This window comes from Arthrobacter sp. ZGTC131 (assembly GCF_002929275.1).
Taxonomy (GTDB): Bacteria; Actinomycetota; Actinomycetes; order Actinomycetales; family Micrococcaceae; genus Arthrobacter.
On sequence record NZ_PJIK01000012.1, the window covers coordinates 111,352 to 155,081 of the forward strand.

Below are 43,730 nucleotides of genomic sequence, written 5' to 3' on the forward strand. Positions count from 1 at the left end.
CAACCGCGCTGACGGTCAGCGGCGCCGTCGTGAATCCACAGGACTCCGGCGTGATCGTCCGCAGCCTCGGACGGTTGGTGGCAGATGCCGCCGGCGGCGCCGACCTCATCCTCACCGGCGGCGAAACCGCCCGCGAGGTGCTCGATGCCTTCGGGATCCGCCACCTGGCGCCGCTGGCGTCCGCGCAGCACGGAGCCGTAGTCAGCCTGTCGGATGACGGGCGGCTGGTCGGCACCAAGCCCGGCAGCTTCGGGGACGAGCACGCTCTCGTCGAGCTGTACCAGTCCATCAAGGACCTCCGCGCCGCGGCCCTTCCCGCAGGCCCGGCCACAGAACACCCTGAGAATCCCTCCCACGAATCTGGAGCAGACATGACATCCGCAGCAGCCAACAACACTGAAGCGAGCAACACCGAGCAGGACACCCGGCCGTTCATCGCCGTGACCATGGGCGACGGCGCCGGCGTCGGCCCCGAAGTGACAGTGGGCGCGCTCCTGGCCGAGAACGCCTACCGCGACTGCCGGCCGGTGGTCATCGGGGACACGTACCGTTTGCGGCTGGGTGCCACGGCGCTTGGCGTGGAAGCGGACATCGTGGAGGTGGTGAGCGTCAGTGAAGCTGTCTTTGAGCCGGGCCGCATCAACGTGATCGATCCGAAGCTGCTGCCGGCGGACCTGCCCTGGGGCCAGGAATCGGCCGAAGCCGGCAACGCCGCCTACCACTACATCAGGATCGCCTGCGAGCTCGGCATGAGCGGCCAGGTGCAGGGCATCTGCACCGCGCCGCTGAACAAGGCCGCGCTGCACAAGGCCGGGCACATCTACCCCGGGCACACGGAACTCCTGGCCCACTTCATGGGCATCGAAGAAGTGTCCATGATGCTGTCCACCCCGAAGGTCAAGGTCATCCACGTGACCACGCACATCGGCCTGATCGATGCGATCAACAAGATCGAGCCCGGCCTGGTGGAACGGACGGTCCGTCGTGGCTACGAAGCCATGCAGCGCGCCGGGATCGCCAACCCGAAGATCGGCGTCTGCGCCATCAACCCGCACGCCGGCGAGAACGGGCTGTTCGGCTACGGCGAGGAAGCGGAGAAGATCACCCCCGCCATCGAGAAGCTCCAGGCCGACGGCATCGACGCCCGCGGTCCGCTGCCGGCCGACACCGCCTTCTTCCTGGCCGGCCGCGGCGACTACGACCTCATCGTCGCGATGTACCACGATCAGGGCCACGGACCGGTCAAAGTCCTCGGCATCGAAGCCGGCGTCAACATCACGGTGGGGCTGCCCGTCATCCGCACGTCGGTGGACCACGGCACCGCCTTCGACATCGCCGGCAAGGGCATCGTCGAGGTCGGGAGCATGATCGAGGCCCTGCGCCAGGCCGCGGAAATGTCACCGAGCCCGGCGGCGTCGCCCATCCAGGCCCCGCAAAACTAGGGGCGCTGCGGCAGCCGCCGCGCTAGCCGGGTTCGGCGGCTGGCCGGGCACCAATGCTAGCCAGGCGGCTTCACGAAATCTGCAGGCCTCCGTTGATGTCGTACGTCGCGGCCGTGATGAAGCCAGCGTCCTCGCCCATCAGGAACACCATGAGCGCTGCGATGTCCCGGACCGAGCCGACCCGGCCCACCAGGATGTCCGCCGACATTGCCGCCTTGCGTTCTTCCGTCAGGGTGCCGCCCATGATGTCCGTGTCCACGGGACCGGGGGCGATGCAGTTGACGGTGATGCCGTGCTGGCCCATTTCCCGGGCCAGCGCGCGTGTGAACCCGATGATGGCAGCCTTCGAGGCGCTGTAGGCCACCTTGGAGTAGGTGCCGCCGCCGCGCTGCGCCGAAATCGAGGAGACACTGACGATCCTGCCGAGCTTGCGTTCGATCATCCCCTTGAGCACCCGCTGGGTCACCAGGAACGTGCCGGTCATGTTGATTTTGAACACCCGCTCCCACGCTTCGAGCGTTTCGTCCATGAACTCCGTGGGGGAACTGATGCCGGCCAGATTGGCCAGGCCGACAATCGGGGGCAACGTCGATTCCACTTCGTCGATGGCCGCGTTCACGGTTGCCTGGTCGGACACGTCAGCGCCCACGCCCAAGGCCTTGACGCCATAGACGGACGTGATCTCCTCCGCCGCCCTCCGCGCCGCATCGCCGTCGATGTCCAAAATGCCCACTGCCCAGCCCTGGCTGGCCAGCATTTCCGCCGTCGCGCGGCCAATGCCTCGCGGAGACGCGGCGCCGGTCAGCACCGCGGTCCGCTCGGCCGGGAACGTTTCGTGTTGAGTCATGTTCCTCAGCCCTTCGTTGCCTGGATGTCAGTTCTTGATGTCGAACTCGTCGGCTGCAACTGCTTCCTCGCCGACCGCGGACGGCGTGCCAGGCTTCACATGGCCTTCAGGACGCTTGCGCGCGTAGAGGAAGGTGGCCACCGCTGTGATGCCCAGGCAGGCCGAGAGGAACACCAGGCCCGAACGGTTGTCGCCCGTGGCGTCGTTGAACAGGCCCACGGCGTACGGAGCCACGAAGCCGCCCAGGTTGCCCAGCGAGTTCACCATGGCCAGGCCGGCTGCCGCAGCCGCGCCCACCAGGGCTGTCGAGGGCATCGCCAGGAACGGTGCGATGGCCGAGTAGATGCCCATGGCGGCCAGTGTCAGGGCGATCAGGGCCAGGATGGCGTTGACCTGCACGAGGTAGCCGGCGGCCAGGAGGCCAATGGCCGCCATCACCATGCTGATGCTGGCGTGCATGACCCGGTTGCCGGTGCGGTCGGAGCGGCGGCCCCAGAAGTACACGAAGACGGCCGCGATGGTGTACGGAATGGCCACGATGAAGCCAACTTCGGTGGTGGTGAACCTGCCCAGGGCGGCAACGATGGTCGGCATCCACAGGCCCAGGCCGTAGATGCCGCAGACCAGGCCGAAGTACAGGGCCGAGTAGGCGATTGTCCGCTTATCCTTCAGGCCGGCGAGGAAGTGGTGCGGCTGGCCCTTCTGCTTGTGCGCCAGTTCCTCGTCCATGGTCCGGGTCAGCCATTCGCGCTCGTCGTCGGCCAGCCAGCGGGCGTGGCTTGGGCGGTCGGTCATCAGGACCGGCGTGAGCAGGCCGAGGAGGATGGCGGGGATGCCTTCGATGATGTACAGCCACTGCCACCCGTGGAGGCCCCAGATGCCGTCCATCTGCAGGAGCAGCCCGGAGACAGGGGCGCCCAGGGCGTTGGAGATCGGCTGCGCCAGGATGAAGATGCCCAGCACGGTGACGCGCTGCGCGGCCGGGAACCACAGCGTGAGGTAGAACAGCATGGCCGGGAAGAACCCTGCCTCGGCAGCGCCCAGCAGGAAACGGATGATGTAGAACGTGACTTCGCCATTGACCAGTGCCATGGCCGTGGCGAAGATGCCCCAGGAGATCAGGATGCGGGCAATCCACTTCCGCGCTCCAAATTTGTACATGCCAGCGTTGCTGGGGATCTCCAGCAAGGCATAGCCGAGGAAAAAGATGCCAGCACCGAGGCCATACGCGGCAGCGCTGAGGCCGATGTCCTCGCTCATGGTCAGCTTCGCGAAACCGACGTTGTTCCGGTCCAGATAGGCGATGAAGTAGAGCAGAACGATGAGCGGCATGAGGCGGTTACGCACCTTCCGCAGCGTTCTCTGGCCTAGCTCGTCCAGCTGGTTCGCAGGATTCATGGACGACATGGTGCACCTCGCTTTAGGAACGGGCCCGCCGGGGTTCCGCAGCGGAACAGTTAAGGTTTACCACTCTGCAACCTAATAGTCACCATGCTTACCAACTACACTTTTGGCGCCATCCCGGGGGTCGGAAGGCCGTTTCAGCGCCCGGACTGCAGCCAGTCCAGGAGCCGTTCCAAAGGCCAGGTAGTGATGATCCGGTCCGCTGGCACACCGTTCAGCTCCGCGCGTTCCGCTCCGTATTGCAGGAAGTCGAGCTGGCCAGGGGCGTGGGCGTCACTGTCGATGCTGAACAGGCAGCCGGCGTCGAGCGCCAGCTGCATGAGGTTGTCCGGTGGATCCTGCCGCTCGGGCCGGGAATTGATCTCGACGGCGACCCCCGCCTCTGCGCACGCCGCGAACACCCGCTCGGCGTCGAATTCAGATTCCGGACGGGTCCCCCGCGATCCTTGCAGCAGGCGTCCCGTGCAGTGGCCCAGAACATTCGTGTGGGGATCGCCGATGCCGGCGAGCATCCTGTCCGTCATGGTGCGGCGGTCCGAGCGGAGCTTGGAGTGCACGCTGGCCACCACCACGTCCAGCCTGTCCAGCATGTCCGGTGCCTGGTCCAGCTCACCGTTCTCCAGAATGTCCACCTCGATGCCGCTCAGCAGCCTGAAGCCTCCGGCCCCGTCCTGATTCACCCGGGCATCGTTCACTGAGCCCTCATTCCACCGGGCCACGACGTCGAGCTGTTCGCTGAGCCGCTCGGCGCTCAGCCCGTTGGCAATCTTGAGGTTGGGCGAATGGTCTGTCAGGGCGAGGTATTCGCGGCCCAGGAGCCGGGCGGCGTCGGCCATCTGCTCAATCGGAGACCCGCCGTCGGACCAGTCGCTGTGGCTGTGCAAATCTCCCCGGAGCAGCGGGCGCAGTCCGTTACCGCCGGCTGCAAGGGGTTTCGCGCCGCTCTGCCTCAGCTTCTCCAGATAGTCGGGCACAGCGCCGTCCACCGCCTGCCGGATGACCTGGAACGTGGTGTCCCCGATCCCCTTCGTCCGCTTCAGCCGGCCGTCCCGGGCCCGTTCGGCAAGGTCGTCCGGGTCCACGCCGCCGATGATGCCGGCAGCTCTCCGGAAGGCCTGGACCTTGAACGTTGGCGCGGCCCCGCGCTCCAGCCAGAATGCGATCTCATTCAGGGCGTCAACGGCATCCATTCGTTCCCCTTCCCGGCCGCTCCGGCGTCACGATACAGCTGGGGGTCCGTCCTGGTGCAGCTGGACGAAGTTGCCGCAGCCGTCGTCGAACACGGCAGAGATCCCGTACGGATTCTCGGACGGCTCGCCCTGGAACCTGACGCCCGCCGCGGTGAGCCGCTGGTGCTCGGCCCGCACGTCTGGAACGCCGAACACGATTGCCGGGAGTCCTGCGCCGTGAAGTCCGTTCATGTACGCCGCCGCGATCGGGTTGTCACTCGGTTCGAGAAGCAGGCCAGCGCTGCCGGCGTCGGAACCGGGATCCTTGATGATGAACAGGTTGTGCTCGGGCATGGCCGTGAGCGTTTCGAAGCCGAGGGTCTCCGTATAGAAGGTGTGGGCCGCGGCCGGGTCCTGGACATGGATGCTGCACATTTTGAGTCGCATGCGGCCAACGCTACGCCGCGTGGCGCCGGCTGCAAACCGTACACACCGGCGGCTATTGCCCGCGTGGCAAACATCGTGTGTCCGGGAAGCTGGACCCAAAACTGGCTCTAAGAATGAATCATCTGGCTTTCAGGTTGAGATTGCCGCGAATCGGAGAGAGGGGGTGACAGCCGCGGATATGGTGACAGGCATGGAATCAGTTCTGAAAATTGCACGGCGTTGGGGCGCCCCCGTGGCGGCCGTCATCTTCTTCTCCCTCTGGTGTGTCGCTGAGGCCGGCCGCATGGGAGGGTCCTGGCTGACATGGTCAGGGAACTGGCCACTGGCCCTGATGACATTGGCGGTTGCCACCGCCTCGTGGAAACCGCTGGTGTCTCTGGGGTTCACGGCCGCGCTGCTCGCCGCGCAGTTGAGCTATTCCATCCCGGCAATGGCATCCAATCACTGGGCCATCTACATCGGCTCATTCGTCGCTCTGGGCTTCATCCTGTGGACAGCCCCGCCTCGGATGCGGTTCATCGCTGCGGGCGCGAACGTGGCCGCCGCTGCCATCATGGCGTTCCTGATGCTCTCGTGGAGGTACGGCGGCGGTGTCGGCTGGTACCCCCCTGCGTACGCCGGCGACCGGTGGATGCTGCAGGACTATGGCTGGCAGCTGTTTGCGCTCCTCCTGCTAATCGCCGGGGCCTGCGCCGCCATCGGACTTCTACTCGCCCTATATCAGGAACGGGGCAGTCTGTTCCGGGCCCGGGAACAGGCCCAGAGCAGCCTGAAGGAAACCGAGGTCGACCTGATCGTGGAGCAGGAACGGACGCGCATCGCCAGGGATCTTCACGACGTCCTCGCCCATTCCCTGGCTGTCATTGCGGCGCAGGCTGACGGAACCCGCTACCTCAGCAAGGGCCAGCCCGCAGCCGTCCTTAACGCCCTTGACACCATCGCCCGGTCAGCTCGCAGCGCACTCGTGGATGCCCAACGCGTGATCGAGGGAGTCCGTGATGACGGCATGGTGACGCCCCAGCCCCGGCTGAGCGATGTCAAGCCGCTGATCGAAGGCATGCAGCGCGGCAGTTTGAACATCCACTCCAGCGAGTCTGGGACGCCCGTGGAGCTCTCGACGGGCCAGCAGGTGGCGGTTTTCCGGATCGTCCAGGAGTGCCTGACCAATGCCCTCAAACACGGCGGCCGCGGCACGGATGTGCGGCTCCACTTCGACTGGACCGGGCCCGGCCTCGCCCTGCACGTCGCCTCGGAAATTGCACCCATCGATCAGGAAAGCGCCGATGATCCAGTCCTGCCCCGGGTCGGGCGCGGACTTCCCGGCATGCGCGAACGCGCCCACCTCGCCGGAGGCTGGCTGACAGCCGGACCAGACGGCGAGCACTTCCGGGTGACGGTCTTCATCCCCTACGGAACCCGCGAAACCCACCCCGGCAACGAGACATCGCGCGCTGATGCGGAGGGCTCCCTCACCGAGATTGCCGGCTCGGAAGCCCATACAGTGCCAGCCGGAGCAGGCTTGGCGCGGCAGGCAGCGGCTGGACCGGAACCGATCGACCGTGGCTGATGCGGGCGCACGCGTCACCGTTGCCTTGGTGGATGACCAGCCCCTGTTCCGTGCGGGCATCCGCATGCTCATAGAGAGTCAAGAGGACATGGAGCTCTCCGGCGAGGCAGGCGACGGGGAACAGGCCGTAACGTTGGCCGCCGACCGGCGCCCAGACGTCATGCTGATGGACCTGCGCATGCCCGTCCTTGATGGCGTCGAAGCCACCCGGAGGATCGTGCAGCACGCCGAAGCGGCGGGCACGGACAAGCCTAGAATCATCGCATTGACCACTTTCAACAGGGATCAGGCCGTGGTGCAGGCGGTCCAGGCCGGGGCCAGCGGGTATCTGCTCAAGAGCGCGGAACCGGAATTCCTGCTGGCAGCCATCCGCACCGTTCACTCCGGATACTCCGTCGTCGCGCCAGGATCCATTCACTCCCTCTTTGAACATGCCGCACGCAGCGCTCCCGCCATGGGGCCGGACTTGTCCGTCCTGGACGTTCTCTCCGTGCGGGAGCGGGACGTCTTTCTGCTCGCGGCCAAGGGCTTGAGCAACGGCGAAATGGCGGAGAGCCTGTTCGTCTCCGAAGCCACTGTCAAAACTCATCTGCGCAGTGTGCTGGACAAGCTGGAGCTCCGCACCCGGCTCCAGCTAGTTGCCTTCGCCTATGAACGCCGTCTACTGGGCAACTGAACGGGCACGTGGCCGCAACTGCGCAGACAACGCTCCAGCCCCACTCCCGAAGGCGCTGACTGCTGAGCGGAAGCGCTAAACGTCGGCCCAGCCGGTGGGCGCGGGTGCATCGAGGAACGTGATCACGACGTCGCGCACGAGGTTGGTCCGCGCGAGCCCGAAGAAGTGCGTCGTGCCGGGGAACACCGCGAGCTGCGACGCGGGCACACCCTCGAAGTCGCCGTTCACATCTCCCCCGCGCAGTTGGAGGAACTTCACCGCGTGGTCGAGCTTGACCATGTCGCAGTCGCCCACCGTGAAGAGCGTGGGGGCGGCGATTCCGCGGATCTCGTCGTCGCTCCATCCGGCCTCGCCCGCGCCGTAGCGCGCGAGCTTGTCGAGCAGGCCCTGCAAATGCTCGCGATCGGGATGCGGCGACACGGCTAGGTAGCGTTCCTCCATCGGGGTTCCCGCGATCATGTCCACCGTCATCTCCGCGACCGCCTCGGCGTTGCCGCCACGGTCGCCCTCTGGCCGGAACGACACCGACGAAACGACGAGCTTGCGCACAAGTTCTGGGTGGCGGATCGCGAGGTCCAGCGCGACCGCACCGCCGACGCTGAACCCGAACACGTCGACGTTATGGACACCGAGGTGCTCGAGAAGCCCGATGACATCGGATGCCAGGTCAGAAGTGCCCAGCGGCCGATCGATGTCGTTGGTGCGTCCGTGCCCTTGGAAGTCCGTGGCGATCACCCTGCGCCCGGCCGACAAGCTCGGGATCAGCGCGCCGAACTGCTGCTCGATGTCGAAGAGCCCGCCGTGCAGGAGCAACAGCGGGGTGCCGCCATCGCCGCCGTCGCCGTGCAACTCGTAATACATCTGGAGCCCATTGACCGACGCGTATCCGGCTTCGGGTGCGGCTGCCGTCTGGTCAGTCATCCACGAGCCTCCTCTGGCCTACGCGTGCGTCTTGTCCTCAATCCTGACACTGCACACGGTGCGCCGGCCAGTGCTTGACAGAGACAACCGGGCCGATCGTCTAGTTCATGAGTCGCCGCCGGAACGGCTCCGGAATGAGCTCGCCGCTAGCCTACGCAGACTGCTTGACCTGTGCGGCCGCAGGGGCTGGAATTGAAGCAGCCCGAATTACCGGGCAGGGCCCGTCGCTTGGAGGTGCTGTGGTGCCCGCCGTATCCGAAGCGGTCCCGCTGGGACCGCTGCAGCTTGTCATCTGGGCCGTGGTGCTGACCGCCGCCGTCGCTTGCACGGTGATCGCCCTCCGGCACCATGCCGGGAAGCCCGACGCCGATGGTTCAGACCCGCTGTTCTGGGACCTCTTCGGCGGCGCTGCCGTGATTGCCCCGGCCCTGCTCATTCCCGCAGTGGCGTCCCCGCAGGCCGGTCTGGCGCTGGCGGCAGTCGCCGTCACAAGCGGCGTTGCCGCCTATCGCGGCAGCCCGCGGATCCTGGACTGGTATGGCGCCCGGCGCCAGCGGCGCCTGGACATCCCGCAGCGCGAGGCCGCCGTCGAGCTCCACAATGCGGTCCTTAGCCGCTGGCGGCGCTACGAGCTGGACCCCGCGTTGGCCATCGGTTACCCGGACATGGCGGACGTGGCCAGGCCGGAAACCTCGGCATTCGTGAAGGCGATGCGGGAGGCGGAGATGCTGAGATCCTCATCCGACCCTGGATACGTACCGGCCGTTGCACGGCTGGAACTCGCGCTGGGCCGCGCCGAAACCGCAGCAGGCGTCCCGGGCGGCGGCGGGCATGGACTAGGGCAACCCCGCGGCACCGAAGCCGCTCCGCAGCCCTGAACCTGCCGGGTGCCCTGCCCGCGGCAGACCGGCCGTCAGCCCGTTCCGATCTGGCCGACCATCCAGAGTGCGCCCTTGGCGCCGTCGCGTTCTGTCCACGTGTCCCGGAACGAGTCGGCACCGCCCCCGCCGATGGCAAGGGGCTCTCCCGAACGCGCCACAACGTTCTTGCCGGCGTCGAGGATTTCGAAGGACTTCGAATCGCCTTTGACGGTGTACCCCTGAGGCCATACGGGGGTAGTCACCAAATCTCCGGCCGTCTTCGTGTGGACGCAGCCGTTTTCGTCAATTGCCAACGTGCCCCGGTGGAGCGCTTCCATACCGCTCAGCTGGGGTATGTCAGATGTGACGATCCGGAGGGACGAGGAGGATGAACATCCACTGACGGCCGCTGCTAAAGCCACGGCTGAGCCAAGAATCACCAGTCTTGGCCACTGGGCATCCAGGGGGAGGCGCAACCTACGTACCAGCCGCGTCTTCGAGGGTTGCAGGGGCGAACAAGGCGGCAGCCACGTCCTCCCTCAGGAAGTAACTCCGGCGTTCCAGCGGTTCCAGGCTGCCGCGCACGACGTAATAGCCCCTGCCTTCTCCGGGCCCGCCGGCAGCGCGGTCAATGGCATCGATCAGTTCCTTGTCCAACGGGAAATCCGGCCCGCGTTCCTGCAGCAAGGCAAGGTCTTCCGGTAGCAGTGAACTGATCATTCCGTGGATATCCGGCATGGTCCGCATCCTTCGTCTCGGCAACGCTCCGCTATGGTGACGTCCCCCCGTCGGGCAGAACCGCATGACTAATTCCCCGGTTCGTCCACCCCGATTGTAAGTGCAGGACAACGGCGCGGCCAGACCTCCTCCCGCAGGCCGGGAGCGGGCCATAGGATGGGCCCATGTCAACCTATTCGGTCACCCGCAGCGCCCTCATCCCCGCCCCCGCTCAGGACGTTTTCCCGCTGGTCAACAATTTCCACGAATGGACCAAATGGTCGCCGTGGGAGGCCGTGGACCCCAACATGAACCGCACCTACTCGGGCCCGGAATCAGGCGTGGGCGCGAAGTATGCATGGAACGGAAACCGCAAAGCGGGCTCGGGCAACATGGAGATCGTCGGCTCGCAGGAACCGGACAACGTCAACATCCGGTTGGAGTTCACCAAGCCGTTCGCGGCAGTCAATCCCACCACCTTTACGTTCGTTCCCGAGGGCACCGGCACCCGCGTCACCTGGACCATGACCGGCGAGCACAAGGGCATCGGCAGGGTGTTCGGCCTGTTCATGAACATGGACAAGATGGTGGGCGGAGACTTCGAAAAGGGCCTGGCCGCGCTGGGCGCCGCCGCGGCATCGCGCAAAGCCTAGGAAGGCATGCCGTGATCCGGCACGCCCCCAACGGACGTGCCGGATCACGGATACTGCGCAAACGCTAGCTCCGGCCGGCGCTTCCCGCCGGCAGAAGCCGCTGGCCCTCCAGGTAGCCGAATAGCTGCCGGAGGCCGAAGGTCCACTCGGGCAGTTCCTCCGAAGCGCCTACGCGGTTGATGAGGGCCCCGAGGTGCCGGCTGCGGATAGTGACCACGTCGCCGTGCTTGTGCGTGAAGCCCTGCCCGGGTTCGTCCCGGTCCTGGGTGGGCGCGAACAGTGTCCCGGTGAACAGGGCGAAGCCGTCCGGATACTGATGGTGCCTGCCGTGTGTGGCCGCCACCAGCTCCTCGAATGGCCGGCTGATCCTTGCCACGGTGTTGCGGCCCTCGAGCCGGTAGCCGTCCGGGCCTTCCACGCCCAGCAGGATCTCCTCCTCGCGCAGGGTGTCCAGGGTGAATGCACCATCGAACAGCCGGATCAGTGGGCCCAGGGCGCTGGACGCGTTGTTGTCCTTAGCCTTGCCCAGCAGGAGGGCACTGCGCCCTTCCACGTCCCGCAGGTTGACGTCGTTGCCGAGCGTCGCGCCCACCACCTCGCCCCGGGAGGTGACCACCAGCACCAGCTCCGGTTCCGGGTTATTCCAGGAGGAGAAGGCCGGGATTCCGATGCCCGCGCCGAGCCCCACGGAGGACAGCACGGGCGCCTTGGTGAAGACCTCGGGGTCCGGGCCGATGCCCACCTCCAGGTACTGCGACCACAGGCCCTCATCAATCAGGACCCGCTTCGCCTCGGCAGCCTCGGCGGACCCCGGACGGACCGCGCCAATGCTCCCGCCGAGGGCCTTGCCCACCAGCTCGCGCATCTCCGCTGCACGCCCGGCGTCGCCGGCGCAGCGCTCCTCGATCACGCGCTCGATCATGCTGTCCACGAACGTCACACCGCAGGCCTTGATGACCTGCAGGTCAACCGGCGCCAGCAGGTGCGGGCGGGCGGTGTCACCTTCCAGCGAGGCATTTACGACGTCGGAAGTCACCCACCGCGGTACGGCCAGGTCCTGGTCCAGCAGCGCCGCACGCACCGCGGCCGCGGGGTCCGGCAGCTCGAGCAGTTCCGAAACCGTGCCAGCCACGCGCTGCAGATCAAAGACCTCGGAGCCGCTGACCGCCACCACCCGGGGGCCGCCGGTCTCGACGTCCCAGACCCGGCCCACGAGCAGGGCCTGCCCCACATCCTCCGGTAGGACCGACGCCGCCAGGTCCGCCACGCTGCTCACGGCTGTTCCTCCTGGCTGCCGGCATCCTGGTTGACGGCATCCTGCCGGTGAGCCGAAGACGGCCGGCGCCAGACGCCGTCGACCCTTTGCGGGACATTCCACGGGTTCCCGTCCCGCAGAGGCTCCGGCAGGCGGCCGGAGGGGAACGATTGGTAGGCCACCGGGCGGAGGAAGCGGCGGATAGCCGCCGTCCCCACGGATGTGGTGGCGGACGTCGTCGCGGGGTAGGGGCCGCCGTGGTGCTGGGCGTAACTGACAGTGACGCCGGTGGGCCAGCCGTTCCAGAGCACCCGGCCGCTGATGTCGGCCAGGCGGGCTGCGAGCTGGGCAACGTCGTCGCCCTCTTCGGCCTGCAGCGTGGTGGTCAGCTGGCCTTCCAGGAGTCCAGCCAGCCCGGCCAGTTCGGACTCGTCCCCGTATTCGACCACCAGGCTTGCCGGGCCGAACATCTCCTGCCGCAGGATTTCCGGGTTCCTCCGCACCGCATCCGCCGTGGTGTGCAGCACCGTAGGGGCCGGCGCAGCGGCGAAGTCGCCCTCCACCAGCAGCTCCACGCCCGCGGTGTCCTGCAGGCGGCGGACGGCGTCCGTGTAGCCCTCGTGAAGGCGTTCGCTGAGCAGTTGTGCCGGTGTGAAGTCCGCGAGGGCGGCCGTCAGGAGACCGCGGACGTCCGCGTCCTCCGCCGCCGAGCTGCCGTCCGACGTGCCGTCCGCCGAGCCCGCCGGGACGAACAGCAGCCCCGGCTTGGTGCAGAACTGTCCCATGCCCAGGGTGAACGAGCCCGCGTATCCGGTGAGGATTTCCTCGCTGCGGGCCGTCCAGGCCTTCCGGGTGACGAAGACGGCGTTGATGCCGCCCAGCTCCCCGAAGAACGGAATGGGCTCCGGCCGCGCCGCGACGCGGTTGAGCAGCGCCCGGCCCCCCGCCGTCGAGCCCGTGAAGCCGATGGCCTTCACCAGCGGATGGTCCACCAGCGCTTCGGCGGCCTGCCGGCCGATGATCAGGGAAAAGAGGCCCGACGGCGCCCCGGCGGCATCCAGCGCAGCGGTCACCGCTTGGGCGGTGCGGACCGCGAGCTCCCGGTGCCCGTCATGTGCCTTGTGCACGACGCCGCAGCCAGCGGCGAGCGCCGAGGCGCTGTCGCCGCCCATCACGCTGAATGCGAAGGGGAAGTTCGAGGCACCGAAGACCCCCACCACGCCGAGCGCAACGTTGTAGCGGCGCAGGTCCGGCCGCGGTCCCATGCCCCAGGAGGAATCCGCGTGGTCGATGGTGGCGTCAAAGTGCTCGCCCTGTACGATTTCCGCCGCGAAGAGCCGGAGCTGGAAAACGGTGCGTTTGAGCTCGCCTTCCAGCCGCGGGGCGCCGAGGTGCGTCTCCCGGCCGGCGATCTCAACGAGCGCCGCCGAGTCCTGTTCCAGGCCGGCTGCGATGGCCTCGAGCCACGCGGCGCGGGCGGCAGGATCCGCCGTCCGGCCCTGTTCGAAGGCGGCATGGGCGGCCTCGACGGCAGCCTCGAGCTGGTCGGGTCCGGTGGGCACTCCGGCCGCGGACGTCCGGAGCGCTGTGTCCGCGGTCATCGGCCGGCCGCCGCGGGGAGCAGCGAGGCGCCCGTGACGGCTGCCCGGTTGCCCACTTCCTGCCAGCCTGCGCCGGCGGGGAATTCCCAGCGGGTGCGTGCGGCGCTGAACATTTCGGCACCCGTGCCCGGGAGCTTCGGCACGGCGTAGCGTCCGTTGACGATCCGGACGGGCTCCGCGAAGTGCTCGTGCAGGTGATCGACGTATTCGATCATGCGGCCCTCCTGGCTGCCGCTGACGGCGGCGAAATCAAAGAAGGAGAAGTGCTGGACCAGTTCGCAGAGGCCCACGCCGCCGGCATGGGGGCAGACCGGTACTCCGAACTTCGCCGCCAGCAGGAGGTTGGCGATGTTCTCGTTGACGCCGCCCACGCGGGTGGAGTCGAGCTGAAGGACGTCGATGGCGCCGGCCTGCAGGAGCTGCTTGAACACGATTCGGCTGGCCACGGCTTCGCCGGTGGCCACCCGCACGGGCGAAATGCCCTTCCGGATCTCGGCGTGGCCCAGGATGTCGTCGGTGCTGGTGGGTTCTTCGATCCAGTACGGGTTGAACTCGGCCAGCTGGTTGACCCACTCGATGGCCTCGGACACTTCCCAGCGCTGGTTGGCGTCGATCGCGATCGGGAGCTCACCCACGGCCTGGCGGGCCAGGGCCATACGACGGCGGTCGTCATTGATGTCGCCGCCAACTTTGAGCTTGATCATGGAGAAGCCGTCTGCCGCGGCTTCCCTGCTCAGCCGGACCAGCTTTTCGTCGCTGTATCCGAGCCAGCCCGGCGAGGTGGTGTAGGCCGGGTAGCCGTCTTTCTGCAGCGAGGCGATGCGCGCCGCCTTGCCGTCCTGGCCGGCGCGCAGGATGTCCAGCGCCTGCTGGGGGTTGAGGGCGTCGCGGATGTGGGTGAAGTCCACCACGTCCACGATCTCCTCGGGGGACATCTCGCTCAGCAGGAGCCATAGGGGCTTGTTCTCGCGGCGGGCGCGGATGTCCCAGAGGGCGCTGACCAGGGCGCCGCAGGCCATCTGCGTCACGCCCTTTTCGGGTCCGAGCCAGCGCAGCTGGGAATCGTGGATGAGGCGCTTGGACGCTCCGCCAAGGTCGTAGATCAGCTCGTCGATGTCCCGGCCCGTGAGCAGGCGGGCGTAGGCGTCGATGGCGGCGGTCAGGATCTCGTTGCCGCGGCCGCAGCTGAACACAAAGCCGTGGCCTTCGTCGCCCGCATCGGTGCGGATCACTACATAGGCGGCGGAGTAGTCGGGGTCGACGTTGACCGCGTCGGAACCGTCGAGTTCCAGGGACGTCGGGAAGCGGACGTCCTGGGTGGTGATGGAGGTGATGGAAGGCATGGATCTCTTCTCTCGTGGGCCGGACTGGAGGTTTGCGCGATTTCCTATATGAATTTCAGTAATCATATAGGAACTGTGACGCAGATCAAGCCCCGTTCTCGCGAATCCCCGCTCCGAGGCCGCGGCGGCGCAGAAAAATGCCCCGGCCACAGGGCCGGGGCTGAGGTGCGGCATGGAACCCGCTTACCTGATGATCCGCTTCCGGGGCGGCCCGCTGTCCTCCAGCGGCGACAGTTCCGCGTGCCCCTCGAAGGCCTGGGCGAAACGGTCAAACGAGTTGCGGATGTGCTCGGCCATTGCAGCCTCGGCCTGTTCCGGCAGGCACGCCTCGATCGCGTCCCGGACGGCCGTATGCTCGGCCACGGTGATGGCGCCGTCGACGTCGGCGGGGTACAGGCGGAAGGTGTGGAGGTGGCAGTGGGTTTGGGCAAACGCGTGGCGGACCACCGGATTGCCCGAGGCCGCGAGGATGGTGTCGTGAAAGCGCGTGTCATGGGCCACGAGGTCCTGCCGCAGGTCTCCCGAACTGGCCATGATTTCCCGGAACCCGGTAAGCTCCTTCCCCAAGGCAGCCGCGGGATTCGCCAGCCGGTCCACGGCGGCTGAGCGCGCCGCCCAGGGCTCCACGAGGAGCCGGAATTCAAACAGCGAGCGCAGCTCGGCCAGGCCCAGCAGCGGGGTGGTGCTGTAGCCGCGCCCCGGGCTATAGACCACCAGGTTGTCGCCCTCGAGGCGCTGCAGCACTTCCCGCACCGGCGTCTGCGAAACCCCGAGGCTGCGCGCAACGGCATCGATGTTGATGCGCGTGCCCGGTGCAATTTCGCCCTCCAGGATGGCGGCGCGCATGGACGAATAGACGTCACTGACAGCGGCTTTGCCTCGTGAAGTATCGGACGATTGACGTGGTGGCACGTGCTTACCTCTTGGTTCTGGTCTGACGGGAGTCGCTTGGGGAATCATAAGCCACGCCGCTCCGGGAACGGGGTCAGGAAGTTTTTTGGGGCAGGACTTGATCCGGATCACATTATCTATATGATTAACCAGATTCCTATATGATTTTGGCGCCGATATCTTCGGCGTCTTTCCTCCCCGCCGGTGCCCCAAGGCACCCGAAGCCATGTTCACGTCGAAGGAGACCGCATGACTGCGCTCGGAAGTAAGACCGCCACCAAGTCATCCCCCACACCACCGCGCCTGATGACCCGGAAGCGTTGGGTCATTATCTGGCTCGCCTTCATCGGGCTCAGCATCAACTACCTTGACCGCTCCAGCCTGAGCGTCGCCCTGCCGTTCATGGGCAAGGACTTCGAGCTCACCGCCACACAGCAGGGGCTCATCTTTGCCGCCTTCTTCTGGGCGTACGACTTCTGCCAGCTCGCCGCCGGCTGGTACGTGGACAAGGTGGGACCGCGCAAGTCATTCTCGCTGGCCGCAGTATGGTGGTCCGTCTTCACCATGGTGACGGCCGCCGCGACGAACTTCTGGTCGCTCTTCGCCGCCCGGTTCCTCCTCGGCGTCGGCGAGAGCCCGGCCCCCAGTACCGCCGCCAAGGTGGTGGCCACCTGGTTCCCCGTCCGGGAGCGGGCCTTCGCCACCAGCATCTGGGACTCCGGATCGCGGGTGGGCGCCGTCATCGCGCTGCCCGTCGTCACCCTGATCGTAGCCCTCACCTCCTGGCACGCGGTCTTCATCATCATCGGCATTGCCGGCATCATCTGGGCCGCCGTCTGGTGGAAGGTGTACCGCAGCCCGCAGGAACACCCGGGAGCCAATGCCGCCGAGGTGGCCTACATCGAGGAAGGCGGCGCCCGCGGCGAAGCGAGTGACGATGCCAACGCAGCGAAGCTGCCGTGGCGCTCACTCTTCAAATACCGCACCGTCCTCAGCATGATGTTCGGCTTCTTCTGCCTCAACAGCGCCATCTACTTCTTCATCACCTTCTTCCCGAGCTACCTCGTCAAGGAACGCGGCTTCGACCTCCTCAAGCTCGGCATGTTCGGGGCGATTCCCGGCATCTGCGCCGTGCTGTGCGGCTGGCTCGGCGGCTACCTGGCCGACCGCGCCGTCCGGGCCGGGGTATCCGTCACCAAGGTCCGCAAGACCGCCATCGCCGGCGGCCTCGCAGGCGGTTCCGTCATCATGTTCGCCGCGCTGGTTCCTGAAGCATGGATGGCCCTAGCGCTGCTGTCCCTGGCGTACTCCAGCCTCACCGTTGCCGCCACCGGGATCTGGTCGCTGCCGGCCGACGTCGCACCCAGCTCACGGCACGTGGGCTCCATCGGCGGCCTGCAGAACTTCGCCTCCAACCTGGCCGGCATCTTCACGCCGATCCTGATCGGTGTGCTTGTTGACCAGACCGGATCGTTCGTGGCACCGCTTGCCGTGATCGGCGCAATCTCGCTGATCGGCGCCGCCAACTACCTGTTCGTCATGGGCAAGATCGAACCCCTCAAGGTGAAGGAGCCGGTACCGGCGGCCTGAGCGGCCCCTCCGGGAGCACGGCTCTAGGAACCCGCACCAAAAAGCGAAAGGCCGCCATCCGGGTCATCCGGATGGCGGCCTTTTGCGTGCCTGGTGCCGTTGTGCAGCTACAGCTCCACGGTCCCGCTTTCGCCGACGCTCATGCGGCTGTGGGTGACCTTGGACTTGACCCACTGCAGCACGGTGGCCGCAGTTCCGCCCGGACTGGTCCAATATTCCGCGGAGTCCGAGTCGACGCGCAGCAGGACCACCTCGGGGGTGTCGGGTCCGTCCGGGAACCACGCCTCTACGGTCTGGTTCCACATCTCGTGGATCTTCGCGCGGTCCCGGACCACTTCCGCGGTTCCGGCGACGGACACCCATTCTGTCCGCTTGCCGAAGGACACGTTGACCCGTGGATCCGCGCCGATGTGGGCCACCTGGGAGGTTCCCTCCCCGGTGAAGAACCACATGTCGCCGTCGTCCTTGACGTCCTGGACGGCCAGCGGCCGGCTGACGAGAGCGCCTGTTTCGTTGATGGTGGTGAACATTCCGATATGGGAATCGTTGATGATGTCCGTGACCTTGCTGATGCTTTCGGTTTCCGGCATGCTGTCACCTCGTTCTGTCAGTACGTTCTTTCCGGGCATTCTGTCCGTGTGGGAATTTCCCCTCGGACCAGCGTATTGGTAAGTGTGCTTACTTTCCACCCTGTGCCGTCCCGCGCCGTCTTTCGCCCGCTTGCGGCCGCGCCGTCGAGCCGCTATAGCCCCCGCGCCAGCACCTGGCCCTTGAAGAACTCCGGCCTGATCCTGGCCATCACCAACATGACCACCACGCCCAGCAGGATCACGCCCATGCCCAGGATGAACACCATCCCCACGCCGCCCACGGATGAGCCGGAGCCGTATTCGGGATCCATCGAGTCGTAAGCGGTCTTGAAGAACATGACCAGCAGGATCACGCCGCCCAAGAGGGGTGCCAGGAACTTGAAGAAGAAGGCGCGGGCGCTGCTGAACGCCAGGGCCCGGAAGAACCAGACGCAGGCCAGGGCCGTGATGCCGTAGTAGAAGCAAATCATCATGCCCAGCGCCGTGATGGTGTCCCACAGGGCGTTCTCGGAGGTTGTCCTGGTGATGACATAGAACGCTGCTGCGGCTACGGCGGCGGCGATCGTGGCATAACTCGGAGACTTGAAGGCAGGGCTGACCTTGCCGAAGGCCCGCGGCAGCGCCCTGTAGTGACCCATGGCCAGCAAGGTCCGGGCCGGAGACACAAACGTGGACTGCAGTGACGCCGCCGAACTGCTGAGGATGGCCAGGGACATCAGGATGGCGAACGGGCCCATGACCGGCCCGGACAGCACGGCGAAGATGCTCGACTGGTTGTCCGGATTCCCGGCGCCCAGTCCGGTCTCGCCCACGCCGGCGAAGGACAGGGTGGCCAGGGCGGCCACCATGTAGATGGCCATGATCACGACGACGGTCACGGTCGCCGCCCGCCCCGGCGTCTTCTTGGGATTCCTGGTTTCCTCGTTCATGGTGAGGGTCACGTCCCAGCCCCAGTAGATGAAGATCGAGAGGGAAACGCCAGCCGCAAACGAGGAGAAGGAGTCCACGGCGAAGGGGTTGAACCAGTCGGCTGAAATGACCGTGGCGTCAAAGGCGGAACCGTTGGCCACGTGGAGGAACGCGGACACCGCGAACCAGCCGAGCACCAGCAGCTGGAAGCCCACCAACACGTACTGGACGCCCTTGGTGGTCTCCATCCCCCGGTACGAGATCCAGCACGCCAGCGCAATGAACACCAGGGTGGTGGCGATGTTCACCGGCAGGTTGGTGGCCAGCTCCGCGAGTTCGGGGTTGCCGAACAGCTGGGAGAGCATGAGATAGAAGAAGTCGACGGCGACTGCCGCCAGGTTGGACAGCACGATGATGGTGGCGGCGATCAGCCCCCAGCCGCCCATCCAGCCGATCCACGGGCCAAAGGCCCGCGTCGCCCACGTGAAGGAGGTCCCGGCGTCGGGCATTGCGTTGTTTAGTTCGCGGTAGCCGAGCGCGACGAGCAGCATGGGGATGAAACCCACCAGGAAAATTGCCGGCAGGTGCACGCCCACCTCGGACACCGTGGGACCAAGCGCGGCGGTGAGCGTGTAGGCCGGAGCGATGCATGACACCCCGATCACCACCGCCCCGATCAGCCCCACGGAGCCGGCTTTCAGGCCCTTTTCGCTCAGCGTCTTATGCGATGCATCCGTGCCCTGGGGGGCGGCGGCTTCAGTGCTCATGGGATTGCCTCTTCGAAATTTTCATTCGTCGTTGAATGGGTGGGGGCCGGGGCCCGTCAGCCGACGGCGGCCGCGGCGTCGGCGAGGTCTGCCTCGACGGTCGCCGCTGTGCTGTGCGCTGCGGTGCTGTGGGGTGCTGCCGCCTTTCCCGCTTCGGCGGCGATGCGTTCCGCCGTGAACTGGCCCATGCGGACGGCGCCGTCCACGTGCTGGTAGCCCTCGGCGGCGAGGTCGGAGGAGCACCAGTAGATGGGCCCCACCGGCGCGTGCTGGTCCTTGCCGTAGCGGTGCAGGCCGCCGAGGTCATAGCTGGAGGCATAGGCGCCGCGGGTCCACTCCTCCGAGCCCCAGTCGGATTCGTAATAGACCTCCGGCTCCAGCGCCTTCTCCCCGAGGAAACCGGCGATGGATTCCAGGACGGCGCGCTTGCGGTCCTCCGCACTCAGTTCGAAGACGGCGTCGGCCTTTTCGTCCGAAACGAAGCCCACGAGGGTTCCGCGCGGGTCCCCGTGGTTGGTGTTGTCGTAGACCTCCTGAACCAGGGACCCGGCGCCGAAGCCGGTACCCGACAGCCCGTCCTCGCGCCAGAACGGCGTGCTGTATACGGCATGCACCTTGATCACCAGGCCCAGCGACTGGTGCTGGTGCATCTGGTGCTGCCGGCGCGGCAGCGGCGGGTTAAAGGAGACGCGCGAGTACAGGTTCGGCGGCACGGCCATGATCACGAAGCGGGCGTTGACGGTGGCGCGCTCGGAAACAGCGGTGACACGGTAGCCTGCCCTGTTCCCGCCGTCGGAGATTGACTCCCAGTTGATGGTGCGCACCGGACTGTCAAGCACGACGTCGGCACCCAGTTCCGCTGCCTGCAGCAGGGACACCTGCTGCATTCCGCCGATCACGCGCTTGTCCAGGATGAAGTCCTCATCCGTCAGGTGGGTGAAGGAGCCGGCGGAGGCGGCCATCAGCACGGCCTGCAGTGCGGAGAAGGCGTGGGCCGGTTTGGTCAGCATGCCTCCGGCGATGAAGAGGCCGATGTTGTTGCAGGCTTCCTCGTCCGCGGAGTGCCGGCGGAGCCAGTGGTGGAACGAAATGGTGTCCAGCTCCCGCGCCTTGGGGTGGGCCCAGGGCTCGGTGGGGCCGATTTCGGCGGCTAGGGCGTCAAGCAGTCCGGTGAGCTTGTCCATTTCGGCGGCCGTGGTGGCGCTGACGGGGAATGAGTCCCCGGCGTAGCGGACCGGGGTGCCGTCCGCGCCGATATAGACCGACTCGCCGTCGCGGTAGCGGGAATAGGTCTCGAGGCCGAGCTCGCCCAGGAGCGCCAGCAGGGCTGTCTGGTCCGGCGAAACCCACTGGCCGCCGATTTCCAGCATGGCCCCGTCTACGGTGTCCGTCCACGTGCGGCCGCCCACGCGGTCGCGGGCCTCCAGGACAGCAACGGTCAGGCCGGCCTTCTTCAGTTCACGGGCCGCAGTGAGCCCGGAGGGGCCGGCGCCTACGACGACGACGTCGCGGTCAAGATTCAGCATGATGTCCTCTCTGTGGCCGCCGAGTGATGCGGACCACTAAATGAATGCCATTCATTTATGAGAAACTATAGCGCCTTTGCCTTGCCCGGGGAAGAGGCTGATGGAATGAATTGGCATAGGGAATAATGCTGAGAACACCGCCCGCAGAAAGGCCACCAATGCCGGCATCACCAGCCGCCCCCGGAAGCACAGCCCTGGGGGAACCGAGATCCGAGGCCGGCCGGCGCCGGGCCGGTCGCCCGGTGGGCGGGGTCCTGGACAAGGCCGGCATCACGGCCGCCGCGTTGGAACTCATTGAAAAAAAGGGCTACGTCGGCCTCACCATGGCCGCACTGGCCCGTTCGCTTAACGTGGCGCCGTCGGCTCTCTACAACCACATGGAGTCCAAACGCGACGTACTGCTGCTGGTCGAAGACCACCTCGCCGCCCTGGTCGACGTGTCGGCCTTCGGCTCAGAACCGTGGGAGGAAGCGGTCCGGAAGTGGGCGTGGAGCTACCGGGACGTCTTCTCCCGCCACACCCCGCTGATTCCTGTCATCGCCGTGCTCCCCGTGACAGACGCCCCGCAGACGCTCGCCATGTATGAAACCGTGAGCGTGGGATTCCGCGACGCCGGCATCCCGGAAGAGCGGATTGTGTCGTCCATCGTGGCGCTGGAGTCGTTCATTTTCGGCTCGGCCTACGACGTCACCGCACCCGCGGACATCTTCGACTCCGGCTCCATGGCCGAAGCCACGCCCAGTTTCACCGGCGCGGTGCGCAGCCTGGCCGCGCAGGGGCACGAACGGCCGGCGGACGTGGCGTTCAGCCTGGGACTCGAGGCACTGATCGCGGGGCTCGGGGCGCTCCGCGAGTAGGCGCGCCTTCTACACTGTCTGGATGGAAGCTACGGTCAGCGACGTGCCCGTGCATTACGCCGAGTACGGCAGCGGCACGCCGGTTCTCGCTCTGCACGGGGCTGGTTCGGATCACAGAGAGATCGCCGGCGCTCTTGAACCGTTATTCAGCACCGTGCCTGGCTTCCGGCGCATATATCCGGACCTGCCGGGGATGGGCCACACCCCGGCGCCGGGGACGATCACGAGCAACGATGACGTCCTGGACGTTCTTCTCGGCCTCATCGCCAGCACCATTGGTGATGAACGGTTTCTTGTCATCGGCCATTCCTACGGTGGGTACCTAGCCCGAGCGATTGCCGATCTGAGACCTGACCAGGCTGTCGGGCTGGCGCTCATCTGCCCGGTTGGCGCGCATACGCGTGACGTGCCCCGGCACGGGGTCCTTGTGTCCTCGGCCGATCTGACCGGCGAAATGGACCCGGATCTCGATGCTACTTACCGCAGCTACTTCGTTGTGCAGACGACGGAAACTCTGCGCCGGTTCCAGGAGCACGTGGCTCCCGCAGCGTCACTCGTTGACGAATCGAGCCTGATGCGAATCTTTTCGCACTGGACGCTGCGGGATCGGCCGGAAGCGGCGACAGCCTATCCGCATCCAGTGTTGATCCTTGCCGGGCGGCAGGACGCCACGGCCGGGCACGCGGGCCCGTGGGAGCTGATGGAGCACTACCCACGCGCTACCTTCGCCGTACTCGATCGCGCCGGCCACGCTCTGATTCACGAGCAACCCGACCTCGCGCAGACGCTCGTTGCCGAATGGCTCACCCGCGTTCGTGAACGCCTCGCGACATGACGCAGTCGCCCGCAGTGCGCGCCTGCCTGCAGAGTGTTCCTTTTAGGCCATCGCAAGTGACTTTTCCGTCTCTGAAGAAAATTTCTGAAGGTGCGGGTTCCTCAAACAGGACCGGTTTGTAACGCTGGAGGCATGACCATGGATGAGGTTGTCGAATTCGTGAAAAGCTTCGACGGCACACTCGCCGTCATTCCCGGCCCCGGAGACGGCTCGCCCGAAATCGCCTGGGGTGATGTTTTCTTCTACTACGCCCCGGACGGCACCATGCCGAAAGCAACTCAACCGTTTGCGACCATCGTGACGAAGAACTATCCCGATGACGAGCGGTCACGCCTTGACCGGCCAGGATCCTTCCGCGTCAATGTCGCGGCCGGGAAGGCCGCCTTCGTTGAGTGGACGGGCCACCAACCCGCAGAACCGGCGGACGACACCGACCCGAGCATGCCGGACACCGTCTTCGCCCATCCCGTCTACGGAGCCTTGGGGTGGCTGGCTGTGGTCAACCCGGGGCCGGCGACGACGCAGGCTCTGCAAAATATGCTTCGCAAGGCATACGAGTTCGCCCGCTCCCGTTATGAACGCAGAAGATCCATTTAGCTCCATGGAAGGTCGTCAAAGTGTCCGATTCTGATCTCGACGCCCTGCGCAAACGGGCCGCGCAAGGTGACCCCGACGCCGTCGCGGAACTCGTCGAACTTGCCGGCGAGCGGGAGGATTTCGAGGAGCTGCGGCGGCTTGCCGACGCCGGCAGCAGTGATGCTGTGGACCAGCTCGTTGAGCTCGCCACGGAAAAAGGCGACGTGGACGAGTTGCGCCGCCTGGCCGGCGGCGGCAACAGTGACGCGGCCGACGTCCTCGCCGAGCTGGCTGACGAAGCCACCGAAGATTAGGGTTACCTGCCGGCCCCCGCCGGCTCGTACCATTTGAGCACGCGCAGCGCCCTGAGGGTGTTCCACCTGCTCGGTCGCCCGTCGCCGTCCTCCAAGTCAAAATGGACCCGTCCGGGATGCGAGTTTTCCAGCAGCCAGGTGCCGTCGGGCTGCCGTTTCGAGCGCAGCACGTCAACCGCTTCGGCGAGGCGTGGGTCCGGGGCGCCGCCAGCGTCCCGGAAGTAATCTAGGCCGCGAAGTACGTCGTAGAACCACCGCGTCGGGTACGAGAATTCCAGCCAGTCCGCGTCGATGAGCTCACCGGTGCTCTTGCGCCGGAGAAGTGCGCGCTCGAGCAGGTATTCCCCGCCGCGCTGCCGGGCTGCGACCGACGCCGGCGTCCCCCCTGTGGCGCGCTCGTGTTCCAGCAGCCCCTCGAGCACGTTGATCGTGGTCCCAAAGGACGACCTTGTAGAGCCCCGCTCCGCCTCGCAGTTCCAGCCCCCGTCCGCGAGCTGCTCGCCGAGCAGCCGAGCGACAACGCCGTCGACGTTTTCGCCGAAGTAAGCCCCGAGGGCCACCGCCATGCCATTAATGCACGGCTCCACTTCCCCGTCGAAGAACGGCTGACCGCCCTCCTCCCAGCGGCTGTTCTGGCGGACGAGTTTGACCGCACGGCGGGCCTCGTCGCCGCCGGGTTCGAGCCCGAAGTCGCGCAGGAGCAGCAGGCTGTAGGTTGTGGCGGTCCAAGGCTGGCCGTTCTCGGATTCATCGAACTGCGACGGGAAGTACGTGCCCCCGTCCCACTGGCCGTCATCGCCTTGCAGCGCAAGCAGGCGGGCGCCCCAGCCTTCGGTGGCAACCCGTAACCGCTCGGCGTGGACCTCCTCTGCCGGCGCGTCGGTGAGATCGCGCAGGACGTGCCAGCGGATCGAAGGGTCAGAGTCGAGCAGCCAATCCAGGACCTCCATCCCCTCAAAATACACGCGCACGCAAGAATGGGCGACGGCGGCGCCGTCACCCATTCCGCGTGTTCAGTACTCCCGATCTCCGCTTCAGCGGCAGCTCAGGGGCGGAAGATCAAGAGAAGCGACCCGGCCGGAAGGTGGCCAGCATCGGATGCCGGTTTCCGGTCAGGATTTCCCCCGCGAGAAGTTCGCCCGCGATGAGCCCGAGGGTGGCCCCGGAGTGCGTGAAGGCCACGAAGCAGCCCGGAGCCTGGCCCAGTTCGCCGAAGACGGGCTCGCCGTCGCCCGGGATGGGCTTGTAGCCGATCTTCCACGACGCGGGCTTGAGCTCCGGGTTGCCACCAATCAGCTTGGACGCTTCATCAGCCAGCGCCTGGACAACGTCCTCCGGGATGCTGAATGTGCCGTCCGCATGCTCTCTGATGCTCCCCTCATACCAGTCGTGGTCGAGGGCGAAGGTGCTTCCGGGGTTGGGACGGATGGCGGCCCGGGGGGTGTTCATCACCGCGGCAACCTTATGCTCTACCGGTTTGGTCACCACCAGCATGGAGACGGGCGAACCGTTCGGGATCTCGACGCCGAGCGGTGCCACCACTGCGGGTGTTGCGGCCCCGCACGCCACCAGCACCGCATCAGCGTCGAACGTCTCGCCGGCCGCTGTCTCGACGCCGGTGGCCCGGCCGCCGTCGACCATCACGGACGCCTTGCCGGCGTTGAGCACCAACTCGCCGCCGCGGGCGTGGAATTCCTCCATGAGGTAATCCACCAGGTCCGGCAGGCTGACCCAGCCTTCACCGGGGTTGAAGATGGCGTTCTCCGGTACGGCGCCGGCATCGATGCCCGGCGTGACCGCCGCAATCTCCGCCGGCTCCAACAGCTTGGAGTCATAGCCCACAGACTTCTCGTAGGCGTGGCGGGCCTCCGTGACAGCCTTTTCCCCGGCCGCATTCCACATGAGGCCGCCGCCAAATTGCAGCCATTCCCGGCTCGGATCTGCGGCGAACAGCGTGCGGTACCGGTCGACGCCGGCGAGTCGCAGCAGGTGATACGGCGTGGACCGCTCCCCCGCGGAATTCAGCCAGGAGAGCGAGCGGCCACTCGCTTCACTCGCCAGACCGGCTTCGGTCAGCAGGACCACCGAGGCGCCTCCGCGGAGCAGGTGGACGGCGGTGGAGACTCCGAGGATGCCGCCGCCGATGACGGCGACGCGTTTGGTTAAAGCTGTGGAGGACATACGTCTCCCCTTTCTGATGGTGTTTGGGGTGCTCTTGGCCGCGCGACGCGGGCCGTTTGGCGCAGGCCGCGCGGCTACGCGAAGGCGTGGATTTTTTCGATGACTTTGAGGACTTGCAGGGACTCGGCGGGGTCGACGGGCAACCCGCCTTTCCCTCGGAGGCAGCCCGCGAGCTCGGCGTAGAACCGGGGATACGCGCCCTTCTCGGCGGGGACGGGAACCGAGGCGCCGTCGAGGCCCAGGACCCCCCAAGAGTCCCGGGAATCCACTCCGTAGGCAGGATCCGATGGCGCAAGACCGGCCGCGAGGGCGGGTTCCTGGCTGTCCAAGCCCCACTTGGTGTAGCCGGCTTCAGAGCCCAGAACGTGGAAGCGCGGGCCGGCCTGGGCCGCCATGCCGTTCATCCACAGCCTGGACCGGACACCGGATCCGTGAAGCAGGGACACGAATGCCTCGGTGTCGGCGCCTTCCGGGCGGGGCGCGTGGTTTGCCGTTTCCCCGTAGATGTCCTCCACGGGCCCGAAGAGCTGGATGGCCTGGTCGATCAGGTGCGCCCCGAGATCGTGCAGGACGCCGCCGCCTGCCGAGAGGACGGCCGTGTCGCGCCAGTTCCCGAAGCCTTCGGGCCGCCACCATTCAAAGCGCGACTCAAAGGTGCGGACTTCACCCAAGGCACCGTCCCGCACGAGCTTCCGGAGCGTCAGGAAGTCGGCGTCCCACCGGCGGTTCTGAAACACCGTCAGCTGCACACCGCCGTCGGCCGCGCGGGAGATGAGCTCTTCACCGTGGGCCGACGCCGTGACGAACGGCTTGTCCACCACCACGTGGAGGCCGTGGGCAATTGCCGTTGCGGCATGATCGAAGTGAGTCGCCGGGGGCGTCCCGAGGATGACAAGGTCAAGCTCCCCGGCCAGGGCGAACAGCGCCTCCGGCGTCGGGACGATTCTGGCTTTGGGATAGCGCCTCGCCGCTTCGGCGGCCCGTTCGGGATCCGCGGTCACGATCACATCCAGGGAATAGTCGCCATCTGCTTCGATCAGCGGCGCATGGAAGACCCTGCCGGAGATCCCGAATCCGACGACGGCGGTCCGGATGGGTCGGTCGATCACCGCCCTCATCACAGCACCTCCGAAAGGAAGCGCTGCAGCCGTTCGCTGCGGGGATTGTCGAAGAGTTCGGCCGGCGTGCCGGCCTCCACCACTTCGCCCTCGTCCATGAAGACCACCTGGTCCGCGACTTTGCGGGCAAAGCCCATTTCGTGCGTGACCACCAGCATGGTCATGCCGCGGCGCCCCAGGCCGGCCATGAGGCTCAGGACGCCCTTGACCAGCTCGGGGTCCAGGGCACTGGTTGCCTCGTCGAAGAGCATCACCTCGGGCTCCATGGCCAGCGCCCGCGCGATGGCGACGCGCTGCTGCTGGCCGCCGGAGAGGTCTCGGGGCCGGTGGTCTGCCCGTTCTGCCAGGCCGACCTCTGCAAGCCGCCGGCTGGCGTGCTCCCGGGCTTCGGCCTTGGACATTCCCTTGACGCTCCAGAGTGCCAGCGCCACGTTTTCCAGCGCCGTGTGGTCCGGGAAGAGGTTGAAGTGCTGGAACACCATGCCGATGCGGGCGCGCAGGATGTCCGGCTTGACCTTCAGGGCGCTCTCGCCGGCCAGCAGCACGTCGCCGCTCTTGGGTTCGTGCAGCCGGTTGACCCCGCGCAGGAGCGTGGACTTGCCCGAGCCGGACGGCCCGATGATGCAGGTGGTGGTGCCGGGGGCCACGGTGAGGCTGACGTTGCGCAGGACCTCGATGTCCCCATAGGCCATGGTCAGGTTCTTCAACTCCAGGCTGGAGCCGTGGAAGGTGCTGGTTTGCCCGGCGGCGGTGTTGGCGGTGTTGCTAGCGAGGCTCATGTGTTGCTCCCGGTGATCAGCGGCGAGGCCGCATCGAGTTCCTTGACTTCCTTCAGCCCGCTGCTGGGCGCCGACGGCCGGCGCCGGCCCGTCCGGAAGCGGTTGTCGAAGTAATTCACCAGATGCGTGAGCGGCACGGTGATGATGAGGTAGAAGATGCCCGCCATGACCAGCGGCGAGAGGTTGCCGGAAAGCACGGCGGCGTCCTGGCCGACGCGGAACAGCTCACGCTCGCTGACCAGCAGGCCGAGGAAGTAGACCAGGGAAGAATCCTTGACGATGGCGATGAACTGGTTCACCAGGGCGGGCAGTACCCGGCGGATGCCCTGCGGTACCACCACCAGGGCCATCGACTTGGCGTAGCTCATGCCGAGCGCGCGGCAGGCCTCGCCCTGGCCCTTGTCCACGCTGAGGATGCCCGCGCGGAAGATCTCGCCGATGTACGCGCTGGCGATCAGGCTCAGGGCGATGATTCCCAGCGGGTACGGCGAAGGTCCGAAAATCGACTGGCTGAGGCGGGCGAACCCCTGGCCGATCAGCAGGATGGTAAGGATGGCGGGAAGGCCCCGGAAGAGATCCGTATAGATCCGGGCGGGAACGCGCAGCCATTTGGAGGGTGAGATGCCCATGATGGCGACGATCATGCCCAGCACCAGGCCGATGATGGTGGCCGCCACGGAGATGATCAGGGTGTTCAGGAGGCCCACCCCGAGGAGCTGGGGCAGCACTTCGGCCATTGCGCCGAAGTCGAAAAACGTGCGGATGATGGTGTTGAGCCAGTCCATGGTTGCTCTCAGACGTAGTTAGCTTATGAATCCCGGGCAGGCCGCGCCTGGCGGCCTGCCCGGGTGATGAGCCGGTTGGCTTGCGTGCCCTGTGGGACTACGCGCGGTGCTGGCCTACTTGCTCGGTGCCGGCGACGCCGTCTGCTCGGCCTTGGGCAGGTACTGCTCCGGCATCGGGGAGCCGGGGAACCACTTCTGGTAGAGCTTCTTCCAGGTGCCGTCCTCCATCGCTTCCGCCAGCCCCTTGTTCAGGGCCTCTTTGAAGGCTGTCTTCCCCTTCGCCACGGCGAATCCCGCGGGCGCATCGAAGGATGGGATGTCAGCGGCGCTCACCAGGCCGTACTGCTCCTGATAGGCCTTGGCTGCCTCGTAATCCAGGAAGTGGGCGTCCACGGAGCCGCTGTTCACGGCGGAGATGGCGGTGTTGTTGTCCGGGAAGCGCACGAGGTCGGCGGAGGTGAAGTTCTTTACCGCGTAAGCCTCCTGAAGCGTTCCCTGGACCACGCCGAGGCGCTTACCGGATAGGCCGGCGGCGTCCTTGATGCCCGAGGTCTTGGTGGTGATAACGGTCAGGTATCCCGCGAGGTAGCCCTCCGAGAAGTCAACGGTTTCCTTGCGCTTGTCGGTGATGCCGATGGCGGCCACGCCGACGTCGAACTGGCCGTTGGCCACGGCGGCGAGCAGCCCGGAGAAATCCTGACCGGTGAAGACCACATTGTCTACGCCGGCGCGGTGGGCCACGTCCTTGAACAGCTCAACGTCGAAGCCAGTGAAGTTTCCCTGGGCGTCGGCGAACGTGTAGGGCTTGGAGTCGCCGAGGCTCGCGACACGGATGGTGCCCGGTTGAATCAGGCCGTAGGGGTTGTCGGCCGGCGCAGAAGAAGCGGTCGAGGACGCGCCGCAGCCCGAGAGTGCAAGCACAGCCGCCAAGGCTGCCGCAGCCACTGCTGCCGGGCGGAAGTTCAGTTTGATCACAGCGTTTTCCAATCGTTGGAGGGAGAGCGGTGCTGTCAGGGCCGCCGGAGGAGGTTCTCGATGAATCACTCTTGCTGAGTCCGGTCTCAGTCCCTAAGATTGAGACCGGACTCACATCGATTGATTGAAATGTAGCCGAAGGTAAATCAGGCGTCAATAGCCCTCCCGAAAGGTGAACATGAGCAGTGACGGAGCCAGACGGCGCGACGTAACGGTCGCCGACGTCGCAAAAGCCGCCCAAGTGTCCAAGGCGCAGGCAGCACGCGCTCTGGGCAACTACGGCGCCGTCAGCGACGACGTTCGGGCGCGGGTCCTGGCCGCGGCGGAGGAGCTGGACTACCGCCCCAACGAGTTGGCCCGCAGCATGAACACGGGGAAATCCCACACCATAGGCGTGGTGGTGGGAGACATCGAAAACCCGCATTTCGGCCTGGCAACGAGGGGCATCTCGGACACGGCGAAGAAGAGTGGATTCAACGTCATACTGATCAACACGGATGAGAATACGGCGGCCGAAGTGGACGCCGTGCGGGTACTTTTGGACAAGCGCGTGGATGGCCTCATTGTGGCCCCCGCGTCATCGGTGGAAACACAACATTTACAGCGGGTTCACGATTCCGGCCGCCCGCTGGTCCTGCTGGACCGATCGGCCGAAGGGCTCGCCGTGGAGACGGTCGCCGTCGATATGGCCGGCATCTCCTATGAGTCCACCCGATACCTCATCGAGGCCGGCCACCGCAGGATCGCCTTTATCTCCACGTTGCGGACGGACGTTCCCTACAGCGAGGGAGCCACGCTCGACTCCTCGCAGATCTCCGACCGTTTGGACGGCATGCAACGCGCCTTTAGGGATGCAGGGCTGCCTGCCCCAGGGGACCTGGTGCGGCTGAATGCGGGCGATGCCGAGTCCATCCGGAACATCACGCGGGAGGTTCTCCTGCAGCCGGACCCGGCCACCGCCGTCGTCGCCTCTGACGGCCTCATCGCCCTCAGCGTCGTGGAAACCATCCAGGAACTGGGCCTCAAAATCCCGGATGACGTCTCGTTTCTGATGTACGACGACTTCGCCTGGACCCGGCTGACCACACCGCCACTGACGGTCATCGCGCAGCCGGTCTATGACATGGGCGCGGCCGCCGCAAAGGCCCTGATCCGGCAAATTGAGGGCCGCCCGCCCCGGGCAGCCCGGCCGGAGTTCAGCGCGAAGCTCATACTCCGCGGCTCGGTGGGTGTAGCTCCGGCTGCGGCGATGGGGTCGGCGTCGGCGAAGGGGTCGCTGGAAGTTCAGGCACTGTAAGGGGCTCGCGGCCAGTCACAGCGCCCTTGACCCCGAAGTACTACTCACCCTGTTCATTGATGGCCTCGAGCACGCGGTGCAGAGCCGGGTTGCGGGAGTTTCGCATCCAAATGGCGTGGAGCTCCACGGGGTCCACCTCGAAGCCGCCCAGCTCGATGTACTCCACCCCGTCAATGCCCAGGACGGTTGCCGACTGGGGCACAAGAGCCACGCCGCGTCCCGCGGCCACGAGGAAAATCATGGTCAGGATCTGGCTGACGGTGTGCACGAATGTCCGGTGCGAGGACACCAGGCTGATCACCAGGTCGTAGAAATAGCGTGCCTGCGTGGGTGAGTGCATGATGAGGTCCTCACCGTGCAGGTCTTCCGCGGTGAGCTGACGGTTCAGCTGGGTCAGGCGGTGGCCTGACGGGACTGCCACCATGATCGGCTCGCGGTACAGCAGGCGGGAATCGAACAGCTCGTCGTCGAACGGTGGACGTGCCAGCCCAAGGTCGATGTCGCCGTTGATGAGCGCCGCCGTCTGGTCCTTGGTGACCATCTCCCTGAGGTCGATGTCCACATCGGGCAGCGCACCGGAGATTTCGTTGAGGAGGGCGCCGAGGAGCCCGAACGTTGACGCGGCGGTAAATCCGATCCGGACGGCGCCCGCGGACCCCGCGGATATCCGGCGCGCGAGGCTCGGGGCGGCATCGGCGAGTTCCAGGAGCTTGAGCGCGTCGGCCAGGAAGGCCGTGCCGGCGGCGGTCAGGGTGACGCCGCGGTTGTCGCGGTCAAACAACTGCACCCCAATGGCTTTTTCCAGTTTCTGGATCTGCCGGCTTAGGGGCGGCTGGGTCATATTAAGGCGGGCTGCCGCGCGGCCGAAGTGCAGCTCTTCGGCCACGGCCACGAAGCCGCGTAGCTGGTCTAAGGAATACATAATACCGTGAGGGTATCACGTTATGCAGAAATGAACTTGGACATGCATTGCCGGCCCGCTCTAATCTTCAGTAGCGGCTTTCGGAGTGACGGAGCTCACGGACGCAAGATTTCCGCTCCCCCCGGCGGCAAATATTCAAAGGAGAATTCATGATCAAGTCGGCATTCACGCGTCGTTCCATTCTGGCTACTGGCTCGGGCCTGGCCCTCGCACTGGCACTGACCGCGTGCGGCGGCAACGTTGCGAGCACCGGCTCGACGGCGGACGCCAGCAAGTTCCCGGCGGGCCCGGTCACCCTCACCATCGGCGCCGATCCCGGCGGCAGCACGGACCTGATCGGCCGCGCACTGGCTGAGAACGCCAGCGGTCCGCTCGGAGCTCCGATCCCGGTCGTCAACAAGCCCGGCGCGAACGGCGCACTGGCCACCAAGGAAGTCGGCTCATCGAAGCCGGACGGACAGACGCTCGTCATCCTGAACGCCTCCCTGTTCGCCATCACCCCGCTGGCAGTGTCCGAGGGTGAGAAGGTCAAGATCGAGGACTACGAGGTCATCACCGGCATCTCACAGGACGACTACGTCCTCGTCTCCAATACGAGCTCAGGCATGGAGACCATGGATGACCTGACCAAGGCGGGCAAGAAGTTCAACTTCGCCACGACCGGTGTTGGCACCGGAAGCCAGCTGGCACAGGCACTCTTGTTCAAGCAGGCAAAGATCGACGGCACCGACGTTCCGTTCGACGGCGGCTCCCCCGCTATGACGGCGTTGCTGGGAAACCAGGTTGATCTCGCCACCATTCAGCTGGCCGAAGCCATGCCTCAGATCAAGGCCGGCAAGCTGAACCCGATCGTGGTCTTCTCGAAGGACCGCAACCAGTACCTGCCTGACACCCCCACCGCCGTCGAAGCCGGCTATGACGTGCCGGTGTCCCAGTTCCGTGCGGTAGCGGCACCGAAGGGCACCCCGGAAGCTGTCCTGACGAAGCTGCGTGAGTCCTTCAAGAAGGCGTTCGAATCCGACGCTTACAAGGCCTTCAACAAGCAGAACCTCTTCACTGCGGCAGAGATCGACGGCGATCAGGTCGCCAAGGACTGGTCGGCCAACGCGGCCAAGTACAAGGAGCTCACCGTGAAGTACGACGTCGATCTTGGCGGCGGCAAGTGATTTCCGCATCAAATGAAGCAGTCCCCGGCGGCAGCGTTAAGCACGCTGCCGCCGGGAACGGCGCTTCTCCCGCAGCAATTGACGATGTCGTGGAGCCCCTGACACCGGAACAGCTGGCTGCGGAGTGGGAAGAGGAACGTCCCCCGCACGCAGGCCCGCTCGCCAACGTGGCCGCAGCGGTCGCCGCAGGCGCGCTGGGCATTGCCGGCCTGGCCATGTCAGTGGGCATGGGGCTCGGCACTCCCGAAAAACCCGAAGCGGGACTGTGGCCGTTCATCATCAGCCTCGTCATGATCGCCATGTCCGTGGCCCTCCTCCTTTTCGGCCGGAAGAAGCTGGACGCCGAGGCGTTCTCATCGTCGAGTTGGCAGGTAGCCGCCGGGATAGGGACCCTGGTCGGGTTCGTCCTGGTGATCGGAGTGGCGGGCTTTGAAATCCCCACCCTGCTGCTGACCTTCGTCTGGTTGAGATTCCTGGGCAAGGAAACCTGGCGAATGTCCATCGTGCTCAGCTTCGCCGTGACTGCGGCCTTCTACCTGATCTTCGTCGTGGCGCTTAGCGTGCCCATCCCACATCTGCTCTAGGGAATCTCATGGACTTTCTTGCACCGGTCATCAATGGTTTCGGCGTCGTGCTGGAACCAATGAACCTGCTCTACTGCCTTATCGGCGTCGTCATCGGCATGCTCATCGGCGTACTGCCGGGCCTCGGCCCGGCGGCTACCATCGCCATACTCCTTCCGCTGACCTACGGCGTCGAGCCCGTGACAGCCATCATCATGCTGTCGGGCATCTTCTACGGGGCACAGTACGGCGGAACCATCACCTCCGTGCTTCTCCGGCTCCCCGGCGAAGCATCCTCCGTGGTGACGGTCTTTGACGGCTATGCCCTTGCCCGCCAGGGGAGGGCCGGCACCGCCCTCGGCATCGCGGCCATCGGCTCCTTCTTCGGCGGCACGGTCGCCATCATCGGGCTGACCCTTCTGGCACCGATCGTGGCCGGATTCGCGCTCTCTTTCGGCCCACCGGAATACACCGTGCTGGCCATGCTGGGCATCCTCCTGGTGGCGACAGTCAGCAACGGCAGCAAGCTGAAGTCCATCATCGCCGCGTCCCTGGGGCTGCTGCTGGCCACTGTCGGCCGCGACACGTTCACCGGCGAGGCGCGCTTCACGTTCGACAACCTGTCCCTCGCGGACGGCCTCGACTTCGTGCCGATCGCCATGGGCATCTTTGGCCTGGGTGAAATCCTCTACAACCTGGAGGAACGGCACAACAAGGTCCAGGCGCCGGCCAAGGTGGCCAACGTCTGGCCCTCCCGCAAGGACCTGAAGGAGTCGTCCGGCGCAATCGGCCGCGGCTCCGTGCTGGGCTTCTTCCTCGGGATCCTGCCCGGCGGCGGCGCGACCATCGCCTCACTCGCGGCCTACGCCATGGAAAAGAAGCGGGCCAAGAACCCCGAGCGCTTCGGCCGCGGCGCCGTCGAAGGTGTGGCTGCGCCGGAGAGCGCCAACAACGCCGCCGCGACGTCCTCCTTCATTCCGCTGCTGACCCTCGGCATTCCCGCCAACGCCACTATGGCCATCATCTTCGGCGCACTGCTGATCCAGGGCGTCACGCCCGGTCCCCAGCTCGTCCAGAACGATCCGGAGCTCTTCTGGGGCGTGGTCAACTCGATGTACATCGGCAACATCCTCCTGCTCATCATGAGCATCCCCCTGGTCGGCGTCTTCGTGAAGATCCTGCGGGTCCGGGCGGCCATCCTCGCCCCGATCACGGTGCTCATCACGCTGATCGGTGTCTACACCATCAACAACAGCATCTTTGATATCTGGCTGGTCATCGTGTTCGGCCTTCTCGGTTACCTGATGAAGAAGTTCGGCTTCGAGCCCGGCCCGCTGGTGCTGGCCTTCGTCCTCGGTGCCCTCCTCGAGGAAAACCTGAGGCGCTCCCTGCTCGTCTTCGGAGGCGACGCCGCCGGCTTCGTTAGCCGGCCCATCTCCGGCATCCTGCTGCTCGTCTTCCTCATAGTGATGCTCTTGCCGCTGCTCCAGAAGGCCTTTAAGAAAGCCTTCAAGAAGGCCCGAACCCCCGCACCCGCCGTCGAAGCGCACCACGATGAAAAGGAACGAGTATGACCATTCTGATCGGCTACCTGCCCACGCCCGAAGGCGAGGCGGCCCTCGAGGCAGGCATCGCCGAGGGCCAGCTGCGGCGCGAAAGCATCGTGATCCTCAATTCACCGCGTAAAGGCGCGCCCGTCGACGCCGCCCTCGCCTCGGCGGAGCAAGTCAATGAGCTGCTGCGGCGGGCCGAAGTGGCCGGAGTCCCGGCCACAATCCGGCAGCCGGGCCACACCGACGACCTCACCGACGAGTTCATTGACATCGCCGACGAAATCGACGCTTCCCTGATCGTCATTGGCCTCCGCAGGCGGTCCCAGGTAGGAAAGTTCATCCTCGGGAGCCACTCCCAGCGGATCCTGCTGCAGGCGGACCGGCCAGTGCTGGCTGTCAAAGTCCGGGAAAAATCCTGACCACCCCATTGCAGTCCACGCCCGGCAGCGCACGCAACGTGCCGGGCTCTGAACCAGGAGTTAACAGAGCCGTGAACCACCCCCTCAGCCCCGCCGGGCCACACCGCATCAAGGACATCACCATCACGCCGGTGGCGTTCAAGGATCCGCCCCTTCTTAACGCCGTGGGCGTGCACGAGCCGTTTGCGCTGCGGGCCATCGTGGAGGTCACCACCGATACCGGCATCTCCGGTCTCGGAGAGACCTACGGGGACGCCCCGCACCTGAAGCGGCTGCAGCTCGCCGCAGAAGCCCTCGCCGGGACCGACGTCTTCAACATCAACGAGATGCGCCAGCGGGTCACCAGGGCGCTCAATGCCGACACAACCGTCGGCGGCCACGGGATGTCGGGAATGGTGACCGGCTCCAGCACGCCTGACCGGGTACTGTCTCCCTTCGACGTGGCTGCGCTGGATATCCAGGGCAAGGTCCTCGGACGTCCCGTGAGCGATCTGCTCGGAGGAGCGGTCCGGGACGAGATTCCGTTCAGCGGCTACCTCTTCTACAAGTGGGCGGGGCACCCCGGCTACGAGGAGGACTCCTGGGGTGCGGCACTGGACCCCGAAGGAATCGTCCGGCAGGCCCGCCGCATGGTGGACGAATACGGCTTCACTGCCCTGAAGCTCAAGGCAGGCGTGTTCCCTCCCGAGCAGGAAGTGGACGCTATCAAGGCACTCCGGGCAGAGTTCCCGGACCTGCCGCTGCGCATCGACCCCAATGCCGCCTGGACCGTGGACACGTCCATTCGGGTGGGCAAGGAACTCGACGGGGTGCTGGAATACCTTGAGGACCCCACTCCGGGCCTCGCCGGCATGGCTGAGGTGCGCCGCAACGTGTCCATGCCCCTGGCAACCAACATGTGTGTGGTCAGCTTCGGCGACGTTCCCCCGTCCCTCGAGGCCGGCTCCGTCGACGTCATCCTCTCGGATCACCACTTCTGGGGCGGCCTCCGCCGGTCGCAGGCACTGGCCGGCATTTCGGAAACATTCGGTTTTGGGCTGTCCATGCACTCCAACTCGCACCTGGGCATCAGCCTCGCCGCCATGGTTCATTTGGCGGCGGCCACACCCAACCTGGACTACGCGTGCGACACGCACTGGCCGTGGAAGGACGCCGGGGAAGACGTCATCGTCCCGGGTCGCTTGGTGTTCCGCAACGGTGCGGTCGGCGTTCCCACCGCACCCGGGCTCGGCGTGGAACTGGACCGCGATGCCCTGGCCCGCCTCCATGAGCAGTACCTGAAGTCCGGCATGCTCAACCGGGACGACACCGGCTACATGCAGAGCCTCCACCCCGACTATGAACTGGTGACACCGCGATGGTGAACGACCGGATCACTTCCGCCACAGTGTCCCTGGTGATCCTGCCCCTGCAGAAGCCCGCCAGTGATGCCAAGGTGCTCACCGGAAAGCAGAAGCCGCTTTCCGAAGTGGCGTTCCTGTTCGCGGAGATCCAGTCCGAGGAGGGCCATGAAGGCATCGGCTACAGCTATGCGCTGCGGGCAGGTGCGCCGGCCCTGTACGCCCACGCCCGGGAACTCGCTCCGGCACTGATCGGCGAAAACCCTAACGACATCCAGCGGATCTGGAGCAAGCTGGCCTGGCTGGGCCAGTCCGTGGGCCGCAGCGGCGTCACCGCCCAGGCTGTGGCAGCCTTCGATGTTGCCCTTTGGGACCTGAAGGCCAAGCGCGCCCGGCTGCCCTTGGCGCAGCTCCTCGGCGCGCACCGGGACTCGGTCCCCTGCTACAACACCTCGGGCGGATATCTTTCCACGCCCATCGATGAATTGATCACCAACGCGCAGGCATCACTCGCCGCCGGCATTGGCGGGATCAAGATCAAGGTCGGCCAGCCCGACCGGAGGCTGGACCTCAGCCGGGTTGCCGCCGTCCGGTCGGCCTTGGGCGACGATGTCCCGCTGATGGTCGATGCCAACCAGCAGTGGAGCCGTACCACCGCCATCCGCATGGGGCTCGCCCTTGAGGAACACGGACTGACCTGGATCGAGGAGCCGCTGGACGCTTACGATGCCCACGGCCACGCCGAACTCGCCCGCCAACTCGCAACGCCGATAGCTACCGGTGAGATGCTCACCAGTACCGCCGACCACTACGAACTCATCCGGCGCGGCGCGGTCGACTTCATCCAGCCCGATGCTCCAAGGGTCGGAGGCATTACGCCGTTCCTGAAGATCATGGCGCTGGGCGAACAGGCCAAGATGGACATGGCCCCGCACTTTGCCATGGAGATCCACATCCACCTTTCGGCCGCCTACGAGCTGGACACGTGGGTGGAGCACTTCGACTGGCTGGAGCCGCTTTTCGACGAGCGCCTCGAGATCCGCGGCGGGCACATGCATGTGCCATCCCGTCACGGGCTGGGGTTCAGCATCAGCGAACAGGCCAGGTCGTGGACAGTCACTACGGACACCTTCACGGATACCCACCGGCTGACCCCGCAGCACAGTAATGCCTAAAGGGTATCAATCAATACATAAATAGGCTTAGACATGCATGGATTAGCTGCCTAGGCTGAAAGCGAACCACACCGCCTCCGCCGCCCCCGGCGCCAACACCAAGGATCATCCCGTGGCAAAATACTCACCCCAGGAACTCGCAAACGTCCTCAAGGAAGGACTCCTCTCCTTTCCGGTGACATCCTTCGACGCCCAGCTGCAGTTCGACGAAGAGAACTACCGTAAGCACCTGGCCTGGCAGGCCAGCTACCCGGTGGCGGGCCTGTTCGCCGCCGGCGGCACGGGCGAAGGCTTTTCGCTCACGCCTGCCGAGTCCGAGCGCGTGGTGCGTGCCGCCGTCGAGGAAGTCGGAAACCTGGTTCCCGTCCTGGCGTCAGCCGGCGGATCCACCGCCCAGGCCATCGAAAACGCCGAAGCGGCCGAAGCCGCCGGTGCCGACGGCATCCTGCTCCTCCCGCCGTACCTGACCGAAGCAGACCAGGGCGGCCTGACCGAGCACGTGAGCGCCATCTGCAACGCCACGTCACTCGGCGTGATCATCTACAACCGTGCCAACGCGATCTACAAGGACACCACGGTGGCCACGCTGGCCGACCGCCACGAAAACCTGATCGGTTTCAAGGACGGCGTGGGCGACCTCGAGCATGACGCGCGCGTCTACGCCAAGCTTGGCGACCGCCTGTTCTACCTCGGCGGGCTCCCCACGGCCGAAACCTTCGCCCTTCCGCTGCTGCAGTTGGGCATGAGCACCTACTCCAGCGCCATGTACAACTTCGTTCCGCAGTTTGCCCTCGACTTCTACCAGGACGTCCGCAACAACGACCGCGTTGCCGTCAATAAGAAGCTCAACGAGTTCGTCATTCCGTACCTGGACATCCGGGACCGGGTCAAGGGTTACTCTGTGTCCATCGTCAAGGGCGGCCTTGACGCGATCGGCCGCTCGGCCGGCGGAGTCCGCCCCCCGCTGCAGAACCTGGCACCCCAGGACCTGGCCGACCTCAAGGCACTCATCGCCACCGTGTCCTGATCCAACACCTTCTGATCCACCGTCTTTTGATCCACCGTCTCCTAGGAGGAACCACTGTGACCCTCACCGGACACTCCCTGATCGCCGGGCAACCGGTCGCTGGCGAAGGCAAAACCGCCTTCGGCTTCGACCCCGCCACCAACGAACAGCTCGCCCCCGCCTACACGCTGATCACCGAAGAGCAGCTCAAGGCCGCAACCACAGCAGCGGCGGAGGCCTTCGAGTCCTTCAGCGCGCTGGACCCCGAGACGCACGCCGCCTTCCTTGAAACCATCGCGGACAACATCGAGGCCATCGGCGATGAACTGATCATCCGAGCCGGCCAGGAAACCGGACTGCCCGCAGCCCGGTTGCAGGGCGAGCGGGCGCGCACCACCGGCCAGCTGCGGCTCTTCGCCAACGTGGTCCGCCAGGGCGACTTCCGCGGCGTACGCATCGATCCGGCCCTGCCGGACCGCACGCCCATGCCACGCGCCGACATCCGCCAGCGCCAGATTCCTCTCGGCCCGGTGGCTGTTTTCGGTGCGAGCAACTTCCCGCTGGCATTCTCGACGGCGGGTGGAGACACGGCCTCGGCCCTCGCCGCCGGTTGCCCCGTGGTTTTCAAGGCCCACAACGCCCACCCCGGCACGAGCGAACTGGTGGGCCAGGCCATTGCGAAGGCGGTGCGCGACTCCGGCCTGCATCCCGGCGTGTTCTCGCTGATCTACGGCCCCGGCAGCAGCATCGGGCAGGCGCTGGTGGCGGACCCGGCCATTAAGGCCGTCGGCTTCACCGGATCGCAGAGCGCCGGCATCGCCCTGATGCGCACGGCTGCCGCGCGCCCCGAGCCCATCCCGGTCTACGCGGAAATGTCCTCGCTCAACCCCGTCTTCGTCTTCCCCGGCGCCCTGAACGGCTCCGCCGAACAAATCGACGCACTGGCCAAGCAGTACGTCACCGCTGTCACCGGAAGCTCCGGGCAGCTCTGCACCTCCCCCGGCCTGCTGTTCGCCCCCGCAGGTGAGGCAGGCGACAAACTCGCTGCCGCCGTCGGACGCGCCGTTGCCGCGTGCGCTGGCCAGACCATGCTGACCGAAGGCATCGCCGCGTCCTGGAACTCGGGTGCCGAGGCACTCGGCGGCGCTGACAACGTCACCGTCGTCGGAAAGGGCACCGAAGGTTCCACCAAGAACGCTCCGGCGCCCACCATCTTCGGAACCGACATCGCAGACTTCGTGTCCAACTCGGTGCTGCACGCCGAAATCTTCGGTGCGGCCAGCCTGGTGATCCGCTACTCCACTGCCGAGGAACTCATCGCGGCGACCCAGCGGATCGAAGGGCAGCTCACCGCTTCACTGCAGCTCACCGAAGAGGACTACCCGACGGCGGCACGCCTCCTGCCGGCGCTCGAGCAGAAGGTCGGCCGGATCATCGTCAACGGCTGGCCCACCGGCGTCGAAGTGGGCCATGCCATGGTCCACGGCGGCCCCTTCCCGGCGACGTCCGACACGCGCACCACGTCCGTGGGCACGCTGGCCATCAACCGCTTCCTGCGGCCTGTGGCATACCAGAACCTGCCGCAGGAACTGCTGCCGGCGTCGCTCCAAGACGCCAACCCGTGGCAGCTGAACCGCCGGATCGACGGCACTGTCGAAGCCGCAGCCGACGCAAAGCACGAGGTCAACGCATGAGCACGCAGCCAACCGTTGCTCGCGTCGAAGTGGTCCCGGTCGCCGGGCACGACAGCATGCTGATGAACCTCAGCGGCGCGCACGGACCGTTCTTCACGCGCAACGTCGTCATCATTACCGACTCGGACGGCCGCACCGGCCTCGGCGAGGTCCCCGGCGGAGAGAAGATCCGCACCACCATCGAGGAGGCCGGAGCATTCATCACCGGCAAGCCGGTGGCCCGCTACCGGTCCCTGCTGCGCGAAATCGCGGCGGAATTCGCGGACCGCGACGCCGGCGGGCGGGGCCTGCAGACGTTTGACCTGCGCACCACAGTGCACGCCGTCACCGCCGTCGAATCCGCGCTGCTGGACCTCCACGGCCAGTTCCTCGGCGTCCCCGTCGCGGAACTGCTCGGCGACGGCCAGCAGCGGACGTCCGTCCCCATGTTGGGCTACCTCTTCTTTATCGGCGACCACAGCAGGACCGATCTGCCGTACCTCGTGGAGGACGCGCCGTCGGACCGTTGGGAAAAGCTGCGCCGCCAGGAAGCCATGACCCCCGAGGCAGTGGTTGCCCTGGCCGAGGCCGCGCAGGAGCGCTACGGCTTCAGCGACTTCAAGCTCAAGGGCGGCGTGCTGTCCGGCGACGACGAGGTTGACGTGGTCACCGCACTGGCCAAACGTTTCCCCGAGGCACGCGTCACGCTCGACCCCAACGGCGGCTGGCTCCTTGAGGAAGCCATCCGTCTCGGCAAGCGGATGCAGGGCGTCGTTGCCTACGCCGAGGACCCCTGCGGCGCCGAAGGGCGCTTCTCCGGCCGCGAGGTCATGGCCGAGTTCCGCCGGGCAACCGGCCTGAAGACGGCAACCAACATGATCGCCACAGACTGGCGGGAGATGTCGCACGCCATCCGGAGCAACGCCGTCGACATCCCGCTGGCCGACCCGCACTTCTGGACCATGCACGGGTCCGTCCGGGTGGCCCAGATGTGCCACGAGTTCGGCCTCACCTGGGGCTCGCACTCGAACAACCACTTCGACATCTCGCTGGCCATGTTCACCCACACCGGAGCCGCAGCACCGGGCGAGATCACGGCGCTGGACACGCACTGGATCTGGCAGGACGGGCAAGGCCTCACCAAGCAGCCGCTGCAGATCAGGGACGGCGCCATCGAGGTTCCGGATGCTCCGGGGCTCGGCATCGAACTGGACCGCGAGGCGCTGGAGAAGGCACACCAGCTGTATCTTGAGCACGGCCTCGACGCCAGGGACGACAGCATCGGCATGCAGTTCTACATCGACGGCTGGTCCTTCGATCCGAAGCGGCCCTGCCTGGTGCGGTAGTCCTGATTCACGATGCGGTAGAAAGTAACTAGTAGCTTCCGCACGGCCGGACCTCCCCCGCAACAGGAGACCCGGCTGTGCGGACCCACGCGTGCACAGATAAATAGAAGGGCGCAGCTTGCTCGGCGTTGTCTCCGGAATACTCATCGTCTCCGCGGTCATCGGCGTCGGCTACCTGGCGGCCAGGTTGCGGATCCTGGGCCCCGAGGTCCAGGGCGCGCTGACCCGCACCGCCTTCTACATCACCAACCCGGCCCTCCTCTTCACAGTGGTGGCCGGCAGCGACATCCGGGCAGCCCTCGGAACCGACGCCCCGCTCGCGCTGCTTTCAGCGACGATAGTGGGGCTCCTTTATTGCCTGTTGAGCTTCCTGTTCTTCCGCCGGCCCGTCGCCGAAACTGCAGTCGGCGCCATGGCCAGCAGCTACGCCAACGCCAACAACATCGGCATTCCCGTCTCCCTCTACGCGGTGGGCACGGCCCAGCACGTGGCGCCGGTGCTGCTGGTGCAGATCCTCGTCATGGCCCCGTTCTACCTCAGCGTCCTGGGGCTGGCGGGGGGCTCGAAGATCTCTTGGAAGCGCCTGCTGGTCCAGCCGTTCGCCAACCCGATGATCATCGCCTCGGGACTCGGCGCCGCCGTGGCACTGACCGGATGGACAGCGCCGGACCTGCTGCAGAAGCCGATCGACATGCTCGCCGGCGGCGCGGTGCCCATGGTCCTCCTCGCCTTTGGACTGTCCCTGGCCGGCAGGGCACCCCTGCAAAAGGACGACGGCCGGACCGAAACGCTCGTGGCAACGTTCCTTAAGATCGCCGTGATGCCCCTCGTTGTCTGGGTGCTGGGCCGGTTCGTCTTCGGACTCGAGGGGCAGCACCTGCTCGCGAGCGTGATCATGGCCGCGCTCCCCACAGCCCAGAACGTGTTTCTCTTCGCGTCACCCTACGGCCGGGGCATGAGCGTGGCCAGGGACGTTATCCTCTGCACCACACTCCTCAGCGTGGGCGCACTGCTGGTGGTCGCCTGGGCGGTGGGATAGGTAGAGGGCTGTGTGGCGGTGCTCGTCTGCATCATTGGTCATCGCGTTAATTGTCAGACCCCTCTGAGAGAGTTTCCTTATGGAAGCCATGGGGGAACAGGCAGCGGATCACACCGCGGGGCGGGCGGTCACGCCTGGCCTTAGCGCGGCTTCGCTGCTGCGGGGCCGCCGGCTTCGCAGCGTTCCTTCTCCCGCTTCCCGCGCGGATTGCCTGGCTTCCGACGGCGGTGCTGCCGCCGGGGTATTTGTCGCCCCAGGAGCCCCTTACGGTCCGCGCGGAGTCAGCGACGATTCCTCCGGCGCGGTCGCCAACATCGCGGTCGGCGACAGCGCGGTCGGCATCACAGATTCCGACGGCGGTGCTGCCGCCAGCCGGTCCAGCGCCAACCCGCAGTTCACTGAAGCAGTGTTCACTAACAGCGCCTTCGCAGGTGCCGCCGCTGATTCAGCTTTTACCGGTGGAGCTTTCAGCGGCGGAGCGATGGAGTACCTGCGGCGGTGCCGGGGGCTGCTGGAGGCCGCGGTCGAGTCCGCGCGGGAGGAGCTGGCCCTGGCCGGTTTCGCGGAGGCCGCGGATTTCGCCGGGCTGACCGAAGAGATCTCCCGCCGGTTCGAATACCTCCAGGTCCTCGGCGC

42 protein-coding genes and 1 pseudogene (1 of these 43 running past the window's edge) are annotated in these 43,730 nt (G+C 66.2%); 22 read left to right on the forward strand and 21 right to left on the reverse strand.

Annotated features, from left to right (window positions below; genetic code table 11):
- Nucleotides 1–1,442: the 3' portion of a 4-hydroxythreonine-4-phosphate dehydrogenase PdxA gene (gene pdxA / locus CXQ90_RS15515; protein WP_104140269.1), read on the forward strand. 970 nt of this gene lie to the left of the window's left edge; only the last 1,442 of its 2,412 coding nucleotides appear in the window; its start codon lies off the left edge, out of view; it ends in the stop codon at nucleotides 1,440–1,442.
- A gap of 70 nt (nucleotides 1,443–1,512) precedes the next feature.
- Here the strand turns inward: pdxA and CXQ90_RS15520 are convergent, their stop codons facing one another.
- The 4 genes from CXQ90_RS15520 to CXQ90_RS15535 form a co-directional block, all read right to left on the reverse strand.
- Nucleotides 1,513–2,289 (reverse strand): SDR family NAD(P)-dependent oxidoreductase, encoded by a 777-nt coding sequence (locus tag CXQ90_RS15520; RefSeq protein WP_104140270.1) that lies wholly within the window; start codon nucleotides 2,287–2,289, stop codon nucleotides 1,513–1,515.
- Nucleotides 2,290–2,316: 27 nt separating this feature from the next.
- Entirely contained in the window at nucleotides 2,317–3,696 is a 1,380-nt protein-coding gene (locus CXQ90_RS15525; RefSeq protein WP_104140271.1) for an MFS transporter, read from the reverse strand.
- A gap of 134 nt (nucleotides 3,697–3,830) precedes the next feature.
- On the reverse strand, nucleotides 3,831–4,883 hold the full coding sequence (locus CXQ90_RS15530) for a PHP domain-containing protein (RefSeq protein WP_104140272.1): 1,053 nt from the start codon (nucleotides 4,881–4,883) through the stop codon (nucleotides 3,831–3,833).
- A gap of 27 nt (nucleotides 4,884–4,910) precedes the next feature.
- The gene (locus tag CXQ90_RS15535; RefSeq protein WP_104140273.1) at nucleotides 4,911–5,309 is read right to left on the reverse strand and encodes a VOC family protein; all 399 of its coding nucleotides are present in this window, start codon (nucleotides 5,307–5,309) and stop codon (nucleotides 4,911–4,913) included.
- A 190-nt stretch (nucleotides 5,310–5,499) separates the two neighbouring features.
- On the opposite strand from CXQ90_RS15535, the gene CXQ90_RS15540 reads away from it, so the two are divergent.
- Together CXQ90_RS15540 and CXQ90_RS15545 are read left to right on the forward strand one after the other, a co-directional pair.
- Nucleotides 5,500–6,876 carry a sensor histidine kinase gene (locus CXQ90_RS15540; RefSeq protein WP_104140318.1) on the forward strand — a complete coding sequence of 459 codons (1,377 nt, stop codon included), beginning with the start codon at nucleotides 5,500–5,502 and terminating at the stop codon, nucleotides 6,874–6,876.
- The gene (locus CXQ90_RS15545; RefSeq protein WP_258064550.1) at nucleotides 6,869–7,552 is read left to right on the forward strand and encodes a response regulator transcription factor; all 684 of its coding nucleotides are present in this window, start codon (nucleotides 6,869–6,871) and stop codon (nucleotides 7,550–7,552) included. The genes CXQ90_RS15540 and CXQ90_RS15545 overlap by 8 nt, the downstream gene beginning before the upstream one ends.
- Nucleotides 7,553–7,627: 75 nt before the next feature.
- On the opposite strand, the gene CXQ90_RS15550 is transcribed toward CXQ90_RS15545, so the two are convergent.
- Nucleotides 7,628–8,473, reverse strand: coding sequence for an alpha/beta fold hydrolase (locus tag CXQ90_RS15550; RefSeq protein ID WP_104140275.1), 846 nt, complete (start codon nucleotides 8,471–8,473; stop codon nucleotides 7,628–7,630).
- Nucleotides 8,474–8,715: 242 nt separating this feature from the next.
- On the opposite strand from CXQ90_RS15550, the gene CXQ90_RS15555 reads away from it, so the two are divergent.
- On the forward strand, nucleotides 8,716–9,351 hold the full coding sequence (locus CXQ90_RS15555) for a hypothetical protein (RefSeq protein ID WP_258064551.1): 636 nt from the start codon (nucleotides 8,716–8,718) through the stop codon (nucleotides 9,349–9,351).
- A 35-nt stretch (nucleotides 9,352–9,386) separates the two neighbouring features.
- Here the strand turns inward: CXQ90_RS15555 and CXQ90_RS15560 are convergent, their stop codons facing one another.
- Entirely contained in the window at nucleotides 9,387–9,596 is a 210-nt protein-coding gene (locus tag CXQ90_RS15560; RefSeq protein ID WP_146068912.1) for a hypothetical protein, read from the reverse strand.
- 214 nt (nucleotides 9,597–9,810) lie between these two features.
- Nucleotides 9,811–10,071 (reverse strand): hypothetical protein, encoded by a 261-nt coding sequence (locus CXQ90_RS15565; RefSeq protein ID WP_104140277.1) that lies wholly within the window; start codon nucleotides 10,069–10,071, stop codon nucleotides 9,811–9,813.
- 164 nt (nucleotides 10,072–10,235) lie between these two features.
- On the opposite strand from CXQ90_RS15565, the gene CXQ90_RS15570 reads away from it, so the two are divergent.
- The gene (locus CXQ90_RS15570; RefSeq protein ID WP_104140278.1) at nucleotides 10,236–10,703 is read left to right on the forward strand and encodes an SRPBCC family protein; all 468 of its coding nucleotides are present in this window, start codon (nucleotides 10,236–10,238) and stop codon (nucleotides 10,701–10,703) included.
- A 64-nt stretch (nucleotides 10,704–10,767) separates the two neighbouring features.
- Here CXQ90_RS15570 and CXQ90_RS15575 read toward each other — a convergent pair whose 3' ends face one another.
- From CXQ90_RS15575 to CXQ90_RS15590, 4 genes are all read right to left on the reverse strand, one after another.
- Entirely contained in the window at nucleotides 10,768–11,979 is a 1,212-nt protein-coding gene (locus CXQ90_RS15575; RefSeq protein WP_104140279.1) for a fumarylacetoacetate hydrolase family protein, read from the reverse strand.
- The gene (locus CXQ90_RS15580; protein WP_104140280.1) at nucleotides 11,976–13,559 is read right to left on the reverse strand and encodes an aldehyde dehydrogenase (NADP(+)); all 1,584 of its coding nucleotides are present in this window, start codon (nucleotides 13,557–13,559) and stop codon (nucleotides 11,976–11,978) included. Before CXQ90_RS15580 ends, CXQ90_RS15575 begins: the two co-directional genes overlap by 4 nt.
- Nucleotides 13,556–14,902 carry an L-fuconate dehydratase gene (locus CXQ90_RS15585; protein WP_104140281.1) on the reverse strand — a complete coding sequence of 449 codons (1,347 nt, stop codon included), beginning with the start codon at nucleotides 14,900–14,902 and terminating at the stop codon, nucleotides 13,556–13,558. The genes CXQ90_RS15580 and CXQ90_RS15585 overlap by 4 nt, the downstream gene beginning before the upstream one ends.
- A 183-nt stretch (nucleotides 14,903–15,085) precedes the next feature.
- Complete coding sequence (locus CXQ90_RS15590; protein ID WP_104140282.1) at nucleotides 15,086–15,814, reverse strand: GntR family transcriptional regulator; 729 nt, start codon at nucleotides 15,812–15,814, stop codon at nucleotides 15,086–15,088.
- A gap of 228 nt (nucleotides 15,815–16,042) precedes the next feature.
- On the opposite strand from CXQ90_RS15590, the gene CXQ90_RS15595 reads away from it, so the two are divergent.
- The gene (locus tag CXQ90_RS15595) at nucleotides 16,043–17,383 is read left to right on the forward strand and encodes an MFS transporter (RefSeq protein WP_104140283.1); all 1,341 of its coding nucleotides are present in this window, start codon (nucleotides 16,043–16,045) and stop codon (nucleotides 17,381–17,383) included.
- Between the two features lie 107 nt (nucleotides 17,384–17,490).
- On the opposite strand, the gene CXQ90_RS15600 is transcribed toward CXQ90_RS15595, so the two are convergent.
- The 3 genes from CXQ90_RS15600 to CXQ90_RS15610 form a co-directional block, all read right to left on the reverse strand.
- Nucleotides 17,491–17,973, reverse strand: coding sequence for a pyridoxamine 5'-phosphate oxidase family protein (locus tag CXQ90_RS15600; RefSeq protein ID WP_104140284.1), 483 nt, complete (start codon nucleotides 17,971–17,973; stop codon nucleotides 17,491–17,493).
- A 152-nt stretch (nucleotides 17,974–18,125) separates the two neighbouring features.
- Nucleotides 18,126–19,649, reverse strand: a complete 1,524-nt coding sequence (locus CXQ90_RS15605; RefSeq protein ID WP_104140285.1) for an APC family permease — start codon at nucleotides 19,647–19,649, stop codon at nucleotides 18,126–18,128.
- Nucleotides 19,650–19,705: 56 nt separating this feature from the next.
- Complete coding sequence (locus tag CXQ90_RS15610) at nucleotides 19,706–21,175, reverse strand: NAD(P)/FAD-dependent oxidoreductase (RefSeq protein ID WP_104140286.1); 1,470 nt, start codon at nucleotides 21,173–21,175, stop codon at nucleotides 19,706–19,708.
- 125 nt (nucleotides 21,176–21,300) lie between these two features.
- Between CXQ90_RS15610 and CXQ90_RS15615 the strand changes: the two genes are divergently transcribed.
- The 4 genes from CXQ90_RS15615 (at nucleotide 21,301) to CXQ90_RS15630 (ending at nucleotide 23,757) form a co-directional block, all read left to right on the forward strand.
- Nucleotides 21,301–22,032, forward strand: coding sequence for a TetR/AcrR family transcriptional regulator (locus CXQ90_RS15615; RefSeq protein ID WP_104140287.1), 732 nt, complete (start codon nucleotides 21,301–21,303; stop codon nucleotides 22,030–22,032).
- 22 nt (nucleotides 22,033–22,054) lie between these two features.
- Nucleotides 22,055–22,867: an alpha/beta fold hydrolase gene (locus CXQ90_RS15620; protein ID WP_181038583.1), complete on the forward strand. Its 813-nt coding sequence runs from the start codon at nucleotides 22,055–22,057 to the stop codon at nucleotides 22,865–22,867.
- Nucleotides 22,868–22,999: 132 nt separating this feature from the next.
- Complete coding sequence (locus CXQ90_RS15625; RefSeq protein ID WP_104140288.1) at nucleotides 23,000–23,464, forward strand: DUF6194 family protein; 465 nt, start codon at nucleotides 23,000–23,002, stop codon at nucleotides 23,462–23,464.
- A gap of 20 nt (nucleotides 23,465–23,484) precedes the next feature.
- Nucleotides 23,485–23,757: a hypothetical protein gene (locus CXQ90_RS15630; RefSeq protein ID WP_104140289.1), complete on the forward strand. Its 273-nt coding sequence runs from the start codon at nucleotides 23,485–23,487 to the stop codon at nucleotides 23,755–23,757.
- A gap of 2 nt (nucleotides 23,758–23,759) precedes the next feature.
- On the opposite strand, the gene CXQ90_RS15635 is transcribed toward CXQ90_RS15630, so the two are convergent.
- From CXQ90_RS15635 to CXQ90_RS15660, 6 genes are all read right to left on the reverse strand, one after another.
- A complete protein-coding gene (locus CXQ90_RS15635; protein ID WP_104140321.1) occupies nucleotides 23,760–24,707 on the reverse strand; it encodes a hypothetical protein in 948 nt (315 codons plus the stop codon).
- Between the two features lie 109 nt (nucleotides 24,708–24,816).
- Nucleotides 24,817–25,938 carry an FAD-binding oxidoreductase gene (locus tag CXQ90_RS15640; RefSeq protein WP_104140290.1) on the reverse strand — a complete coding sequence of 374 codons (1,122 nt, stop codon included), beginning with the start codon at nucleotides 25,936–25,938 and terminating at the stop codon, nucleotides 24,817–24,819.
- A gap of 74 nt (nucleotides 25,939–26,012) precedes the next feature.
- Entirely contained in the window at nucleotides 26,013–27,056 is a 1,044-nt protein-coding gene (locus tag CXQ90_RS15645) for a Gfo/Idh/MocA family oxidoreductase (protein ID WP_104140291.1), read from the reverse strand.
- Entirely contained in the window at nucleotides 27,056–27,835 is a 780-nt protein-coding gene (locus CXQ90_RS15650; RefSeq protein ID WP_104140292.1) for an amino acid ABC transporter ATP-binding protein, read from the reverse strand. Before CXQ90_RS15650 ends, CXQ90_RS15645 begins: the two co-directional genes overlap by 1 nt.
- Nucleotides 27,832–28,620 (reverse strand): amino acid ABC transporter permease, encoded by a 789-nt coding sequence (locus tag CXQ90_RS15655; protein WP_104140293.1) that lies wholly within the window; start codon nucleotides 28,618–28,620, stop codon nucleotides 27,832–27,834. Before CXQ90_RS15655 ends, CXQ90_RS15650 begins: the two co-directional genes overlap by 4 nt.
- A 114-nt stretch (nucleotides 28,621–28,734) precedes the next feature.
- Nucleotides 28,735–29,595 carry an ABC transporter substrate-binding protein gene (locus CXQ90_RS15660; protein WP_104140294.1) on the reverse strand — a complete coding sequence of 287 codons (861 nt, stop codon included), beginning with the start codon at nucleotides 29,593–29,595 and terminating at the stop codon, nucleotides 28,735–28,737.
- 178 nt (nucleotides 29,596–29,773) lie between these two features.
- Between CXQ90_RS15660 and CXQ90_RS15665 the strand changes: the two genes are divergently transcribed.
- The gene (locus CXQ90_RS15665) at nucleotides 29,774–30,892 is read left to right on the forward strand and encodes a LacI family DNA-binding transcriptional regulator (protein ID WP_104140295.1); all 1,119 of its coding nucleotides are present in this window, start codon (nucleotides 29,774–29,776) and stop codon (nucleotides 30,890–30,892) included.
- Nucleotides 30,893–30,932: 40 nt separating this feature from the next.
- On the opposite strand, the gene CXQ90_RS15670 is transcribed toward CXQ90_RS15665, so the two are convergent.
- Nucleotides 30,933–31,814 (reverse strand): LysR family transcriptional regulator, encoded by an 882-nt coding sequence (locus CXQ90_RS15670; RefSeq protein ID WP_104140296.1) that lies wholly within the window; start codon nucleotides 31,812–31,814, stop codon nucleotides 30,933–30,935.
- 149 nt (nucleotides 31,815–31,963) lie between these two features.
- Here CXQ90_RS15670 and CXQ90_RS15675 point away from each other — a divergent pair, with 149 nt between their 5' ends.
- The 11 genes and pseudogenes from CXQ90_RS15675 to CXQ90_RS15725 all read left to right on the forward strand — a co-directional run.
- Nucleotides 31,964–32,980 carry a tripartite tricarboxylate transporter substrate binding protein gene (locus CXQ90_RS15675; protein WP_104140297.1) on the forward strand — a complete coding sequence of 339 codons (1,017 nt, stop codon included), beginning with the start codon at nucleotides 31,964–31,966 and terminating at the stop codon, nucleotides 32,978–32,980.
- The gene (locus CXQ90_RS15680; RefSeq protein WP_258064552.1) at nucleotides 32,977–33,564 is read left to right on the forward strand and encodes a tripartite tricarboxylate transporter TctB family protein; all 588 of its coding nucleotides are present in this window, start codon (nucleotides 32,977–32,979) and stop codon (nucleotides 33,562–33,564) included. Before CXQ90_RS15675 ends, CXQ90_RS15680 begins: the two co-directional genes overlap by 4 nt.
- An 8-nt stretch (nucleotides 33,565–33,572) precedes the next feature.
- On the forward strand, nucleotides 33,573–35,117 hold the full coding sequence (locus CXQ90_RS15685) for a tripartite tricarboxylate transporter permease (RefSeq protein ID WP_104140298.1): 1,545 nt from the start codon (nucleotides 33,573–33,575) through the stop codon (nucleotides 35,115–35,117).
- The gene (locus tag CXQ90_RS15690; protein WP_104140299.1) at nucleotides 35,114–35,515 is read left to right on the forward strand and encodes a universal stress protein; all 402 of its coding nucleotides are present in this window, start codon (nucleotides 35,114–35,116) and stop codon (nucleotides 35,513–35,515) included. The genes CXQ90_RS15685 and CXQ90_RS15690 overlap by 4 nt, the downstream gene beginning before the upstream one ends.
- A 71-nt stretch (nucleotides 35,516–35,586) precedes the next feature.
- Nucleotides 35,587–36,879, forward strand: a complete 1,293-nt coding sequence (locus CXQ90_RS15695) for a glucarate dehydratase family protein (RefSeq protein WP_104140300.1) — start codon at nucleotides 35,587–35,589, stop codon at nucleotides 36,877–36,879.
- A complete protein-coding gene (locus CXQ90_RS15700) occupies nucleotides 36,873–38,030 on the forward strand; it encodes a mandelate racemase/muconate lactonizing enzyme family protein (RefSeq protein ID WP_104140301.1) in 1,158 nt (385 codons plus the stop codon). The genes CXQ90_RS15695 and CXQ90_RS15700 overlap by 7 nt, the downstream gene beginning before the upstream one ends.
- A 112-nt stretch (nucleotides 38,031–38,142) precedes the next feature.
- Entirely contained in the window at nucleotides 38,143–39,057 is a 915-nt protein-coding gene (kdgD, locus tag CXQ90_RS15705; protein WP_104140302.1) for a 5-dehydro-4-deoxyglucarate dehydratase, read from the forward strand.
- Between the two features lie 56 nt (nucleotides 39,058–39,113).
- Nucleotides 39,114–40,730: an aldehyde dehydrogenase (NADP(+)) gene (locus CXQ90_RS15710; protein ID WP_104140303.1), complete on the forward strand. Its 1,617-nt coding sequence runs from the start codon at nucleotides 39,114–39,116 to the stop codon at nucleotides 40,728–40,730.
- The gene (locus CXQ90_RS15715) at nucleotides 40,727–42,055 is read left to right on the forward strand and encodes an enolase C-terminal domain-like protein (protein ID WP_104140304.1); all 1,329 of its coding nucleotides are present in this window, start codon (nucleotides 40,727–40,729) and stop codon (nucleotides 42,053–42,055) included. Before CXQ90_RS15710 ends, CXQ90_RS15715 begins: the two co-directional genes overlap by 4 nt.
- 118 nt (nucleotides 42,056–42,173) lie before the next feature.
- A complete protein-coding gene (locus tag CXQ90_RS15720) occupies nucleotides 42,174–43,094 on the forward strand; it encodes an AEC family transporter (protein ID WP_104140305.1) in 921 nt (306 codons plus the stop codon).
- A gap of 79 nt (nucleotides 43,095–43,173) precedes the next feature.
- Nucleotides 43,174–43,730: pseudogene (locus CXQ90_RS15725) on the forward strand (hypothetical protein); the annotation flags it as partial.

Coding starts and splice junctions, on each gene's coding strand:
- CXQ90_RS15520 (WP_104140270.1), bottom strand. CDS start 2,289: ATGACTCAACACGAAACGTTCCCGGCCGAGCGGACCGCGGTGCTGACC.
- CXQ90_RS15525 (WP_104140271.1), bottom strand. CDS start 3,696: ATGTCGTCCATGAATCCTGCGAACCAGCTGGACGAGCTAGGCCAGAGA.
- CXQ90_RS15530 (WP_104140272.1), bottom strand. CDS start 4,883: ATGGATGCCGTTGACGCCCTGAATGAGATCGCATTCTGGCTGGAGCGC.
- CXQ90_RS15535 (WP_104140273.1), bottom strand. CDS start 5,309: ATGCGACTCAAAATGTGCAGCATCCATGTCCAGGACCCGGCCGCGGCC.
- CXQ90_RS15540 (WP_104140318.1), top strand. CDS start 5,500: ATGGAATCAGTTCTGAAAATTGCACGGCGTTGGGGCGCCCCCGTGGCG.
- CXQ90_RS15550 (WP_104140275.1), bottom strand. CDS start 8,473: ATGACTGACCAGACGGCAGCCGCACCCGAAGCCGGATACGCGTCGGTC.
- CXQ90_RS15565 (WP_104140277.1), bottom strand. CDS start 10,071: ATGCCGGATATCCACGGAATGATCAGTTCACTGCTACCGGAAGACCTT.
- CXQ90_RS15570 (WP_104140278.1), top strand. CDS start 10,236: ATGTCAACCTATTCGGTCACCCGCAGCGCCCTCATCCCCGCCCCCGCT.
- CXQ90_RS15580 (WP_104140280.1), bottom strand. CDS start 13,559: ATGACCGCGGACACAGCGCTCCGGACGTCCGCGGCCGGAGTGCCCACC.
- CXQ90_RS15585 (WP_104140281.1), bottom strand. CDS start 14,902: ATGCCTTCCATCACCTCCATCACCACCCAGGACGTCCGCTTCCCGACG.
- CXQ90_RS15595 (WP_104140283.1), top strand. CDS start 16,043: ATGACTGCGCTCGGAAGTAAGACCGCCACCAAGTCATCCCCCACACCA.
- CXQ90_RS15600 (WP_104140284.1), bottom strand. CDS start 17,973: ATGCCGGAAACCGAAAGCATCAGCAAGGTCACGGACATCATCAACGAT.
- CXQ90_RS15605 (WP_104140285.1), bottom strand. CDS start 19,649: ATGAGCACTGAAGCCGCCGCCCCCCAGGGCACGGATGCATCGCATAAG.
- CXQ90_RS15610 (WP_104140286.1), bottom strand. CDS start 21,175: ATGCTGAATCTTGACCGCGACGTCGTCGTCGTAGGCGCCGGCCCCTCC.
- CXQ90_RS15615 (WP_104140287.1), top strand. CDS start 21,301: ATGCTGAGAACACCGCCCGCAGAAAGGCCACCAATGCCGGCATCACCA.
- CXQ90_RS15620 (WP_181038583.1), top strand. CDS start 22,055: ATGGAAGCTACGGTCAGCGACGTGCCCGTGCATTACGCCGAGTACGGC.
- CXQ90_RS15625 (WP_104140288.1), top strand. CDS start 23,000: ATGACCATGGATGAGGTTGTCGAATTCGTGAAAAGCTTCGACGGCACA.
- CXQ90_RS15635 (WP_104140321.1), bottom strand. CDS start 24,707: ATGGAGGTCCTGGATTGGCTGCTCGACTCTGACCCTTCGATCCGCTGG.
- CXQ90_RS15640 (WP_104140290.1), bottom strand. CDS start 25,938: ATGTCCTCCACAGCTTTAACCAAACGCGTCGCCGTCATCGGCGGCGGC.
- CXQ90_RS15645 (WP_104140291.1), bottom strand. CDS start 27,056: ATGAGGGCGGTGATCGACCGACCCATCCGGACCGCCGTCGTCGGATTC.
- CXQ90_RS15650 (WP_104140292.1), bottom strand. CDS start 27,835: ATGAGCCTCGCTAGCAACACCGCCAACACCGCCGCCGGGCAAACCAGC.
- CXQ90_RS15655 (WP_104140293.1), bottom strand. CDS start 28,620: ATGGACTGGCTCAACACCATCATCCGCACGTTTTTCGACTTCGGCGCA.
- CXQ90_RS15665 (WP_104140295.1), top strand. CDS start 29,774: ATGAGCAGTGACGGAGCCAGACGGCGCGACGTAACGGTCGCCGACGTC.
- CXQ90_RS15670 (WP_104140296.1), bottom strand. CDS start 31,814: ATGTATTCCTTAGACCAGCTACGCGGCTTCGTGGCCGTGGCCGAAGAG.
- CXQ90_RS15675 (WP_104140297.1), top strand. CDS start 31,964: ATGATCAAGTCGGCATTCACGCGTCGTTCCATTCTGGCTACTGGCTCG.
- CXQ90_RS15685 (WP_104140298.1), top strand. CDS start 33,573: ATGGACTTTCTTGCACCGGTCATCAATGGTTTCGGCGTCGTGCTGGAA.
- CXQ90_RS15690 (WP_104140299.1), top strand. CDS start 35,114: ATGACCATTCTGATCGGCTACCTGCCCACGCCCGAAGGCGAGGCGGCC.
- CXQ90_RS15700 (WP_104140301.1), top strand. CDS start 36,873: ATGGTGAACGACCGGATCACTTCCGCCACAGTGTCCCTGGTGATCCTG.
- CXQ90_RS15715 (WP_104140304.1), top strand. CDS start 40,727: ATGAGCACGCAGCCAACCGTTGCTCGCGTCGAAGTGGTCCCGGTCGCC.